The 57,671-nt window shown below is 36.8% G+C and carries 35 protein-coding genes and 1 pseudogene (2 of these 36 cut by a window edge); 28 read left to right on the top strand and 8 right to left on the bottom strand.

What is annotated here, in order from left to right:
• The 7 genes from L2586_RS02225 to L2586_RS02195 form a co-directional block, all read right to left on the bottom strand.
• A protein-coding gene (locus tag L2586_RS02225; RefSeq protein WP_235291134.1) for an ion transporter crosses the window boundary here: on the bottom strand, positions 1 to 710 show its 5' portion. It extends 196 nt beyond the left edge of the window; the window shows 710 of its 906 coding nt (coding positions 1–710); the start codon lies at positions 708 to 710; its stop codon lies beyond the left edge, outside the window.
• A gap of 2 nt (positions 711 to 712) precedes the next feature.
• The gene (locus tag L2586_RS02220) at positions 713 to 3,061 is read right to left on the bottom strand and encodes an FHA domain-containing protein (RefSeq protein WP_235291133.1); all 2,349 of its coding nucleotides are present in this window, start codon (positions 3,059 to 3,061) and stop codon (positions 713 to 715) included.
• A 16-nt stretch (positions 3,062 to 3,077) separates the two neighbouring features.
• A complete protein-coding gene (locus L2586_RS02215; RefSeq protein WP_235291132.1) occupies positions 3,078 to 5,357 on the bottom strand; it encodes an MPN domain-containing protein in 2,280 nt (759 codons plus the stop codon).
• A 31-nt stretch (positions 5,358 to 5,388) separates the two neighbouring features.
• On the bottom strand, positions 5,389 to 6,195 hold the full coding sequence (locus L2586_RS02210; RefSeq protein ID WP_235291131.1) for a ubiquitin-conjugating enzyme E2: 807 nt from the start codon (positions 6,193 to 6,195) through the stop codon (positions 5,389 to 5,391).
• A 53-nt stretch (positions 6,196 to 6,248) separates the two neighbouring features.
• Positions 6,249 to 6,533, bottom strand: a complete 285-nt coding sequence (locus tag L2586_RS02205) for an EsaB/YukD family protein (RefSeq protein ID WP_235291130.1) — start codon at positions 6,531 to 6,533, stop codon at positions 6,249 to 6,251.
• A gap of 48 nt (positions 6,534 to 6,581) precedes the next feature.
• Positions 6,582 to 7,808 carry a HesA/MoeB/ThiF family protein gene (locus L2586_RS02200; RefSeq protein WP_235291129.1) on the bottom strand — a complete coding sequence of 409 codons (1,227 nt, stop codon included), beginning with the start codon at positions 7,806 to 7,808 and terminating at the stop codon, positions 6,582 to 6,584.
• A gap of 76 nt (positions 7,809 to 7,884) precedes the next feature.
• Positions 7,885 to 9,639: an nSTAND1 domain-containing NTPase gene (locus L2586_RS02195; protein ID WP_235291128.1), complete on the bottom strand. Its 1,755-nt coding sequence runs from the start codon at positions 9,637 to 9,639 to the stop codon at positions 7,885 to 7,887.
• 142 nt (positions 9,640 to 9,781) lie between these two features.
• Here L2586_RS02195 and L2586_RS24760 point away from each other — a divergent pair.
• From L2586_RS24760 to L2586_RS02130, 13 genes and pseudogenes are all read left to right on the top strand, one after another.
• Positions 9,782 to 10,081, top strand: a pseudogene (locus L2586_RS24760) (PAAR domain-containing protein); the annotation flags it as partial.
• Between the two features lie 467 nt (positions 10,082 to 10,548).
• Positions 10,549 to 19,212, top strand: a complete 8,664-nt coding sequence (locus L2586_RS02185) for an eCIS core domain-containing protein (protein ID WP_235291126.1) — start codon at positions 10,549 to 10,551, stop codon at positions 19,210 to 19,212.
• A 364-nt stretch (positions 19,213 to 19,576) separates the two neighbouring features.
• Positions 19,577 to 28,459: an eCIS core domain-containing protein gene (locus L2586_RS02180; RefSeq protein WP_235291125.1), complete on the top strand. Its 8,883-nt coding sequence runs from the start codon at positions 19,577 to 19,579 to the stop codon at positions 28,457 to 28,459.
• A gap of 13 nt (positions 28,460 to 28,472) precedes the next feature.
• Complete coding sequence (locus L2586_RS02175; RefSeq protein WP_235291124.1) at positions 28,473 to 29,453, top strand: hypothetical protein; 981 nt, start codon at positions 28,473 to 28,475, stop codon at positions 29,451 to 29,453.
• Between the two features lie 106 nt (positions 29,454 to 29,559).
• Positions 29,560 to 34,812: an eCIS core domain-containing protein gene (locus L2586_RS02170; protein ID WP_235291123.1), complete on the top strand. Its 5,253-nt coding sequence runs from the start codon at positions 29,560 to 29,562 to the stop codon at positions 34,810 to 34,812.
• A 10-nt stretch (positions 34,813 to 34,822) separates the two neighbouring features.
• On the top strand, positions 34,823 to 35,650 hold the full coding sequence (locus tag L2586_RS02165) for a hypothetical protein (protein WP_235291122.1): 828 nt from the start codon (positions 34,823 to 34,825) through the stop codon (positions 35,648 to 35,650).
• The gene (locus L2586_RS02160) at positions 35,622 to 36,641 is read left to right on the top strand and encodes a WG repeat-containing protein (RefSeq protein ID WP_235291121.1); all 1,020 of its coding nucleotides are present in this window, start codon (positions 35,622 to 35,624) and stop codon (positions 36,639 to 36,641) included. Before L2586_RS02165 ends, L2586_RS02160 begins: the two co-directional genes overlap by 29 nt.
• A gap of 118 nt (positions 36,642 to 36,759) precedes the next feature.
• The gene (locus tag L2586_RS02155; protein ID WP_235291120.1) at positions 36,760 to 37,815 is read left to right on the top strand and encodes a TIGR03032 family protein; all 1,056 of its coding nucleotides are present in this window, start codon (positions 36,760 to 36,762) and stop codon (positions 37,813 to 37,815) included.
• A 5-nt stretch (positions 37,816 to 37,820) separates the two neighbouring features.
• Positions 37,821 to 38,717 carry a GNAT family N-acetyltransferase gene (locus tag L2586_RS02150; RefSeq protein ID WP_235291119.1) on the top strand — a complete coding sequence of 299 codons (897 nt, stop codon included), beginning with the start codon at positions 37,821 to 37,823 and terminating at the stop codon, positions 38,715 to 38,717.
• Complete coding sequence (locus L2586_RS02145; protein ID WP_235291118.1) at positions 38,714 to 40,684, top strand: T9SS type A sorting domain-containing protein; 1,971 nt, start codon at positions 38,714 to 38,716, stop codon at positions 40,682 to 40,684. The genes L2586_RS02150 and L2586_RS02145 overlap by 4 nt, the downstream gene beginning before the upstream one ends.
• Before the next feature lie 153 nt (positions 40,685 to 40,837).
• Complete coding sequence (locus L2586_RS02140) at positions 40,838 to 41,200, top strand: hypothetical protein (RefSeq protein ID WP_235291117.1); 363 nt, start codon at positions 40,838 to 40,840, stop codon at positions 41,198 to 41,200.
• A gap of 21 nt (positions 41,201 to 41,221) precedes the next feature.
• A complete protein-coding gene (locus L2586_RS02135) occupies positions 41,222 to 43,360 on the top strand; it encodes an eCIS core domain-containing protein (RefSeq protein ID WP_235291116.1) in 2,139 nt (712 codons plus the stop codon).
• A gap of 62 nt (positions 43,361 to 43,422) precedes the next feature.
• Positions 43,423 to 43,869, top strand: coding sequence for a hypothetical protein (locus L2586_RS02130; protein WP_235291115.1), 447 nt, complete (start codon positions 43,423 to 43,425; stop codon positions 43,867 to 43,869).
• 3 nt (positions 43,870 to 43,872) lie between these two features.
• Here the strand turns inward: L2586_RS02130 and L2586_RS02125 are convergent, their stop codons facing one another.
• A complete protein-coding gene (locus L2586_RS02125; protein ID WP_235291114.1) occupies positions 43,873 to 44,268 on the bottom strand; it encodes a 5-fold beta-flower protein in 396 nt (131 codons plus the stop codon).
• Between the two features lie 252 nt (positions 44,269 to 44,520).
• Here L2586_RS02125 and L2586_RS02120 point away from each other — a divergent pair, with 252 nt between their 5' ends.
• From L2586_RS02120 to L2586_RS02050, 15 genes are all read left to right on the top strand, one after another.
• A complete protein-coding gene (locus L2586_RS02120; RefSeq protein ID WP_235291113.1) occupies positions 44,521 to 45,963 on the top strand; it encodes a M23 family metallopeptidase in 1,443 nt (480 codons plus the stop codon).
• A 256-nt stretch (positions 45,964 to 46,219) separates the two neighbouring features.
• The gene (locus L2586_RS02115; RefSeq protein WP_235291112.1) at positions 46,220 to 47,794 is read left to right on the top strand and encodes a hypothetical protein; all 1,575 of its coding nucleotides are present in this window, start codon (positions 46,220 to 46,222) and stop codon (positions 47,792 to 47,794) included.
• A 34-nt stretch (positions 47,795 to 47,828) separates the two neighbouring features.
• Complete coding sequence (locus L2586_RS02110) at positions 47,829 to 49,376, top strand: glycoside hydrolase family 18 protein (protein ID WP_235291111.1); 1,548 nt, start codon at positions 47,829 to 47,831, stop codon at positions 49,374 to 49,376.
• 6 nt (positions 49,377 to 49,382) lie between these two features.
• Complete coding sequence (locus L2586_RS02105; protein WP_235291110.1) at positions 49,383 to 49,664, top strand: hypothetical protein; 282 nt, start codon at positions 49,383 to 49,385, stop codon at positions 49,662 to 49,664.
• 2 nt (positions 49,665 to 49,666) lie between these two features.
• Positions 49,667 to 50,188, top strand: a complete 522-nt coding sequence (locus L2586_RS02100; protein ID WP_235291109.1) for a DUF4255 domain-containing protein — start codon at positions 49,667 to 49,669, stop codon at positions 50,186 to 50,188.
• Between the two features lie 130 nt (positions 50,189 to 50,318).
• Positions 50,319 to 51,254, top strand: a complete 936-nt coding sequence (locus L2586_RS02095; protein ID WP_235291108.1) for a hypothetical protein — start codon at positions 50,319 to 50,321, stop codon at positions 51,252 to 51,254.
• 37 nt (positions 51,255 to 51,291) lie between these two features.
• Positions 51,292 to 52,965: a phage tail sheath family protein gene (locus L2586_RS02090; protein ID WP_235291107.1), complete on the top strand. Its 1,674-nt coding sequence runs from the start codon at positions 51,292 to 51,294 to the stop codon at positions 52,963 to 52,965.
• A gap of 65 nt (positions 52,966 to 53,030) precedes the next feature.
• Complete coding sequence (locus tag L2586_RS02085) at positions 53,031 to 53,495, top strand: phage tail protein (protein ID WP_235291106.1); 465 nt, start codon at positions 53,031 to 53,033, stop codon at positions 53,493 to 53,495.
• A gap of 72 nt (positions 53,496 to 53,567) precedes the next feature.
• Positions 53,568 to 54,020 carry a phage tail protein gene (locus tag L2586_RS02080; RefSeq protein WP_235291105.1) on the top strand — a complete coding sequence of 151 codons (453 nt, stop codon included), beginning with the start codon at positions 53,568 to 53,570 and terminating at the stop codon, positions 54,018 to 54,020.
• A gap of 9 nt (positions 54,021 to 54,029) precedes the next feature.
• Positions 54,030 to 54,482, top strand: a complete 453-nt coding sequence (locus tag L2586_RS02075) for a phage tail protein (RefSeq protein ID WP_235291104.1) — start codon at positions 54,030 to 54,032, stop codon at positions 54,480 to 54,482.
• An 11-nt stretch (positions 54,483 to 54,493) separates the two neighbouring features.
• Positions 54,494 to 54,958, top strand: a complete 465-nt coding sequence (locus L2586_RS02070; protein WP_235291103.1) for a phage tail protein — start codon at positions 54,494 to 54,496, stop codon at positions 54,956 to 54,958.
• Position 54,959: 1 nt separating this feature from the next.
• Entirely contained in the window at positions 54,960 to 55,151 is a 192-nt protein-coding gene (locus L2586_RS02065) for a DUF5908 family protein (RefSeq protein ID WP_235291102.1), read from the top strand.
• On the top strand, positions 55,152 to 55,820 hold the full coding sequence (locus L2586_RS02060; RefSeq protein WP_235291101.1) for a CIS tube protein: 669 nt from the start codon (positions 55,152 to 55,154) through the stop codon (positions 55,818 to 55,820).
• A gap of 1 nt (position 55,821) precedes the next feature.
• Positions 55,822 to 57,630, top strand: a complete 1,809-nt coding sequence (gene vgrG, locus L2586_RS02055; protein WP_235291100.1) for a type VI secretion system tip protein VgrG — start codon at positions 55,822 to 55,824, stop codon at positions 57,628 to 57,630.
• Positions 57,631 to 57,636: 6 nt separating this feature from the next.
• On the top strand, positions 57,637 to 57,671 hold the beginning of the coding sequence (locus L2586_RS02050) for a GPW/gp25 family protein (RefSeq protein ID WP_235291099.1). The gene runs 391 nt beyond the window's last position; 35 of the gene's 426 nt are visible here — the first part of the coding sequence; its start codon is at positions 57,637 to 57,639; the stop codon falls past the right edge of the window.

The following is a 57,671-nucleotide window of genomic DNA, read 5'->3' as shown; positions in this document are numbered from 1 at the left end:
CCTATACCTAATAATGCAATAACACCTGCAAGGATTTTCCCCATAGCAGTAGACGGGTAGACATCTCCATAACCAACCGTCGTAAGTGTCGCTATGGCCCACCACATAGAAGCATATATATTGGGAAAACTTTCCGGCTGAGCTTCATGCTCCACTGTGAAAACTAATGCCGCTGCTAGGACTAATAGAATAGCAGTCATAAAGACTGTTATAAATAGTTTCTCTTTCTCTTCTTTCATCACATCTCCAATCAATTTCATGGAGCTATTATATCTATTCAACTTAAAGATTCTCAATAATCTCATCAACCTCAGAACCCTTATGAATCTTAAATCTAATACACCTATTAATCCAAAATGGCTTGCTGCCAACTCTACATAAAAAGGCATGATGGCTAAAAAATCAACTATAGCCATCGGAGAAAAGATATACTTAAGTATCGCTCTACCTCTGCTTAACTCAGGATAAGCTAAACTAGCTGTATATACTCTAGCCAAGTACTCTATAGTAAAAATACCGACAGCTATTACTTCGAACCAAAAAAAGACATCAAAATACTGTTCATTAATAGATTCTTCCGATTGTACAACAACAGCCACAATACTTAACACGATCAGCAACATGATGACTGAACCGATCCTATCATTTATTTTTAATCCTGCCTGGTTGTCTTCATCTATAAGTCTGAAGACTTGTTGTTTGAATCCCATTGCTAACTTCTTTTTTCTTTATACTGCATTCTAGAAATACTATACCGTCCTAGTTGGATAATATCATCGCCTTGCAATGCAGTTTTCTGATTTTCGGGGACTATAACTCCATTAACCATTGTTTCAAACAAAGGTATAATATGAACACTTCCACCTTGGTATATTAATTTAGCATGCCGATCATCAACATACTCGTCTTCCCATTTGACAAAAACATAGCACTTAGAAGATCTACCAATATAAATTTCCATTCCCTTTTTTAACCACTTACTAATTGGCTTCTTCATTCCAGTATACTCCTGAGGAGAAAGATATATTAATTCGAAATCTTCTAGATTCGAAAGTACAGTTACTATCAGTGCACCTAGTACTCCACCTAGCGCTATAAAACTTAATAGTTTTGCTAACACGTCGTCCGGAGTAATGTAGCTTATTCCATAATAAATTAAGTAAGAAGCTAAGGATGAAATCACACCACCTATTATACCTTTTTTCGCTTCTACAGTTGAATTTAGGGACAATATTGCTCCGAAAGCTACTCCAAAAATAGCCCAGATTATTATCCCTGCTAAAAATGGTTGTGGCAATACTAAATATTGAAAAATATATCCTGAAAAGAATACTAAAAAGGAAACAAAGACACCTACCGTTCCTCTTATAAATATTCTCCAAAATGAAAATTTTCTAGAGTGTCCTCTTTCTTCCACTACAGCTATGGCTATTATTAAACACACACCTATGAATAAACCGATCAATGTTTGGTCTACCATTTCTGGAATATTCTTTAAGAATGATTCTCCTCCTCTTAATTCGAGAAGCCGAGCAGTCATTTCTTCAGAATTGAAATAGGACGAAGTCCAATTGTATAGCCAATTCACATTAACTATTTGGACTATAGCATATAGCACCCACGCAGCAAATCCTCCTGTTGCTCCAAACCAAAGCCAGTTCAGCACCCTAAATACACCTTGCTGAGAAAAGAAATTGCTTTGAATATCTTCCCCACCAGAACCATTACATGGATCTGCAAATTCCATACAGTTAGGATAATTCGGACAATGTCCAAGTGCATTCCAAGTCTCTAAAGACGTCATTTGCTTACATTTAACAACAACATCATCTCCTTCTTCGAAAGCATCCTGCGTAATAGGATCTCTTCTTATTTTATTTTTTTCAGGAACATAAGGAATTACATATTTAGTCTTAAATTCCCTTTTCTTTAACCATGGAACCATGTACATTAACAATGCTAATAGTGCGCCTACTATCCCTGCTCCGATCAACATATATATCAACCAAAACGTAGTGGTATAAGTACTTTGACTAATTCCCAAGTTAATGGGTTCTATAAATGATCCACCAGCATAATCGTAAAATGCTAACATGGCTGTAGGTAAACCTTTAGCTTGCCAATCAAGTTGTAATTCTCTACTCTCTCCTTTGAAAACTTCTTTTTCCCTAGATGGAATCAACTTAACCCTGTAAGTCACAGAATACTGCGCTATTACTGTTAAAAAGATATTTAATAAATCATCAGGACTTTCTGAATAGATGTATCTATCTTTTGAGTTCTGAGTTAATTCCGGAAGTCTTTTTAGAAATGTGGTATCCGCGCGACTACCTAATCCGATAGGGTAAAATGCCAGATTACTTTTTGCATCCTCCTCACTAACAACATTGAATACATCAGCGGGTGTAGGAGGAGTTGTTCCAGTATTCTTGTAATGCTGGTTCATCATTAAATCATTCTCCCCATCAGAAAGTAAGAGGATAATTTTATTCCCCTCGAAATTCTGCATTTCCTGGGTCTTTACTATAGTCGCTCGATATAAATCAGTTCCTTTTCCTTGTCTCGGTAGTGGAACATAATACTTTTCAAGCTCCGCTTCAATATTACTTTTATTAACTTCTACATTTTCAAAGATATCATCATGAAACGCAGTTAAATAAAACTTTGATCCTGGAGGTAGTGAAATACTCTGAATCGTATTAAAAATAGCTTTCTTAGCCTTTACCAATCTTTGCTCTTCTCTCATACTTCCACTCCAGTCAAGGACAAACAAAATGGAATATACTTCTTGATTTTGACCTCCTATTTCTTCGAAACGAAAAAATTTCATCGGATATCGCTTTCCATCGATTAGTTCGGAAAACTTAGCTGTAGTACTATTGAATACGGCATTGTTAATTTTAGGTGCTAGAACCGTGGCATCTACCGTATTTGTTTCTTGATTAATATTAACTGATAGTATTTGTGCACGCTCTACACTTTGTTCCTCTTCTTGTGCATAAGAACTTAAACTTATTAAGATCAGCAAAAAAAGTGTTGGAAAGATGTTTCTTATTTTCATATGCTTTCTGAAATGCCTAAATATTTTCGATTTTTTTCCAACTAAACCAGTTAGCTCCTTTCTTTCTATGTTCTACATTATTTATAGTCCCATCCTCTTTTCTCGTAAAAAACGCAGTGTCTAATGTTTCTGTCAAACTATCAATCTCCATCGCAATCTGATATTTTAATGGAAAATGACGCTGTACAGATAAATCAGAATTAGAAAGAAATAATCCATGACCTGGGTGTGTGTGAAACCAACCTATTACATCTTTATCAGGGTGTGTATCTTGTGCATCTCCTAACTCTTGCACAAGAGTAGCAGTACCTATTTCAATTTTAAATACATCATGATATTCCGGTACAAATGGAACGAACTCATCCATTGTCACTCGAATATGTCCAGATTCATTTAACTGATGATATCCCATTAGAAAACCACCTACTTCAGGAATTGCTCCTTCCATCTCCGTAACGACCTTATCTAGATTTTCTTCTTTTAGAAATTTACCTAAAGCTTTGATACATTCATTACTTAGGTATAACTCTTTTATTGCAGAATCAGGCCACAGTTCATTTAGATCCAAAAACGCATACTTCCCATTCTTAAGCACCTCTCTAAATTCCTCACCAGAAAGTCTACCGCCTTTAGCTTCCCGTTTTGTTATCTTCATTTTTCCTGAAGATACAAATGTGTTGCTTCCACCATTAGCGGGAACAAATTTTTTCACAGGTTTTGTAATCGTTATTTTTTTAGGCATTTTCTGTGCAGCTTTAACTACTTTCGGTTCTTTCGCAACTGGCTCAGGTGTAGCGATTTGTTGGAATTTTTGAGTTTGCTGAAATACTTTCGCCTTTTCCCGATATGCCTTTTGGGTACTCTTTTTCCTTTTATTATAAAGATACATAACTACCCCTCCTATAATTAATCCACCAAGCAGTAAGCCGATAATTAAATTACTAGAAAATCTTTTCGGAGTCACTGTAACATCGATAGGAAACGTAGAGACTGCTTGTGTCGTAAAGTCACGAATAGTTAGTTTCGTATATGTACCATCCATTCCTGAAGCACTTAACATTTGATTATCTACAGATATTTCTCCAACTGCATTCGGATTAAGCCCTTCGAATCTTGCCTCTAACAATGACGTTTCTTCATCATCTTTATAAAACTCAATAGTATAAGGAGAAACACCACCTTGAACTGTCAGAATAAAATCTTTTCCGTTACGGTCTAATTTTGCTTCAAATCTATTATCAAGGTCAAAATCAAACTTGTCTCCAGTTTTAACTTCTAATACATTAATCTCATATTTCTTGCTTCCTTTAACCTTTAGGTCAAATAAGTTTCCCCCGTTTTTAAAGATTTCTATTTCATCAGGGTGAGAAACCTTAATTTCAACTTCACCTAAGTGAGATAAATCCAAGTGAAAGATATTATCATCAGCTTTGGTTAAGGTATTATTCATTCTACGACTTTCATTACCGGATGTTATTAACACATCAGCATCAAGTCCTAACTTAGCCTTAGCAGCTTCAGCATATTTAGAATCAGGAAATTGCTCTAAAAAATCGTTTAATAAATCGGGATCTTTACTATCTCCTATTGCTTCCCATAACGCTTCCTCTTTCTCTTCATCTATAACTTCCCTCTTCTGGATTCGCATTAAGGTTCTTTCCGCAACAGCAATAAGTCTTTCCTCTATTGCTATTTCATTGTTTTCATATTTATTAATAAAACTCTGAACTGCATCTTCATCTTTTTTATCGATTTCCTTCCATTCTTTTTTTAGGTCTGCTATAGCACCTATCGGAGCGTTATTACTACTAGCCCCCGACACACCTTCCATTTCGAAGATCTGCACATATTGGCCTTCTAATTTTCCTGCTGTAAATGGAATTATTAATGAAAACTGACCATTTTTTAAGACTCGAAATTTGATATCTGCTTCAGAATCCGGTTTAGGTTCTAAAACATAACTGGTGGGCGATGATGCAATTTGCATTCCTCTGGTATCACTTAGCTCTATATCTGAGCGATCTATTTCCACAGCATTTGAAATCTCCTTGTCTTCGAACCATCTTAAATCTTTAATGCGGAGAACTAATTCTGCTTGGTCACCTTTTGCAATTATTTGAGGAGCATTTCCTTTTAATTTAACTAAGCGACCATCTTCTAATAAATAGAGCTGAGTCTTAAATCTTCCTGCCGATTCATCTGCAGCATCCATGATTCTTACTTGATCCTGGCTATATACCAAAATCTGCGAGAATAGCATACATGCTAATAAAGTAATAGACTTTTTGATGTTCATCAATTGATAATTTGGACTTTGGGAATAAGCACTACTTGTTCTTTTTCTGGATCACAATTTTCTTTTTTCCTGCAGCTTTTTTCGCTACAATATTTATTTTCATTTTGCCTGGAATAGCATCTGGCTTTTTGTTCTCTTTTTCACTTATGACTGGTTCCTCGATTATTTTAGTTTCCACTTTTCTTGGAGCAACATCGACAGATTTTATTCTCGGCGGTTCTTCCTTAATAGGTTCATTGTCTGCTGGTTTTCTATCTTTCGAATAGTCTATATTAACCAGTGGCGTATCATCGATTGCTATATCTTTATACTTGTTTACTATTCCATTAGGTTCAGCATATTCTAAGACCCATCTTGCAGCCTTGATATCCTCTGGAAATGGAGGTGTATTCTCTGAATGGTATTGCTTAAATTGTAATATTTCACCAATTCTAATGACTAATAAGTATAGATCATACCCTAACCCAAATCCTTTCGTATTTCCGCATATTCTGCCTTTATACTTACCTTCTGATTTTATGTTCGGATGCCATAAATCAGTCTGCATATAAAGTTCTGGCGGTTCTATAGGGTACTTTGGAGGGAAGGTGACCTTCGCAATGTGATGTTTTCCAAAAACTGGCGACAAATCCGGATTTGTACCTACTATACTTTTGATATAGAAATGAAAATGGTACTCACAAGGAATTTTTAAGGCACCTCTAGTATTAACAACCTCCCATTTGACGACGTCACTTTCTATTTCAAAAAGTGAAAGGTGATCTTTCGCTAATCTTTTATAAAAGGGATTCTTCTTAAAAAAATCCGATTTAAAATCATATGTTGGTTTGCTGGACATGATCCTTAATTTAAAGTAAAAAATGATTCAACGCAATAGCCGAATATAAATAACTACTTACCTCCTGGTACTAAACGAGGTGCTAGATATAGTGTATCCCCTTCTTGAATTTGTAGGTCAAATAAGGTTTTGCTATCGCCTATAGATACATTCTTCCTTTTAAATATTAGATCATAAACATAAGGGTTTCCTTCTGGATCCACTCTTGGAGCTACTTCAGCTGCTAGAAGCTCCTCTTTAATCTCTTTTCCAGTAGAATAGATGGGCAATTCTACTTCTAATTCATCTCCGCTAGGCATTACCCTAACGACTATTCCCATTACTTCCGAGTTAGACATAATTTGATTGGTTTTGTATGCTTAAATAAGGTTTTTTGATAAATATATTTATTTAAAATTTAAAAACGATTCATCTCCTGTTAATTCTACAAAATAAGTATCCTCGCTTGTTTCCACTGTTAGAATATGAAGAGGCGGAATTCCTACCTCTTTTAATGTCATTTCTAAGTTTGGAAAATCCTTATCGATCATATCCACATATTTCGTAATTCCTATCGGCTCGCCTGGCTCCTTCTGATAAGGCGTCTGCATGTGATCTGAAAAATGTGGTTCTGGAATCACAATGTCATGTGAAATTTCAGAATTCATCGATGCAATTTCCAGAATGATCTTATAATTTAATTGAATACTTATTTCTTTATCGTCAAAGTGTTTCTCCAGCCAAGTAAGACAATCACCGATTTTCATATCACTCCGAAGCTCTTTCGCATGCGTTAACTCCTCTTCTTTTATCTCATAATGACTATCACATTCTTCTCTTACTGGTTCTGATTGAAATTGAATAATCCAGTTATTCATTCCGTCATATTTGAACTGTTCTCCTGCCATCGACTGTTTCTCATTCCCATGAATAACCTTGATAGCTTCCTGAACTTGCATGGCAGCAATAATAGAAGAGGAAATAGGTGTAGTAGGCACTCTACCTTGCGTAGAATTTCTTTGTGCAATATCTGCACATCCCATCTTGAATCTAATATTCTCCCAGTCTACATTCGTTAATGCACATTCGTAGCAACTCTTCCCATTTTTATACACATTCAGCTGTCCTGATAAATTCTCAATTGCTCCATCTATCCATACTTTCCCAACTTTATAGGCGTATCGATTAATAAACAACCTAGCAATTCTATTATCCAGGCAACCGATAATCACATCCATTCTTCGCATAACTCCAAGCCCTACATCGATCATTATATCACCGTTAATAGTTTGGACTTTAACATTTGGATTAATATCTTTAATTCGATCTCCAGCAATTTCACATTTGAATCTATTCTTGTTGATATCTTCCGTCCGAAACAGAACAGATCTACAAAGATTAGCATATTCTATCGTATCAAAATCTACAATAAAGATAGACCCGACATTCATTAAAGCTAAGTTTTTCAATACCTCATTCCCAAGCGCACCTGCACCTACCACCATCACTTTGGCATCCTTTACTCTATCTGCATCCCACCATGACATAAGTCTAAAAGTATCATCCCAGTGTTCTTTTTGCCCACCAGTATTTTCTAACTTTAATTTTTGGGACTTTTTAGGTTTGTCTCCCATCTTTATTTTTTGGTTTTTTAAAATGAATCACAAATGTGCATTTGAAGAACCCTAAACTAGTAATTTATTTAGAATTCTATTTTTTCTTTATAACAATTTTCTTTTTTACAGTCTCATTTTCTTCACCTCCTTTACCTTTAAAAATAATTTTTTTAGATGTAACAGGACTTGGTTCTATATTTTTTTCTTCAAGAACTTCTACCACTTCATCTAATTCCGGAGCCGAATCTTCTACTGGAACTTCTTCATTTTTTTTAATGGTCAATTTCATAGCAGGCTTGCCGACCTTGATTGGCGCTTTACGACCTGAAGGTTTCAATTTTTTCTTAGGTGCCGAAACCGGGCCATACATGGTTTCAAGTTTTCCTATAAAATCTACTGCTAATTCATATTGCTTATGATATAAAAGTGCCCATTCTTCAGAAGGCAAATATTCATCATACCATATTTTCACTTTTTCGTATTGCTCCTTGCTATAAACAGAATCAATATCTATTCCATCTATATAATGTAGAATCGAAGCATCAGCAATAGATTTATAGTTTTCTACAGCATCCTCTTCATTTTCTATAAATGTTATACTCTTATCCCATTCACCTACAGCCTCTGTATTCGTAACGACAACTTGCTTTCTTTCTATGCTCAATATCGAAGGAACATCATTCGTTATTTTTATAAGTTCATTGCTAGAAATATTAACAATTTTAGCCATTAGATCTAAATCTTTAGAAATAGATTCTACATTATTATACTCTCCTCGCTTTAGTAATACTTGGAGAATTCTAGCGACGACACCTTGTTGATTTCCATCTAAAGATTCATAATCGTCAGCGATCGATCCTGTCATTAAGTTTCCTGAAGTCTGAGGGTTAAATGTTGAATCCCCTTCTCCTTTAATTTTAATCCCAGATGAACTTCCTTTCCTATTTTTCTGCAATCCGACTTTCTGTCTTTGTCCAGTGGCTTTAAGAAAATGATTAACATCTATGATTTTGTTCTTATGATTTTTTTTCCATTCAAACCATGTTTTAGACATATAAATCTGAAGCTTCCTAAGTTGATCCGCATCTGATATTAACTCTTCGATAAGTTGCAGGCTTAACTGCTCATCAACTTCCGATTTCTCAATTTTTGCTGGAATTTCTATAGCGTCTTTGAGGCCCATCTGATCTAGCAATCGAAGTTGATAATTCCCCTTCATAATGCTCTTATATAAATCCTCGTATTCCTTTAAACTTTTAAGAGAGAGGTCTTCTAGATTCATAGAGATAATACAATAGAAACCTAAATTCGGAGTTTTAATAGCCTTCGAAATCAGGTTTACAAATTGATCGCATCTTTTGCTATTTACTTTTCGTGTAAATAAATCTGCAAAATCATCAACTACCATCAGTAAATTATAAGCTTGATCTCCTATAATATCTTCTGCAACTCTAACTAATCCGTAATCGTTCTTTTCAAGTTTTCGGAGGACTTCCTCTTCCATACTTGGTTTAATTTTTTCACTTAGAAATGATTTTGGATTTACGATGGCTCTTGCCATACTCAGAACAGGATCATGCTCTGGTGTGAAATATACACTTTTCCATCGCGGACCATTGATACCATTAAATAGGTTCTTGTCGAAATTAGCCATTACTCCAGCCCTTAGAAAACTGGTTTTTCCAGCCTTACTAGCAGAAAGCAATGCGACTAATCTGTTTTGTCTTAATCTAAGTTTAATATTAGAAATATCCTGATCTCGTCCATAAAACAGGGAAGATTCGTCTACATCATAAGCTCTATGAATTCCGTCATGAAAACCCGGATAAGGGTTTTTTATTTTCAACATATTTTTCGGGTCTATAAACAATCAAGGCAATTGGGTTAAAATTGCTATGACCCGATAAATTTATACTAATTATTAATCAAATACAAATGAAGTGTTGCATCTTCGGTAAAATATGCCATATATTTAAAGAAAATTTAAAGAAATGTTCGCAGCTCGATTAACTGATATGCATGTATGTCCCATGGTAACGCCTGGAGTTCCACCAATTCCGCATGTGGGAGGCCCTATTATTATGCCTATCATGGGTAAACCTTGTCTCATAGGTGGCTTACCAGCAGCAGGTTCTGGATCTATGTGTACTTGCGTAGGCCCGCCAGATTCTATTTCACCTGCTTGTGCAACGAATAAAGTGATGGTTAATGGAACTCCCCTAGCCAAAGTTGGTGATATGACAATACATGGTGGCAGTATAGTTATGGGCTGTTTTACAGTTATGATCGGAGCAGGGGCTATGAACCCATCCGCTATTGCTGGCATGATCTCAGATGCTCAGGCTGCAGCTTCCGAAGTTATTTCAGAAGCGGCCGCAGTAATGGATGAGATTGCTGAAGCCAATGACGAGATTAATGCCTTATTAGAGCAGGACAACCTTTCAGAGTCTGAACAAAACAGACTTAACGAATTACAAGATGGCTATAATCAAGCCATAGACGATACTGGAATGAATAATGACGATTTTACAGATTGGACAGATTAAGATACTGACCAATCCATAAAAGCTCATTTTGTTTTTTAGTTAAAATAAAGCAGTCGCTTGACATCATTAAATAAATCCTTTAACTTGATTATCAATCAATAATACAATTTTAATGATATAATTTTGATTTGCCCCTTTTTCAGCTTTGACGTTTATTTTAACCCCAAAATAATCGCTGACCTGCAAATCCAATTTGGAGTTAACCATACCAAATGGAAAAAAACCAAGATAAGTCACCCGATAGTTCGGTAACTAGATCAGTTGCCCATGAACTTGAACAATCAGAAGTTATATATGCGACTGCATATGCTAAACCTCCGATTCTATTCGAAAGCTCGGATCCTACACACACTATCGACTCCAGAAAAACCGAAGAAGTTATCGAGGAAAAACCTCAAAATGAAATTACACCTGAACCAGTACAAGAGAAAGTAGCACCGCTAAGTAATACAGACCTAACACCTGCTCCTAAAAAAAAGAAAGAAGATGATGAAGAAGAAATTAAGGATTCAATTTCTACAGAAATAATTTTTGCAGATGCACCATTAGAACCACCTTCCGATGAAGAATCAGGCGAAAATGGAGCTGCAGGAGGAGGTACAAGTGGAGTCGGAGATGATGAAAATCCTGTTCAAAAAAAATCATCTGAAGCATCCTCCATTGAAAATGGAGCAACAGAGAATACGATTCCCAATCAGGTTATGGCGAAAATGGAGACTACCTTGAATGCGAACTTTTCCAATGTCAAAATAAATACAAATTCTTCAAAAGCTACTGAAGTTGGCGCACTGGCATACACACAGGGAGATTCTATTGATTTTGCACCAGGACAATTCAATCCAAATTCCAATGATGGCCAAGAATTAATAGGTCATGAACTTACACATGTTGTACAACAGAGGGAGGGCCGCGTAAAACCTAATAAGTCAGTAAATGGAATGTCAATAAATGATGATGCCGGACTAGAACAAGAAGCTGATAAATTAGGTACAAAAGCTGCTCATTCAACAGCTCCAATACAAAGAAAAACATCCCCAAATAATACTAATTATGATTCTTCTCTAATCCAGCGAAGTGTTGACACTGAGAGCCCAATTCAGACCTTACATGAGGCTCAATCCTATTTCAGCACCCATTTTTCTGTGGGCTCAGTTAGACAAGGAACAATCGAAGATCAAGCTGCTAAAATTTATAGATACAGAGGAAGTAATAGAGATCTAACTCAGGATCGAATATTAGAGATGCTTAGAGAGGCTAATTGGGAACCTTGGATATTACCAGATAATGACCCGAAATGGCAAGCAATTGCAAATTCCTTGCAAAATTTTTCATCTAATTTTAATAGTTTACCTCCTATATCAGAAATTGTTTTTTTTAAAGTTGATTATAATTTAAGTGAAGGAACAGTTGTACCAGTTAGAACTGGAGCCTCATATTCTGCAGGTCATTTATTAATTCATGAAGACTTTTCTACAGCTTCTTCAAATCTCAGACAAGCTACTTCTAGATCTGTGGAAGGTGGCGATTCAAGCCTTCAAGAAGTTCAGAATGATGAACAGCGAAATGATTATGTGGAATCGATTATCACACATGAATTAGGCCATGGTCTAGTAGAACAAAGTTTTGCCAGTGATCATGAATTTGGAAATAATTTTAATAGAGCGGTTGGATGGATTAATGGCCAGCTTTATGATATACAAAATGCAGAGGTTGCTGCCGCAATTCAGAATAGCACTGCCCCACCTGAAAATGCAAAAATTACCAGACAAAATTGGAACAGTTCTAGTATAAGAGAGCAACCAATTTCACTCTATTCAATTTCAAACCCAGCTGAAGATATGGCTGAAAGTATTAGAGCATTTACGCACAATACTGTAGCCCTAAGACAACGATCCCCAGCGAGGTACACTTTTATCCAAAATAATCTATCAAGTCAAAATCCCACAGGAACGCAATCAGATGAAACTGCACAAGGAAAATTCAACACAAACAGGGTAATAGTTCAGAAAAAAGATCCTGAAGAAAATGATGATGCAGATGATTTTCCAATAAATGAAGTCGAGATTCCATTGCCAATGGACAATGACCAAAAAATAAAAATTTCTCTTAATCCGATGGCTGGAGCTGAATTTTCCTACACTGCAGCCAAATTTCCACCAGGAAAAGGACCTAACATGATGAACAAGCCAAGCGAGGGAGGCTGGTCAAAGAAAATGCCACCTATTACAATCCCTTATGGACCTGGTGGTATGATCGCAACTGCTGAAGTTGGTGCTGAGCTGTCTGCTGGTGTAAAGGGCTCATTTAGTGTGGGGAAATTTGTAATTCCACCTTTTAGAGAGGAAGGAAGACAAGCGAGTTTATCTGGATCTGCTGATCTCACGGCCAAAGCTGAAGGAGAAGTAGGTCTTGGAATTTATGCAGGTGCTTCAATTGCACATATTGCTGCTTTAGGATACCTCAACATTACAGGATCCATTGGTACTTCGTTTGGACTTTCTGGATCTGCTAGTTGGAATCCGGATGGAGACATGATTGAAGGTGTGATAAGCCTAGATGTAAGTATGAAGGTTGGAGTAGAAGCAAGTGGTGGAATAAAATTGACCTATTACACACCCATATCCGATGGTACTTTTGCTAAATTTGAGCTAACAAAAGCCCCCCTAGGCACTATAGAAATTCCAATAAAAGCAGGGGTAGATTTAATTTCAGGCCAACAAGTTGGGTCTGCCGAGATTAAAACAGAAGGTATTAATTTAAGTCTTCCACCATTTACTAAAACTGGGACAATTACTCGAGAAGAATGGGAAAAAACAATGGGTGGATCTAGAAGTGGCGGCTCAGGCTCTCCAGGTTATAGCTATGATGAAATGCATGGGCAGGGTGGAGATCAAAATAATGGCAATGCTGGAAGTGGTGGCAATACAGGTCAATATAAATTAATAGAACAAAATCTAAACTTAGTAGAAGTTTCAAATTCTCAAAGTATAATTCCAGAAAATACCAATGAGAAATCAGCTAACAATACTATTAATGCACCGCAACAATTTAAATTAAATAATCAAACAATTCAGTTATCTGATCAGGAAGAAGAAAATGAAGTAAAAGAGGTTCCTTCTACATCCATTATAAAACAAGCTACTTCAAAATTTGCATTTGATAACAACAATTATAATGTTTCAGGAAAACTCAGAGATGTCATTAAACAGATAACTCAGGAAGTTAAAACTTCAAGACAAAAAGAATCTGGAAGCATTACTACTGTTTTTAGCATTTCTACTAGCCCACATTTAAAAGATACAGCAAGGGTAGATTTAATTGTAATAATAACAAAACGCATGCCCATTTGGACTGATCTCCCAAATGTAAAAGCATTGGCCAACGATAAAAATGAACCTGATCAAGCTTATTATAAAAAAATTGTAAAATCTTGGACAGATTTCTATTCTGAATTAGACGTTCATGAAGAAGGCCACAAAGCTATTGACCTTGTACAATATAAAGACTCCCACAAAGGATTGATAGGAAAGACCGTAGCTGATATTGATAGTGTTCTAAATCATATTGAAACAACAGCAGAAGAAGAACATACTAAATATCACACTAATCATGGCAGTCATATAACAATAACAGATGTTCAACGCCCCTATGAGGTAACTGTCGACAAAAGTGATGATGATCCTGACTCAGTTCAATACAAATTTAGCAAACCTGACAATAGTCCTGACAATGCCTTTCACATTGACGGTTCCAATGTTATGCAGAAAATGGAGGATTCATTTGGGACCAGCTTTTCTAACGTCAATATTCATGAAAACTCCTCAAAAGCCACAGAAGCAGGAGCACTAGCCTACGCTCAAGGCAATGATGTTCATTTTGCTCCAGGCCAATTTAAGCCTAATACCCAGAGTGGCCAAGAACTAATCGGGCATGAGTTAACACATGTTGTGCAACAACGAGAAGGAAGAGTAAAACCTACTGTTCAGCATAAAGGAATGGATGTCAATGATGATCCAGGTTTGGAAAAAGAAGCAGATGAAATGGGCGCTAAAGTTGCACAAAATAATGCAACCCAATTAAAATCTAATGATTCAATAAAAAGTAATATTCATAGATCTTCCAGTAACGGAGTTATCCAAAATAAAGTCAATCCTATTCAAATGATTGGGGGTTATGACTCAATGACTCCACCAACTATCACCCCTGCAGATCATGCAAGGGTAAATGCTCGAATGGCTACCAGAAATAGTGAGAATATGGCTGACGCTATCAGAACAGGAGATATTAGCAGTATAAGAGCAATAACTAATTTTTCTTCTGCTACTACAGCTCAACGAATGGTTTTTGTTGATAAAATTCTAGAGCAATGGTGGATATCACCTTGGGACGAAGTTGCTCTAGAAAGAATTTGGAATTCTTTTGGAGAAAATATTGCCGAAGTTGGTGCAAATGAAGCAAACAATACCCGATGGGATAATTGTATTGAAAGAGGAATGGACCCTAGTAATATACGAGCATTAGGTGACTTAAGAGACAATTTCAGTTCAGACGTTCAAGAAACTGCAAAAGATTATATAAGAGCAAATATACTCTACGCTCAAGATGAAATGGTTCGGCTTGGACTGCGTAATTCCAACACAGAAGAAAGTCCAACTGCAGAAATAGAACAAAGGTTGAGATGGGAAGAAACTCAATATTTAGCTTCAGAGACTCAAAGATTAATAGAAGCCCAACGACTATTAAGACAAGTTCACGTAGGGTATCGTCGTTGGATGACAGTTGATAGGGGTGGTTCAGTTTCAGGCAGTGGCGTTTCACATGCTTTATTTAATCCAACATTAAGACCAACATACTCAACTCATCCAGATACTGATGAAGATCCCGCCAAAACTTGGGAAGAAACAAAGGTAGAATGGGATAAATCTGTTGCAGCAATTAATGCTATAACTTCACAAAGCCCAGCGGTCTATGCGGCTTTTTCTTCGGGAGGTGATAATCTAAGTAATTTATCAGAAGATAACCCTGAAACAGCTCGTGAAACTGCATCAAGACTTTTAACTGATTTGGAAAGAAATGGACAATTAACGCTACCTAAGATAGATTCTCTTGATTTAGATTGGAGAGATCTTGTTCCTATCCATAATCAATTGTATTCCGGTATAAAAACAGGTCCAAGTGAAGTCGATTGGAGTAATGATTTTAATAAATCAGTAGCAAGAGATGTAATTGGCGATCATGAAACCAGGGAATTCTGGATTGCGTTAGGTCTTGGAACTGCATCCGCTGCGGCATTTATAGTTTCTGAATTGGCAACAGGTGGTTTTGCGACTGGATTTTGGTTAGGGGTAGGAATTGGAATAAGTGGTGCCCAAGCAATTAGTTCATGGGAAAACTGGGAAGATTTAGACACTGCTAACGATTCCGCAGCAAGTCATGAATCACAGCTAGTCGAAGATGGACAGGTCAATGCTGCTTTGCTTCAGGCAATTGTCGATAGTGTTTTTGCATTTGTTGATGTAGCCACTCCTGGTGTGCGAGGTGCTATGGCATTAAGATCCGCAGCACGATTAGAGACTGCATTAATGACTCGAAGTGCAGCTCATATTTTAGAAAATATGGGTGAGCTAACAGCTCGAGAAAGTGCTGAAGCTATACAAAGAGGAATTGCTGAATTAGGAGTCGAAGAAACCATGAGAAAAACAGGAAGATCAGTTGAAGAACTAAGTGATATAATCCGTTCTGGAAGCTTAGGTGATGAGGTTGCTGAAAGCTTACTACAACGACTAAGACAAGCTGAAGAACTCGGGCTTGGAGAAGCTGGAGATTCAACAATCAGAACTATTGGCTCTCCTATGGAAACAAGCTGGGCGACTGAAAGGTCCATTGAACAAGCTTTGGCGGATATGAGTACTGCTATTTCTGAAGGAACAATAAGTAGAGATTTTGCGTCACAATTAACATCAGAAGCTATTGAGAGACTTGGACCAACAGAAGTTTTACGGAGGTGCGGTTGGGATAATCTGGTAAAAACATTACCTGATGGAGGCCCCGCAGGAGCTCGACTTATGGAATTCCGAGAAAGCATATTTGCAGATTTACAGAGATTCGTAAGAGAAGAGTTAGAAGGCGACGTTGTGGCTACAGGTACTAGAGGTAATTTTTCTAATGACCTGGATATGTCCTTTACTGGAGCTAATGCTGCTTCTGCAAGACAACAAGCAATGGAATATATTGCTAGAAGATTAGGTATAGAAAATAGTCCAAGCGTCCTAGATAGGGTATTGTTAATGGGCATGTTTACTGATCCTAGAAGGATTCATGCATATGATACGCTTCCAGCTGCTATGCGTGAAGAAGTTGCAAGAATTCAGGCAACTAATCAAGAGCAACTAATTTGGAATAGAAGAGTGTGGGAGGCAGTTGAACATAATAATGATGAAATGGCCCAATCAATCAGAGAAACTATGGAAGATTTAGGTATTCCTGAATTTAATTACAGACCATTATCTAGTGGTGAAATTAGAAGGTTGTCTCAAAGAATTGATTCCTTGTGGGGACAATTGGATACAGCGATTGAGAGCGGTGATCAAGTTGCTCAGCGTAGTTTGGCTGAAGAAATTGGCAATTCTCAAGCGTTAATAAATGCAGCCGAAGAAGGTGGATATTTTTCGGGCGGGGGTGTCCGGAGATTTGTGACAGAAAGGCCTGGTGAAACTCCATTTCCGAGATTACCCGGGGGGGCTGAACATGGTATGCTTAGCGCAGAAAGGCTTACTGCACTTATTGACCAATTGCCAAAATTAGATCATTCTTTATTAAAATTATCCGGATCTACTGAAGACGTTATAGCTGGAGTTAGAGGAATTGGAAAATATGGAGCTCGAGTTGCTGAAGTTGCTGGCGAAGCAGGAGTTGAAAATGGTGCTGTTTGGAGAATTCTAGAAGAAAATTGTCTTGAATTAAAACGAGCAGCAGACAGTGGTGGTATAGCAAGAAGTATGACCGCAGGTGATGCTGAAGTAGTGATAAGAGATGCGACAAGAGCATTCCAAGCCATAATAGAGAGCTCGGATGGAATTATTTTACAATTAAGAAATGGCACTACAGTCCAAGGTGTTGGAACTTTAGCTAGCGAAATTCAAAGGACTACAAGAAACCATGTTTTCCTCCTCAGGAGCATTGATTGGACGACTCAAAACTTGAATATTTGCGCACGAGCCATTAGAACAGGAGTTGCATTAGTCGAAATTGCTACTGATTCTGCTACTGATGCTTTACCAATTGACTCTTCAGATTATGAAGATGGCGATGATTTTGTAGTACAAGAGAAGTCTCGTGATCAGCAGAATACTAATAATCCAGTTCAACACAAATTAGCATCTCAAAAATCTAATAATCCTTCAAACGATATTATTCAACAAAAACCGGCAATCCCATCTGATGTAAATGTTCATACTAACTCATCGCAAGCTAGCGAAATGGGAGCCCTCGCATTTGCCCAAGGATCAGACATTCATTTTGCACCAGGTCAGTTTAAACCCGACATGCAAAGCGGCCAAGAATTAATAGGGCATGAATTAGCACATGTACAGCAACAAAAAGAGGGAAGGGTGCAGCCAACAATTCACACCAAAGGAAATCCTGTTAATGATGACCCAGCACTCGAATTAGAAGCCGACGATTTCGGAAAGAAATTTGCTTCGCAAAATACTGTTCAACCTAAATTAAATACTGATAATCTTTACTTAAATCATTCAGGTTTTTCTAACGCTCCTATCCAAAAACATGAAGACGAATCCGAGGAAGTTGACCAAGAAAGAAACCCACTAGAACAGCTACTTGGAATGGCTAAGGAGACTTCTGATCTCAATGATTTTGCTCATGTAAATGGAATTGCTGTCGAAGAAGTTACAGCTGCTGTACGGAATGCTTCAATGGGTTCAATTTTAGACAATTTAAAGACTGCTACCGCATACTTAGTGGCTAAGGTTGCTGGACACCCCGCTGCAAATTATATTGCTAGTGGCCAAGTTAAAGTAAAAGCGCTTACTGAGGCTGAAATGATCGAAAAAACAGGCGTTTCCGCTTCTGGATTTTATGCTAGTATGAATAGCACTGATGGAAAAATCATTGCAGATACTTTATACCTTAGAAATAATATTATTATTTCTGAATTGAGTTCCAGAGGCTTAATCATTCATGAATTAACTCATGCAACAGACGATGCAAATGCTGAAACTTTAGACGGTCAAGATTCTACTACTATTTCTCAATTTGATTTCGAAGCGAATGGGTATAGAAGTCAAGCTAAATATATTATGGACCAGATTCATGCAGCTGAAGAAGGTCTTGCACAAACATATTGTGATGAAATTGAAAAGGTAATCATAGGAAGTGACGGAATGGTTTTCGTCTATTCATTCTACCTTGAAGCCCAGAAAAATAAAGCAAAATATACACCTATTATTCTAAAAATATTAGCAGAACCTTTCTCAGATGTTTCGGATGAAACCGTTCTTTCTAATTTGGAAATGGATACATTCAAAATTGAAATGGAACTTTATAATGCGCTTGCTGCACACCCTATGTATCCAGATATTGATACAACAAACGTAAGGGTGGATGGATTAAAAGAACATGTAGTGCAACCTAAAATGGATCCTGAATCTAAAGAAAATCCTGCTAAAGAAGTAACCCAGAGAAAGACATTCAAACCAGATGCAGCTAATATTCACCAACATAAAATAGCTTTCCAATTGAAATTAGAAAATAATCAAAACTCCTATAAAGGAACTAACAATGCTATAGCCTTTCAGATAAATGAAAACAATGAGAAAAGTAAGAGACAAGAAGATTATGCTCCTTTTAAAGTATAACTAACATTTCTATTGAGAGGTTTTTATTATTTACCATTAAGAGGCCATATATATACCCATCAATCTTTCGTGTAACTAAAAAACAAGAATCCTTTTAGTGAAAATTATTAATTTTTAACATTTAAAATATTCAGGTAAATTCAAAAAACCATCACTGGTTATTTGATTTTCACAGACATACACTAATTATTTTAATTGTCATCATTGACTTAAGCATAACTTTCCCCTATATTGAATTCTTAAACGGAAAACAGAAGATATGCCAAAGAGAATTTAATATTCTGGCTTAGAAATTTCAATAGTTTAAAACTATATTCCAACCCCAAAGGACTAGTTTAAAAAAACTATTTTCGACCAGAACCACTTGGATAAAAACAACGAACATAACGATAAACAAGCTGTTTCAAAAGCCGTAGCTCATGAAATGGAATCAGCTGATACGATTTTCGCAACTGAATACATTGCGCCTCCTCCCCTATTTTTAGCCGCAGACCCAAAACACATAAAGGAAGAAGTAGAAAACGAAGAGAAGGACCAAAAATTTAGCCCTGCAGAATTAACCGATCAAGTAGATCAAAAAAATAGCCCAGATCCTATCGGTGCCGATCTAAAAAATGATTCCGCTACAGTTAAAGCAAATGCTACTGTCAAAGAGGATGAAAAAGAGGAAGAAATAATGGATGGTCCTGCTGTAGATTTAATCTTTGCAGATGACTCCCCAGAACCTCCTAATGATGAAGGTGAAGAAGAAAATGGTGCCGCTTCTGGAGGCGATGGCGGTGGTAGTGATGATGATAACCCAATACAAAAGAAAGAAGGAAATTCCACCTCTTCGGCATCATCTTCTACATCTGGTAATGGTGTTCCTGCTGAAGTCATGTCTAAGATGGAAGCAAGTATAGGAGCTGACTTTTCTAACGTAGAAATTAATGCTAACTCTTCTAAAGCTAAAGATTCTGGTGCACTTGCATTTGCCCAAGGAAATAAGGTTCACTTTGCACCTGGCCAATTCAATCCTACTACCTCAAGTGGTCAAAAACTATTAGGCCATGAATTAGCACATGTTAAACAACAACGCGAAGGAAAGGTAAAGCCAACTACTTCAGTTAATGGAATGTCCGTTAACGATGATCCCAAATTGGAAAAAGCTGCTGACATAGCGGGAGAAAAAGCTGCCAATTTTAAACCAGAACAACAAATATCAAAACCAAAAATTGATGATTCCTCTTTAGGACAAGTAACCCAAAAGAAAATTGGGCCTTATAAAGAAGGTTATCAATTCCCAAATAATGAGTCACAACCTGTTCAAGGCTTTTTTCCACTTCTTGCACTAGGTGCTGTTGCCTTAGGCGGCGCCCTAGGAATAGGAGCTGGAGCAGCCATTTACTCTACCACGGATGATCATAGGGAAAGAAATGTACAAAATAGATTTCCAGCTGGAATTCTAAGAGATAGCGTAACAGGTGTTACTGGATCGTATGAATATGTAGAAGGAGGGAGTAATTTGTACTTAGATGATGAAAATAGGGAGTGGAGACTACTTTCTGATGCAAAAAATGTTTTTCATCAACCTGAAGGTGCGCCAAGTGGATTTTCACCAAATAAGAAATTTCTATCCTTCGATACAAGAGGCGGTTCTTTTGAAGCGATTCTCCAACCAAACCCAGATGGGACTTATACCAACAACTGGTTAAATAGCGGAGATAGACAAGGAACCTATAATTATTATGATCCTGATACTGCTCCTGTAGGTCACGTGCTATATGACGTTTTGCCTCATATGGTACCTGGAGGTGGAAATTATGGAAATACGCCTACCGCTCAACAAAAATCAGAAACGGATAATGATTCAGCAACTTCCCAACTAAAACTTGAGGAAGATTCTACTTCCGATAATCCAAAATCTTTTAGTGGTTCCGCTAAGATAATGCAGCAAAAAACTGCACAATTCTTTGATGTTATCCAAAGACACGGACCGACACCTGCTGCAGATGCAACTCCTGCTCCGCCTAATAATTCAACTCCAGTACCTGTACCTGCGCCAACGCCTGCGCCTGTTCCTAATGAAAGTAATTCAGACCAGGCTAACTTAGAAGAAAATGTATGCTTACCAGATGGAAGCACAGAAAATATAGGAAGCGATATCCCGACACCCAGTGCAGCTCCTACGCCTGAACCCGTAGAGACTCCAGCTCCAGAACAGGTGGTAAACCAAGCGACTGAAAATGATCCAAATTCTGGTGTCGACTGGGATAAATTCTGGTCAGATAATGGATTAAATATAGCTAGGACGGTAGCTGAACCCTTCAGACTAATTCCTGTATATGGATTGTTACCAGGATTCGCAGCAGACACAATGGAAACGATCGGAGACTTGCAAGCTGCTCAACCCACGAATGATGAGTTTATTGAAATAATGATTGCGCTGCGGATGCCAGTCGTTCTTTTCAATAATGTTGTTGGTCATTTATTGTATATAGATGAACTAGCCCAAGATGCTGCTATCGGCTCTGTTTTGGGAGTTGAATTAGTTGCACTAACTGCACCTACTGCAGAATTGTTATCATCGATCCGTATTGGCTTGCTTACTGCACAAACTATAATAGATGGTTGCGTACTAGCTAAATCTATCATGGGGATGAATTCTTTAGCGAGCACTCCAGATGAGAAAAAAGCTTACGAAGACGTTTTCGCCGGTTACGATGCAAATCTAATGATGGATGGCTTAGATTTCATTCTGACTGGATTAGATATGGGAACCGGTGGACTTGCTAATGGTTCCGTTATAGGCCAATTCATGCGAGTTGGTAAAAACATCGTTAAAAGAAAACATTTGTTTTCCGAATTAGCTCAAAACGTTATTATTGCTTGGGCTGGTGTATGGGGCGGAAATGCTGTTGGTGCTGTAACTTCATCAGGTGATCCTGCTCAACCTAAAATGGATAGCGATGGAACAATTCAGAAAAAAGATGGCGAAACTTCTCTTCCGAGAGAAGTCGCTGCACAAATTATACTTGCTGAACTTAATAAAATAGAAGGCGCTTATAACTTAGGAACTGGAATTTTAGATGGAACAGCAGACCAACTTGAATTTGTGCTGGATAATGTGAATGAATTAAGTGAAAAACTTACTGATCAAGAAGCACTGCCATTGTTAAAAAGTGGTATGATCAAAGGACTTGATTATTTATTAGGTCAATTGCAAGGCATTCAGCAGACACAACCCTTTATTACCAGTGCAGAAGAAAAAACAGTTTCTCTACATGAGTTTTTGGACAGCGCAGAAAAAACACTTCAAAGCCTTGAATTGCCAGAAGTATCGGTAGGAGATATTCCGATGGTTCCAGGTTTTATGGAAGATCTCGCAGAAGGTGGTGTCAATTTAATTATTGAAAATCTCAATACTGCTATTAATGAAGTCAAGGAAATGGGTTTCGGTGCAATCCAAGCAATGCGAGAAAACGCAACTGAACTTGGAACATTTTTACACACGCTAACTCAGGTTCTAGACGAACAAATGGATTTTATATCCACGAAGATCGAAGAGTTTAGAGAATTCGTTAATAGTATCGACTCTCTTGAAGATATAGGCGATGTGATGTTAGCTGAAATTTCTCAGTTACTCGGACTCGATCCACCATTAACAGTAGAATCTGTTAAAGCAGGTTGGGAAGATTTGAACCAAACAATTCGAGGTGGTTTTGAAATGGCTCGTAACATGGTAGATGAGGATGTTCGAGGCAATACACATCAAGGAAAATTCGAAGACAGTGCGCAATTAAAGGAGAGTCAATCACCATCTCCCGCTGAAGAAACAATCACCCCATTTCAACTAAAACAAGAAACACAAGAACCAGTCGTTCAAAAATTCGATTGGACTTTCGGCATTGGCGGTGCAATAGATGATTACAAACAAGATCATTACGATCGGAATCAGTTTAATCAAGCGCCACAGCAAGAACCTGTAGACGATCCTAATTGGAGACGACTTCCTGATAACCAGTCTATTTATCATCAAAATGGAGCTGATGGCGCTGGTAATAGAAAATATGTCAGTACTAATGGTGGAAATTTCGAAGCGGTATACGATTCGAATGGGCAGTTAGTAACCGATGATGCAAATATGGGAACCTATAATTATAGTGGCCCAGATGATACAGCAGGACATCTAATAGACGATGTTGTGCCTTATTGGTTATTCGGAAATAACGAAAATGATGACACGCCATTAGTTAACCGAATTGCCGGTCCACGAATCATGGAACGTACTGGTGATAAAATTGGAGAAGGTGTAGATGCTGCTGGAGATTTCTTAGGTGGTGTATGGAATGCTACTGGAGGACAATTATTCGGAGGAAGCGGAGACACAACACAACAGAAATCAGAGGAAGATATCCAAATGAAGTCCGATCATCCTGCTCAATTGATGATTGGAGATGAAGAAGAGGAAGAAGAAATTCAATTAAAAAGGAATAATGTCCAGCTTAAAGAAGATGCTAACATTGACAATGAAAACAATAAGCAACATCAAGCCGTCCAAAAAAAGGACAACGCAGCAGAAAAACCTAGTCCAATTAATGACGCCCCTTCACAATTAAAAGCCACAGATATAATTCCTTCTGGGGTCAATGTTCATACTGAATCTAGCAAGGCAACGGAAATGGGTGCTCTAGCCTTTGCGCAAGGATCTGATATTCACTTTGCACCAGGTCAGTTCAAACCCAATACCAGAGCAGGCCAAGAACTAATAGGACACGAACTCGGTCACATCGTTCAACAAAAGGAAGGAAGAGTACAGCCAACTACCCAATTAAAAGGAGTCAATGTTAATAATGATAAAGGCCTTGAAAAAGAAGCAGATGATTTCGGTGTTAAATTCGCGGATTCATTACAAAATAAAAGTACTCCTGTAGCACAAGGAAAATTCGATAGCGGATTTTCAATCAATAAACCCTCTCTTCAGAAGAAAGAAAATCCAAATTTAGCAGCTCCTTTGCAAATGAAGGAAGCGGCTGGAGCCGGAGGAGGCGGAGGATCATCTGAAGGTAGCGGTCCTATTTCAGTAAATGGCTCACAGACAGGTGTAAAAGACTTAATGGCTTCATCTCCACTGCCATTATTCACTAAAATTAAAACTACTCCTGCAAGTATCAATTCAGCAATGAACTCTGAATCGACTGAACTTAAAGGCAGTTTCCCTAATATACAACAACCTACAGGTATAGAAAATCAACCAGTGACTGAAGGCGCTGGACAAGAAACTACTCCAACATCAGGTCCACATGATACTCCTTCTTTAGGATATGCTGGACAAGGGGGCGCAGGAGAAACAACGGTTTCACCTGTTGGACCTGTTAACCAAGGTCCGAATGCAGATCTTCCCACTTCGCAAGTAACGGCAATGCCTCCTTCACCTGTTCCTACAGTTAATGGTGCGCCGCCATCTACCACGAATATTACTATAGGAGATGATACGGTAGATTACTCTGCAGGAACACGTCCTGATGTCGATACATCAGGTGAAGCTGATCCGTCACAAATGACTACTCAGGAAACAAGTGATACCTCAAAAGTTCAGGGAGAACTAACAACCGCAAATCAAGATATAGGTAAGGACCATGGAGAAAATGATATCTATCCACATTATGATGAACTAGAGCAGTTAACTCCCGAAATAGAAATTCCACAAGGACAGCAGCTTGCCATCCCTGAAATGGAGGAGCTAACTGAAAGACGTGCAGAAGTTGATGCAGCATTTAACATGCATGCGCAGCCGAAGTTAAATGAGGATATGGCTGAACATGTGGCCGCGAATGAAGCTGAAGTAGCCAAAATGAATCAAGGTTCGCAGGAAGAATGGACCACCTATGAAACAAGCAAGACAGAAGAAGAAGCTAGAGTGAAAGCTGAACAGGAGACTGCGCAAAATAACGCACAAACTGAAGTTGATACTCAAAAACAAAATTGGCAAACTGAAAACGATGCTGTTAAGGAAAAATTTGCAAGTGATGCTTCTTTAGCAAAAGCAGAATATCAAGGTAAAATAGATAGTGAAATTACAACTGCAGATACTAGCGTAGAAGCCACCCTCACACAAGCAGAAATAGATGCACAAACACAAGCGGATTTAGCGCAGACAGATGCCGATCAAAAGGAAAAAGAAGCAGAAGAGAAGAAAAGTGGCGGATTCTTTGGTTGGCTTGCCGATAAAGTGTCTAAAGCTTTAGATTGGTTAAAGGATAGGTTCAATGAAATCATTGATGCTTTAAAAACTGCCGTCGATGCCATAATTGATATTGCCAAGAGAGCAGCGAATACAATAATAGAAGCAGCGCGTAGAGCAATAACTGGTCTTATAAGAGCATTTGGAGCCATTCTTAAAACGTTTGTTGATATCGCATTTGCAGCTTTTCCAGAAATTCGAGACCGGATTAAAAATGTAATTGATACAGCAGTTGATACTGCGGTAGAAATAGTGAATACACTTGCTGATGGGTTAAAGGATTTTGTCAATGCATTGTTAGATGCCTTAGGTGCTGCACTTAAATTCTTATTAGATGCATATCAAGCATATATCAATTTCTTAATTGACGCGATTAAATTTATTACAGTTGGTTTATTCAAAATATTCCAATTCATCACCAACTTAGTTGTAGGTGCATGGAAAGCTCCGCCACAATTCTTTGGGTGCCTTGCAGAAGATGCACTCGGCGGAAACCCAGGTGAGCCACTTAAAGATATAGAAGTGCCTAATGGGCAAGAAGATTTATGGGCTAAAGCGATGGGACTAGAGACTGCCGACGGAGACGGATTAGCCGGTGACGAAGAAGGACTAAGCGCTGAAGTGATGGACTTATTAACAAAAGGAGAGTTATCTGAATCTGACGTAACCTTAGAACCTAATCCAGCTGTGGAGCTTAGTCCTACCCTACTTGCTCAATTAGCAAGTCTCCAGGATGGACAGATTCAAGAGTTAGGAGGTGCAGGTGGAGATAGTGTCTCTACACAGGAATTTCAAGCATCTGCTGCTGATGCGGCTGGATATGACCTTTCGGGAATAGACCCGAGTTTATTAGATCCAGAAGCAGTTGCAGGACCTGAAGGAGAAGAAGGTGGAATTCCAAATCCTGATTTCAAGACCATGTCTGATGAAGCTAAATTACAGTACTATTTAGATCAGATGCTTCCTGAAACGGAACAAGCAGCAGCACAACAACCATCGCCTGAAGCAGCAGGAAAAGAAGCGAGTAATTCTGAGACAACAGATGCAGCATTGATTGCTAAAACAGGGCGATTAGGTGTAGGCCAACGACTAGCTTTTATGGGCAAGCAGATGCTTACTGGAATGAAAGTATTCTGGAACACTTACAAAGCTTGGATTATCGGTGGCTTAGTGACTGCATTAATTGCAGCAGGAGCGATCGCCTTTTTCACAGGTGGTGCAGGATTAGCATTGGCAGTTGATATAATTTTAAAAGCAATGATCGTCATCTTTGGGGCGATTGCAATTGCTAAAGCTTCAGGTCATGTATGGGAGTATGTGAAACACGCATGGGCTGGAAATACAGATGCCGCAGGTAAATCGTTAGCCATGGCCTGCGCAGTTCTTGTGAATGAGTTTTTAGTCGACAAGATTCTCATGGGAATGGGAAAAGTGTTCAGAAGAACAATGAAAGCCATTAAAGCGAGCAGAGTCGGAAGAGCAGCTGCAAGAGTTGTAAATGTTGTCAGAAAAGGTACACAAGGCGGGTCGAAAGTAGTTCGGAGAGGAATTTCAGCTATTAAGAATAGCAGACTTGTTGTTAAGCTAAAGAGTGTGATTGGAAGAGGAGTAGATAGCTTTATGGATCTACGAAGACGAATCCTTGAAAAATTTGGTTTCGATCGAATGTGGTTTGAGAAAGTTAATAAGTATGTAGAATTATGGGCTAGTTTCAATCCAAAAATTCTTCTGATGCGGATGAATACAGATACTGATCAGATAGAAGTGGAAGATATCGATGCTGTTGCTCCAAACACAAGTAACCTTGCTCCAAAAACTGGAGACACTTTACCTAATGGTACAACAATGGGTGCAGAAAGAATAGGAAGATCATCTACAGCAATAGATGCTGACGGAGCATCAAGTGTTATTGTGTCTGATGATTTCATGAGAAGGATAAATGATCCTAGTTTAAGTCCTGCTGACCGTCAAGCGATATTGCAAGAACTTAAGGCAAGAGTGGATGCTGGCGATTATCATGCAATAAGAGAATTTGTCGAGGCTCAAGGAGCCCTCAAGTTCAATAGAGAAGAATTTTTAGAAATGTTCCCTGGGCAGGAGAAAGTTGCAGACGCAATTGAAGCAAGACATCAGCTTCGCAGCAATATGGGAGACCTGCCAGATTTAGATATTCCTTACGAAGCTCATCATTTAATTCCGGTTGAGGTACTGAAGAGCACAGATGCAGATGGAATATTGATGAGAATGGCTATCGAAGGTGGTTTTGATTTTAATTCAGCATTAAATGGTAGGTGGGCAGCAAAATACTCTGAATCACTTGGCTTAGGCGGAATTCATGCCTCTCATCCTCAATATACAAGTCAAATTCAATTAGCTATTCAAAAACGTGCAGCGCAATTGGATATTGATGAAATAACAGCAGACATAGCAAGAGAAGAAATTGAGAAAATCCTTAAGGAGATTCAATATGCCTTTGATAATAATCTTCAACTTGAAAACCCAATTAAATTAAATGATTTAGATCTAGACTTAACATCCACACCAGTAAGAGGTGTTAGTCGAAATGCATTTCTCAATTCTGCAGAACAATTAGCAAAAGATCCAGTATTTGGTAATGAAATGTATGATTTGTGGGTGAAACAAGATTGGGCAGAAATAGAAAGGGTATTTACTGAACGCGCGATTAAATATCCTCCTAATCAGGGATTTGTAGATATAACAGAAGTTGCTTTAAAAGTAGATACTGTAATAGATAGGTATGGAGGATTCATAGATGATGCAGGGGATTTCCAAGATTATGGACGATTCGTTGCACCTGACTCTGCACCATTTGACTCAAGAGCCTTACCTGATGATTCCTTAAGCAAACCTTACCGTCGATACCGTGTCGTGAAAGAGATTCCATCAGTTGGTGCTGGACAAGCAATACCGTGGTTTGGAAAACCAGGCTTAGGAACACAGTATTTATTCCAGAAGAGTATTAATGAACTCTTGGAAGAGGGTTTTATTGAATTATTAGATTAAAGATATTAACGCGGTGAAGCAAGAAATTATATATAAAGGAGAAGATCCACGAAGACTATCAAGTTTTGAAATTGAAGTTGACAAAAAACATAAAAAATTCAACTTCAAAGATTTTAAAAAACTTACTGAAGCTGATTTTAATCGTTTAAATCTTGAAAGTAAATTTTCGAAAATTCCTTTTACAAAAAGTGCAGAAAACACTTATCAGGGTGTTGCCAAACTTCCTATTTACTTTCATCAAGATGGTGACCACATCATCCTAATATCACATGGTGAAGAACAACAAGGTCTTTACTCAATTATGCTATATGGTGTGGTAAAAAAAAATTCTAACGTCAACATCTATCATAACATCAATTACTTAGATGATGTTAAAATTATGGGTGTGAGTTTTCCTCAAATGAAAGATTTTCACAACCCTCCCACTAAAGCAATCTATAGTGATAGAAATTATGCTAGGAACCATGTGTCTTTTGTGCCTGATGAAGTAAGAATGGACTTATTTGAAGTAAAAAAAGACGCTAAACAAACTGACTTTATTTCAGCTGGATACCTTAGATCTAACGGTTTTTTTATCCGGAAATCAGTATTTAATTTGTTAAAGGAATTTAATATCCCTGATGCTAAATTTATTCCTTGTACAGCATATCAAAATAATAAAGCAGAAGAAATTTATTTTCTAAATATTTTAGAATCTACACGTGTTGAATTGCAAAATTCAACCTTTCATATCAGTGGAGGTATCCATTCTTCAATAGATGAGAAAATAATTTTTAATAACTTAAAAGAACTTCGACAAAAGAAAAAAGAACTAGTAAAAACTCCTGAAAGGCCTTCCTTAATACCTTTTGATATGAAGATAAACGCGGGAACAGATTTTTTAAAAATTCCAGGTACCATAGACTTTTTTATTTCTGAAAATCTCTTAACCAAATTAGAAAAAGAAAATATTTCAGGGTATGAAATATCTAAAATATCATATAACGTAAGCTAATTACCTACAATCTTATAAATATTAATCAAATTGAGATTGACAAGCACAATTAATTATTTTATCTTACCCATATATCTAACAACACTTAATTGTTTAAATAAATCTATTGGAAAAGAATTCGGAAAACAAAAACGAACAGGATTTTATAAAAGCTTCCGCAGAATACGAGGACCAATCTTTCTCCAATGATTACAGCGAAAGTAAAACTCCTCCAGCATTTAATATTAATGCTCAAGTCACTCAGCAAAAACCAGTTCAAGAAGGTGAAGCAGAAGAAAAAGAAGTAGCAGAATCTGCTAATCTACAACTCCTATTTGCTAATGACGGAGATAATCCAATAGATGAAGATTCTGGAAGCACTGGTCTAGGAGATTCTAACAACGGTATAGGTGGTGGCGCAGGGGCTCCCATTCAGAGAAAAGAAGAAAATAATAGTGCAGCTGATTCGACTACGACCTCCCCTACTGAAGCTTTTATTCCCTCCTCAGTTAATGTCCATACTGAATCATCACAAGCAACTGAAATGGGTGCTAAAGCATTCGCTCAAGGAAGTGATATTCATTTCGCTCCAGGTCAATTTAATCCAAATACTAGATCAGGACAAGAACTGATAGGACACGAATTAGGTCATGTTGTCCAACAAAAAGAAGGAAGAGTTAAACCTAATTTTCAGGCGAAAGGAATGCCTGTTAACAATGATAATAAATTAGAAAATGAAGCCGATACATTCGGCGTTGCATATGCGGACTCCCTACAAAATGGGAATCCTAATCCTATTCAAAACAAACTTGATTCCGCCTTTACCGCTCCATCAGTTCAGAAGAAAGATGATCCAGCGCAAATGTTTGGATGGCCAAGCTGGGATGACGTTACAGATGTTGCAAGTGGTGCTGCTGATTTAGCAGGAGACGCATGGGATGCAACTGGTGGCCAAGTTGTAGATGCCGTCGGTGATGGTATTGATTGGGCATCTGAAACCGTAGGCGATGCTTGGGATTCAGGTAAAGAATTTGCACTAGAGCAAGCCATAAGAGCACTCAATGGCGCTCAAGCAGTTCTTGAATTTATAGGAACATTAAGTGAATCCATTGCTAAGAAAGCCATTCAGATTATGGCTCGAATAGATTATGGAATGTTAATTGATATTTTGGTCAATTCACCAGGATATTTCTTAGTTGATTTCGTTATCGGCCAACTCGCTAGAGTGATCAGCAACGTTCAGGAAATTGTAGAAATATTAGCTCGTGTTAGCAAAACGATCGCAGAAAAAGTACTAAGTGCAATTGCATCTATTGATATTCAGATGATTATCAATTTCATATTGGAACTTCCAAGTCATGCCTTTGCAGCATTCTGTTTTCTGCTATTGAATGCACAAAGAATGGCATCTATTCTTCTGCAAATATCCGTTTCAGCAGCTGCTGCAATTATTAGGAAGATAGTAGACCATGCAGCTTTTGTAAGTAAAATAGTACGTGCAATATTAATGTGTACTGTTGAATTTATGAAAAGCCTCCTTATTGCTCTAGGCAAGAGAATTGTAAGACTTATCATAGAAGGATACAAATTGTTCTTACAAGTTATAAAAAGAGTGATCGACTATATTTGGCCAGTTGGATATGGAATTAATCTGGAAGGCGGAATCGGAGCGACATTTGGTATTCCGGTTCATGTAGGCCTTGATTATGTCAGTTATATCCAACATAAATCTACAGATTTAATGTATTTCTTTAGACAAGGAATTGTCAAAGGAGGACTCGATACAGGTGTCGGTGCAGGAGCATTCGTTGGATCTGGACAAAAAAGAGGAGGCTCAGGAGGACAAGGTGGACAAGAATGGGGAGCAGGAGCTGAAGTTGGTGCCAATCTGGAGGCTGGATTACAAATGAAAGTTATCCAAGAATTTGATTTTCCAATTTATGAAGATGTTGCGTTTATAAGTTTTATGCTTGCAGCAACAGGTAGTGATGTTTCGGGTGTTTCTGGGTTAGCGACTAAACTTGTGGACAAAGTTCCAGGTGTTAATATTGATCCGATGAGATATAACACTAAAACGAAAATGGAATTTGGTGTATATGGTGGTGCTAGTGCCGAGGCTAATGCAGGTCTAAGAATGGGTGGAACCGACTCAAGTGGCAATGCTAATTCGGGAAATAATACAAATAGTTGGGAAAGCGGTGAAAGAGGAAATACGAATGAAAGACCAGACGGGCCATGGTATAGTCCTGTCAATTTGCTTAAGAAATTAAATATAGGCGCAAATGCTGCAATTAAACTTTCAGCAGGCATAGGTGTAGAACTCAGACAATCAGATCACAAAAAAGACGAACAAGGAAATATAGAACCTCAGAAAGCAGAACTGGATCTCTACGGAGAAGGAAGTATTGCAGCCAATATCAATGCAAGTTTGCCAGTTCCACTACCACTTAATGGTCTTGGGATAGATTCTACGATCGGTTTAAAGGCAACCTGGGCATTTACGAAAAATGGTCCTGGACAATTTGATTTTGCGAAAGAATATAAAGGAGCTGCTCCTTACTTTAATAATGGAGACATGGACGTTTTTGATGCAACAGCTTCAGAAACAGAATTAATGTCTGAAGGCTCACCGCTTGATTTTGATGCATTTATTGCTGGAATTACATCTTTAAAACACAAACAAAGAATCGGATTAGCATCTACCTTTGGTAAAAAATTCATGGGATCTTCGAGAAGGCAAGGTGCTGTGAAATCTCTTCTTGGAAAAGATTACAAACACACTGGAGCTAATTTTGCAGGATTCCTAACTTACGGATTTGAGATTTCGAAGGCGAATCTGCAATCCATTATGCGGACCCTTTTCGAATTCTATAATAATCACTTGACAGATGGTAATTGGCAGAATATGCTGATTGACTTTATCAGGTTCTTTAAAACAGGGGAGATTCCAGAATACATGATTACTCTGATTTCTGATATTGTAGCAAAAATTCGAGTTACTGAATTAAAAGTAAGGCTTCAAGCAGGAATCAATATTGCTGCAGGAGCTCAAGCTTCTGAAGGGTTAAAAGTCAGATTAGATGGAAGATTTGCCGCAGGCGTTTTCCGAGAATCAGATTTAATGTCTGAATTAGGGGATGGAGTACTAACAACAGAAGAAATAAGAGATCTATTGTTAAATGGTGCTTCATATGTAGGTCTTTCAGTCGCAGAAGACAGCGCTGGATCTTCGCCAGCAGATCAAGAACAAGAGCAGCCAGCAGCATTACCTGCTGCATCATCAGAAAGTTCAGATCTTTCTACTTCCGATTTAACACAAGAAAATAATCAAGCAGAAAAAGAAGAATCAATATCTGCGCCTACTTCTAGTGAACAAACGAAAGAAATCGTTTCCGCTCCAGAAGATACCATGACGACAAGTACCGTCCAAGGTGAAGGCAAAGACCTTACATTTAACCAAGATGCACTCCGCGAAGAATTCGTGGACTCTACTTTCCAAGGAGAAGATTCTCTTTCACTAAGATTAGCGATGATTTCTTTATATGGCAATCCTACATCAGGATTTGTCTATACAATGGCACTCACAGCTATTGCTTCCGAAAGAGGATTAACTTATCAACAAGCAGAAGCACAGTATCTTAAAGCGATCGGACTAAGAGCAAGAGGTGAAGTGACTTACCAAGAGAACATGAAAAAGCATGATCCTAACGGCGACCATTCAGATTCCAGAGCTGCGCCTAATTTAAATCTGGCCCAACATCCGTTATTTACTGCATCAAATGGTCAGTTAAAATTCGGTAAAATATTAGGAGACGTCTTTGGAATAGATGCCGTATTTGGAAGTTTAATTAGTCCTACTGGAGGACTTGTCGGACCTGCAAATAGTAATCCATTCCTCACTAGCTTAGATCCTAGCAACCCAGTATCCATTCATGGAACAGTTCACGATGCTGCAGGATACTTATATAATGCTCATAATATAGGACCAGGATATGATTACCTAGATCGTGAGGAAGGAGAAGCAGAACACAACCCGTTTTCTGGGCAAACAAATATAGAATGGTGGAATGATGTCTATGATGAACAAGGCCGAGAAGTTCCTTGGTCAGCTAGATTCTTAGGTCGAGGTTCACATGCTTTGAATCCATTAGCGGAAGGAAAAGCTCAAAGTGAAAAAGGATATGATCATATGCCTGAAGCTGAAGCCGCTTTAATGGATTTAGCTCCTACACATATGTTGTATGAATTAGCTGCACATGACATTGCATATAAACCGAATAGAGCGTCTGTTCCTCAAGCTGCATTAGATGCATTGGCACAGAATGGATATATGACAGATAGTGAAGCGGGAATGAGTTTTCACCAAGGACCTATGGGTTTCAGAGCGGTATTAATTTTCCCAAAACCAGGTTCTGGTAAAATGCCACTTCTAGCAATTAGAGGAACTCAACCTGGCACTGGAAGAGCAGATTTAGAAACGATTGCAACCGACTTAGATCAAGCTGCTGTAGGTGCAGAACAGTTTAGACTAAATGCATTATTGATACAAGCACTACTGACACGTGCTGGAGGCAAAGCAGATGTAACCGGTCACAGTTTAGGAGGAGCCATGGCCCAACATACGGCTGTTAACTTTTCTAGTATGGTCTCAAGCGTGGTGACCTTCCAGTCTCCTGGAATTGATCAAGAATCTGTAGATAAATTTAATAATATACCAGAAGAATTAAGACCTGTAGCTACGCACCATATTGTAACGGGTGACGTGGTTGATAAAGCAGGAGAAGCTAATCTACCAGGTAATGTTTATGAACATGATTTTGGGTCTTTCCTTAATCTGTATCAAATGTTAGAAGACATAAATGGTCACTTAGCTACCGTTAAAGAGGATGCCGATGAATTACTTGATATAGATTTCAGACATCCAAGCAGAAACTTAAGTGATTATGAAGAATTAAAAGGATCGTTTGGTAATCTGAAAGAATTCTTAAGTACAGTTGGGTCAACGGTCGGAGCGGCTCACGGAGCTAGAGTTTTCTCTGCTAATAACTACGCAGAAATAAGAGCACAACACGGAGTAAGCGATGGTGCTTTCGCTGGAGGAAGTGCTGAAGCTGGCAGCCAAGCAGGAGTTGATGCGAAATTGGGTCAATTCACCGGACATCCACATCAAGATGAACGAAGATTAGCTGAGGCCATAAGGTCTACACTAGGACCTGAATTACAAAGAGTTTTTAATTTAGTTTTTAGGGCAATGGATGCTTATGAAGCTGTCAAAGGGACCGCGCAAGGAATTGCTGATGATGTAAGTGAAGGATATAATAATGTAAAAAGAGGAGTACAAGAGTCAGCAAGACGGATTTTAGATAGCCTCCCTTTCTAAAAATAGAAGAATGAAAATTTGGTTGGTTGCGTTTACCTATATTTCGTTATTTTTGAACATTGGATGTTTTAGCACTTCGTCTAAGGAAAATGTTGATACTAATAGCAAAAACAATATGGAAGAACAAATAGAAGAATCTTTAGCTTTAAAATATGCCGAACCATTTAAGGTCATTGACCAATACTTTGACAAATCGCTGAACGTATATACTTTTACGGCATCACCTAAGGCCAATGACGACATTGTATTCGAAGGAAATTATGATGAAAGGGAAAGCAACGAACAGAAAAAAATTCTCAATGATGGTTATCCTAATATTAAATACTCCTACCAAGCCGGAGTTTATTTCGAATCTCTCTTTCCAAATAAGGAGTTAAAACACGAAGCTCAGGCATCTGTCTATTCTAAGTATGATCATACTTATGGGACCTTAGTACCAGAATGGGATGAATATCTAGAAGACAGAAAAGATGGAAGTACTATTAGAATGAATTGCTATTTTTTCGAGGTCCCGGATCAGCCGTACCATCAGACTGTGGTAACCTTATTCGGAATCATGGAAACGCTTCACGAAAAATACGAAAACAACTATTCAGTTTATGCAGGATTCTGGCCTAAAGGCTTCTTAGAAGACAAAAACTTAGAAGATCTCACTTTTGGATTCGAGGCGACGAAGCAAGAAGATGCTGATGATTTGCTCTCTGTCATGCAATACTTAGCTAAAGTAGTTTTCATTAAAATTGTCAATGGAACACTAGAAGGATTAGATGAAGAAAAATTATTCGAATTAATTAAAGACTTTAACAAGAATGGACCTACCCCAATGGTTGAATTCTAATCCACTCCTTGCGGCTGTTAGAACAGAAAATATATGCGAATTTATTGATACTTCTGGAAAAAGTGCACCATTAGGGCAGTTCCAGTACACCGATAATTTTTCTAATGGACTCGCCTGTATAAATGAAGGTGGAAATAGAATTCAAGAACCACCTGGTGTGATCGGTGGAAATTTTCGATTTCTAGCAACTGATGGAAGTACCTTACCATTGCGATTCGATGAACCATCTTACTTCAGTTGTGAACGAGCTATTATAAAGTACGGTACATTAGCTAAAATAGTTGATACTACAGGAGAAACTATAGCAGAAGGATTCGAAGGAATATTTCCTTTTCATACTGGACTTGCGGCGGCATCGAAATTAAATGCCATCGGTTATGTCAATGTAGAAGGTGAATGGGAATTTCAAATGAAATCAGGTGACATCATCAATAACTTCCAAGATGGTATCGCAAAAATCATTAGAAACAGTCAAAATGGTTTTGTTAATCCAACAGGACAATGGTTAATCGAACCTACTGACCTCGAAATCTTGCCATTCTCTGAACGGCTTGCTGGTTATTTTGAAAATGGCAAATACGGATTCCTCAATGATGAAGGAGACAAGATAATTGCTGCAGATTTCGATAATGTTACTCATTTCAAGGAAGGACTAGCTGGCGTTACCATTAATGACAAATGGGGGTTTATTAATGCTAATGGAGATCTGGTAATTGAACCATCATTCGATAATGTAAGAACTTTTTCTGAAGGGCTCGCTGCGGTCATGAAAAATGGTAAGGTTGGTTATATAAATACGAAGGGTAAGCTAACCATAAAACCACAATTCAGCGCGGCATATGATTTCAAGAATGGATATGCGGTCGCTCAAGAAAAAGGAAAACTTGGCTATATCGACGAAAAAGGAAAGTGGAAGATTTCTCCTGTTTTCGATCGTGCTAATCATTTTGTCAGTCCTCTAGAAGATAACCCATTTCTCCGAATTAATTGACATTTAGGTTGTGGCCTTACCATACCAATTACTAACCGTAAAATACCAAATACTAACAGCTCATGTAAGAAACATGTTAATTTTGTATATTTAATTTATTAATAATTAGAAAAATTTAATGTCGGAAAGCCTAACTCCTTTTAGCTGTGTATTCAAGCCGAGCATTCCTGAGTTATTACAGGAATTACAATGCACAATCGCCATTTCTACTTATCAAGCTGGTAAAATTATTTTTATTTCCGCATCTGATCAAAATAAACTAGTTCAGTTGCCTAGAAATTTTGACAAGGCAATGGGAATAAGTATTCATGAAGATAAGCTTGCACTAGCAGTTAGAGACAAAGTCCATTTATTTGCTAATTCATCCCAGCTTGCTGCCAAATATCCTATCCAAGAAAACAAGTATGATGCTCTGTACATGCCTCGTAAAACATACTATACAGGGAAAGTTGATATACACGATATACATATAGGGAAGAAGGATATTTTCTGTGTAAATACTTCCTTTTCATGTGTCGCAAAGATGAGCGATACTTATAGCTGGGAACCCATCTGGAAACCAGAACAGATCACAGCATTAGCCTCTGAGGATCGATGCCATCTGAATGGTTTAATCGTAGATGAAAACGACGAACTTGATATGGTAACAGCGCTAGGAAACGGAGACAGTTTTCAATCATGGCGAAAAAATATCCCAAATGGTGGCATGCTATACGATGTGAAAAATGGAAAAACTTTGCTTTCTAACTTAAGAATGCCACATTCTCCAAGAAAATATGCCAATCGCTATTTCCTATTAGAATCAGCAGAAGGTTTAGTGCAAGAATTTGATCAGAAAACAAATAAACTTATTACGATTAAAAAATTGCCAGCTTTTGTCAGAGGTTTAGCCATTTATAAAGATTTTCTTTTTGTTGGAAAATCTAAAATACGAACTACAAGTTCAATTTTTGGGAAATTAGAAATAGCTAAGCATGATATTAAGCCAGGAATTACGATCATTCATCTGCCTAGTCAAGCTGTAGTGGGTGAAATAAATTACCTAAACAGTTTAGAGGAAATTTATGACGTTCAGATCATACCAAATCTCACAAGACCTAACATAATCAATCCAGAGTCAGATATCGCTTTTAAGGGAATTTCGATACCAAACAGCACATTTTGGAGTAAGTAACAAGAATGAAAATTGTAATACATAAAAAAGCTAAGGTTAATACTTCTGAATTACTAGAGAAGTTTAGCCCATTTATAATTCCTTCCGTTCAAAAAAAAGGTGCTAAATCTCTTCCTGCTAAATTAGACATTGCCTTTGCGACTATCGACAACAAAATGATAGGTCTTGCAATTTTAATGGCTAATGAACATCGAACAATAGGAAAATTGACAAGCTTGGTCGTTTCACCCGATTACAGAGGAAAAGGGGTTGCTCAAAACTTATTAGCCGCACTAACAGATCTTTCTAAGGAAAACGGAATAAAAGAAATAAAAACCAATTATCGATCACACTGGAAATATTCGCCTCAAATTTCGCACCTTTTACAAAAAGCAAATTGGTCAACACCTACCGTAGAATTTGTAATCGTAGATGGACTCGCGGCAAATGTTCTTCAATTATTTAAAACAGATGAATCTCCATACCCAGATGGCTTCACGACCGTTCCTTGGTCAGACCTTAGTGAAGACGATTTGTTCCAACTTAAAGAGAAAGTAAGCATAGAAAATATCCCAAGCGATCAGAATCCATTTATCGCTGAAAAGTCGATAAATGAAAAAACGAGTCTAATCTTGAAATTCGAAGGAGAAATCATTGGCTGGGTGATTTCGCATATCTTATCAAGTGAAACAAATGAATTCACCGCTTATTACATCAATGAAAAACATCGATCATTTAGACTTGCTCATAAATTAATGCGAGAAACGATTTTTAGGCAACATGAGTTGACAAATCTCAAGAAGTTCATCATCGTAGCTAAAAAATCAAACAATTTGATGAGTAGTTTTCTACTTCGCCATGCTGAAAAAACAGAAGTCAAATTAATACAAACTCTTTATTCACAAATAATATTGAAACTATGATGCAAAAAAAAGTAAAATTCAAAGAGCGACTGAGGACACGAAGGCTCAGAACAAACTTAACAGCTGGCTTAGCCGGGATGCTCGCTCTATCGGCATCTGGTCAGGTATTCGAATTAAGATCAGCAAATCCTCTTACTGGTGTGCGTGGAAATTTTACTTCCAGTCCAACTTTTGTAGATATCGACCTAGATGGTGATGATGATTTAGTGGTCGGTGCAGAATCAAGTGGTGGCGCTCCTACAGCTAGAGACAACGCTTTACTATTATATGAAAATGTCGATGGTCAATGGGTTAAAAAAGAAGCGCCGTTTGAAAATGATCTCGGAATTCAAAATATACTAGACACTACTTTAGTGGAAGTGTCTCCTAGTTTTTCCGATTTTGACGCAGATGGTGATTTTGATGCTTTTTTGGGATTTGATAGTGGCGGAGTAAAATATTACAAAAATAATGAAGGTAATTTTGAAATTCAAAGTGGCGACGATGATCCCTTTAGTGAAATAGTTTGGGGAGAAGGAGCGCAAAAGGTCGCTGCTGGAGACTTAAATGGTGATGGCAATACTGAAATAATCATCACAAATGGAGGAGCCCATATAATGTACACGCTCGTAGATGGCAAATTTGTAGCTGGCGATTTAATAGGTTCTGACGATAATGGTTATGGTACGCTCAACGATATTGATGGAGATGGGGATTTAGACTTTATTGTGGGAAATAAATATGGAGAATTAACCCTGTATGAAAATACTGCAGGTGAATTTGCAGAAATAACTACCAACGCTGCTATAGCCAATTTTGAATTCTCTGAATACATCAGACCAAGTTTTGGAGATATAGATGGAGATGGAGATTTAGACATTGTTCTGGGAGATTCAGGTGGTAATATTTCCTTTCATCAGAATGAAGATAGCCTTTATAGACACATCTCTTATAATATCCAAGATATTTCAACTCAAGGTGAATCTGGATCGAATCTTGAATTTGTTGATATAGATGGTGACGGTGATCAAGATTTATTTATAGGTACAAGTAGTGGGAATGTACAGTTTCATGAAAACATAAATGGTAGATTCAGTCTCAATAATGCGATGAATCCATTCCAGAATATTGATTTTTCCATTTCATCTTCTTCTCCAAGTTTTGGAGATATAGACGGAGATGGAGATTTAGATTGCATCATCGGTGATTACTCTGACCCACCTTTCTACTATGAAAATATAGATGGACAATTTACTGCTATTGATAGTATTGATAGCCCATTTGCAAACATAGAAAGAGGATCTGCATTAATACCATGTCTTGAAGATTTTGACGGAGACGGAGATCTAGATTTGTTTGTAGGAAATAAATATGGAGAAGTCTTTTACTACGAAAATATAGATAATGTTTACCAGAAAAGTACATTAGAGAATTTATCAGATATGGATTTCGGCAGTTATTCAAGTCCTAGCTTTGGTGATATTGATGATGATGGTGATAGAGATTTAATCGTTGGAAATAGAGATGGCGAAGTTGCTATTATGTATAATGTGAATGGTAAACTAGAAGAAGGAGTTGAAGGAACAAATCCTTTTGATTTTGGTGATCTTAACTTTTTGGATATTAATCCCGAACTAGGCGATATTGATCAAGATGGTGATGTCGACTTATTAGTGGGCAACTCTAATGGTGAAGTATACTTTTTCCAGAATCAGACACTTTCATCTACGGTTACGAAACTAGTTTTAGAAGATGGTGTTCAGATATTTCCTAATCCCGCCCAGTCCTATCTTAATATAGAAATACCATGGAATGTAAATTTTATTGATGTTCAGGTATTTACTCAGAATGGACAGCGTGTTCTATCAACTAGAGAACAAAATAATAATTTCACAATTGATACGAAAAATTTACCCTCAGGTTATTATTCTATCATATTAACTGGTGATCAATTTCTAACGACAAAGAAATTTATTAAAATAGACTAAAATATGAAAAGCATTCAGTTAACACTGGATGCTTTTTTATTAAAACCTATGATCAAAACTGCAAATAAAGGGACTCCTTTATTTCATCATTGACTATTAATTTATTTCCCTGTATATTACGTTGATTATTAACCTCCATATGTATTTCAAATAATGGGAGATCAAAAAGACCATGTCACCATTCAAAAAAAAGATGTTGAATCTGCTTCGCAAGAAGTTGAAACACAAAACTATGAAATGGCAACAGAGTCCATTGCTCCTCCATCACTCCAGTTAAAAGCTGAGGAAACTAAGGAAGATAAAGATGTTGAAAAAAGTAGCGAAGGTGAAAGTGCTTTTCAGTTTTCTTTAGATGGTCCTCCAGATAATCCATCGAACGAATCATCTCGAACGTTTGGATCAGACACCGTACAAGGCAAAGGAATCGCCGAACCTTTTAAGATTCCCATAATTCAGAAAAAAGAAGTTCAACCCCAAGTTGACAGAGATACCCAAAAGCAGTCTTTTAAGCTTTAATAAAAAACCAAACCATTTATCATGAAAGATGATAAACTAAATGCCCTAGACTTAGTCCAGCAGCATATGAATGCAGCTGACCATATAGAATCAGATCTAGCTGTTTCCGCTCCCCAATTTAGCCCTACTGCTCAATTAAAACCAGCAGAGGAAGAGGAAGAACAACTCCAATTAAAAAAAGCACCATTTCAAATGAAAGGTGAGGAAGAAGAGGAATCTCTTCAGATGAAAGGAGGCGAAGAGGAGGAAGAGGAACTGCAAATGAAAAAAGGCTCGCAAAAAAATGAATCTGAAAAAGCTCCTTCTTCTACTAAAACTTCACTTCCTGAAGAAGTACAATCCAAAATGGAAGGTGCATTCGGAGCCGATTTTTCCAATGTTAACATACATAGTAATTCTTCTAAAGCGCAAGGAATGGGCGCACAAGCATATGCCCAAGGAAATGATGTTCACTTTGCTCCGGGAAAATATAATCCAGAATCACAATCAGGCCAGGAGTTACTGGGACATGAACTGACACATGTGGTTCAGCAACGACAAGGCAGAGTTCAGCCAACGACTCAGATGAAAGGCCAAAACGTAAATGCAGATCAAAGCCTGGAGAATGAAGCTGATCATATGGGTAAAAAAGCTGCATCAGGAGTCTCCACAAATATGGGAAGAGGTAATTTAACAAATACAAATGATACTCTTCAAGGAAGTTTCCTTGATGATCCTATAGGGGCAATTGGCGAAGTTGTTAATGGCGTGAAAGATGCAATCGGTGATGCCACAAATACTAGAGAAAATGAAGCAGAATTAGATGCTAAAGAAGATGCAGCTGCATTAGCCAAAGAAAAACAACGATTTAAATCTAAAACTTATGGGCCACAAGATCTTGCTCATGCAACTAGTGTTGGCTCAGGGACTGGTATTGGTGGATTTGAAGCCACATATTATGCATGGCTTAGTTTAATGCAAATAAAAGTTAAAGGCAAAATTAATTTTTTAAATGGTGTAAATGATAATTCTGGAACAATAAGTGCAACTCATACCAATTTATCTGGGCTTGCCACCTATTTAAATGGACTTCCAGCTGCGCTAAGAGCAAAAATTCTACCATACTATCAGTGGAATGATGCAGACAAGGCTACTTATCTTGCTATGTATCATCAAAGATTAAATGAAACTATTCAAATTTGGCAAGGTGCAGGTCATCATTTCGAAGTGGGAGATCCAGCATGGTCAGATGTAAAGGCATATCCATTTTTCAATCTTCAAGTTACAGAAGAAGGTACCATAGATCCTGCTAAAGATCATTTACAGGTTAGGATATTTAGAGCCCCAACAGATGATCAAGTAGCAGAAATAAATGCATTACTAAGTGCTGCAGGGCAAGCTGACATTAACGCTAGACAAGGAGATTTGAGAGCATATGCAGGTACGAATATGGGAAGTGAAGGTGGTGGAACTGATGAAAATGCTTTCAATAATGAAATGGCACTTTCGAGTAACGATGTTCATGCTACTGCTAATGATGGTGAAAGAGGAGGCAACCATTTTTTAAAGAAATCGGTAATGTTTGATAATGGAAAATCAACATTAAGTGCTTCACAAAAAACATCAATCCGAAGCTTTGTTAGACGAGTCAGAAATGGAGATACACTCTCTGAAAATAATGCTATAAAACTTATAGGCTATGCATCGGCTAGTGGCTCTACAGAATTTAACACAAGTCTGACTGCTAAAAGAATAAAATCAATTAACGATTATTTATTATCACAAGGTATTCCTGCCGCAAGGATTACAACAGAAAATAAATCCGATCTTGAAGCTGAAACACTTGGTAATGATGCTGCAACTCAAGATAATGAACGTAGAGTTGAAATTCAAATAGGTAGTGGAGAAAGACAGAATACAATTGCTCATGAATTTGGTCATGTTTTTGGACTATCTGATGAATATTCTGAAGGCACAACTAGACCGCCAGGACTAAATGCCTGGCATGACAAAACTGTCAAGGAAGCTGGGCTTCCAGCCGGCGCTCAAATCGAAAATAGTGATAATATTATATCTACAGGAAATACAGTTCGTCCACAACATTATGCAACTTTCGCATGGGCATTAAATCAACTTACACAATCTGAACTTGGAAGCAAAAAATGGCACGTAAAAACATAACAAGCTTTATTATTTTATTATTTTTAATAGCTTGTGGAGTTCAAGCTAGCAATCAAGGAAATATGAAAAAACATCCAATACTAGATTTAGAAACAGGATTATCAGATAAACATAAAACTACTGAACCCATTTTCGAAAGGGTCGATTTTGGAAAAAGAGGTGAAATCAGAGCTAGTAAAACATTCGAAGATGGAACTCATTATAGCATCATAGATCCTGGTCTAGAAAATTTTGACGATGAAGAAGTAACTTGGTCTATATTGGCAAAAATTAATAAAAATGGAATAGCACAAATTAAAAATATTATAAACAACATTGATGGAAAACAAATTAAAAAACCAAATACAAGTTCTATAGGATATACTCCGACTATAAATTGGTATTTTTATGAACCCAAGAACCTTACACTAAAAACTTTAGGTGGAATGTATGAAGATCTACCTTCTTTTGTTAAAGAAATAGATGATGCTATAAATTCAAATTTAATCGTAGCAGGAGAAGAAGAATAACTCTTACAAGCCAAAATCATAAAAGAAAAAAACGGCTGCCGCCCATTCTCGCTTAATTCCCTTAGCCTTTCCGATGCGAGAACCATTTTTATAAATGTCTCCATCTGACTCTACTTCCCCTATCCTACTCCCTTTATAATAGACATCTCCATCGGACTCGATTTTTCCTATCCTACTCCCCTTATAATAGACATCTCCATCGGACTCGATTTTTCCTATCCTAGATCCTTTAAGATACACATCACCGTCTGATTCTATTTCTCCCACCCGCGAACCTTTGATATAAACATCACCGTCTGATTCTATTTTGCCAACATTGCTCCCATTAAGATAGATCGACTGACCATATGACATGAATCCAATTCCAAGTAAAAAACAACAAACAATTAATTTTCTCATCTTACTAAAATGAGCTTTTCTATTTTAATTGTCAATTTTGTTAACACTCTTTAACCCTTTAATTCTGGAAAGACAAATACTGTCAATTTTACTAGATGATTAAATTGACCTAAAAAAATTATAATATCCTAGTTTTTCAATCATTAGCACTTATACCAAAAGATACCGTCACGCATAAAACTTTAAAAAAGGCTAAAATTTTAGATGTTCAATAGTATAAAAGTTAAATTAGAGTTTTAATAGTTTAGAAATATGAGTGACCGTCCAAAAATCACAATTAAGAAAAAATCTGACAAAGCCCCCGAACCTGTAAAAGAAGTCATAGAGGAAAAAATCGAACAGCCACCTCAGATCGAAGAACGCCAGGAGGTGAAAAGTGAACCAGCTCGTCAAAACGACCCCATCACTAATTATGATGAATTTGCTAAGCCTATTCCATGGGGGAAAATTATAGGTGGCATTCTTGGTATGTTAGTCTTAGCTGCTGCTGCCTACTTCTTTATTCTACCCCTGTTCGAGAATAATGATCCTGAACCATCAGAAATAAGTGTAACCGAGGAGAATAAAGAAGTTGTTAAGAAAGGTACATTAATCAAAGATTTGTTACCGGAAGGATCTGATAAAATAGAGGATATCCTATCTAGTAATACAACCCTTAAGGAATTAATGAACAGGATAGGTATTCCTAACTCTGATGTAAAAGTACTAGAACAAGAGGGTAATAAATATACCATCAGAAGATTAAAAGCTGGTGATAAATATACCATCGCACACGAAAAAGACAATCCAACCGAAGTGCTCATGCTTATCATAGAGCCGAAATCGGAGCCTTACACTTTCTATAAAATAGATGCGAGCGAAAACTTGACTATAGAGAAAGCAGACAAACAGGTCGAAATTAGAGAAAACTATATCGCCGCCATAGTAGAAGGAAATTTAGGTCAGACATTTATCGATAATAACCTTAATCTAAAATTGATTAATCCAATAGAAGATGTGCTTGCTTGGACTGTCGATTTATTTGATGTCTCAGATGGAGATCGATTTAAAATACTGTTTGATGAAGAATTTGTAAATGGAAGATCTTATAAAATTGACAAAATAAAGGCCTTATACTTCGAAAAAGATGGTGAAGACTATTATGCCTTTAATTATGAGAAAGGTGATCGACAATTTTATTCCGAACTAGGACAATCCATGAAGCGGAGTTTCCTAGCTACTCCTATTAAATATGGAGGTGTTATAACTTCTGGATTCGGATTGAGAACTCACCCAGTTACAGGCCACACGAAAGAACACCTAGGAACTGATTTTGCTGCACCTGAAGGTACTCCGATTCAAGCTGTAGCTGATGGAGTCGTAACGATTGCAACTTTCAAGTCTAATAATGGAAACTACGTCAAGCTAAAACATGACAAAACCTATGAGACACAATACCTGCACATGAAGGGTTTTGCTCCTAATATCAGACCAGGAGCTAGAGTAAAGCAAGGCCAGATTATTGGCTATGTTGGAACTACTGGACTCTCGACGGGGCCGCACGTTTGTTATCGGTTTTGGAAAAATAAAAAGCAAGAAGATCCGAAAAGAGAAAATGCAGGTTCTGGTGGTCGAATTTCGTCCAGGGAGATTCAAGACTATTATACTTTTATTAATCCAATCAAGGAGAAAATAAAAGCGATTAATTATTTTTAATGCTTTCAGAAATCAAGGCCTTTCTAATTATATTTCCTCTTTTAAAGTGGGAGGGGTTGACAGTGACTTAATTTATTTATAAATTCGTTTTAATTTATTTTTAATAGGACTATTTTTCCTAATAAATGAGTTAGCAAACATCCTTTGATCTAAAAAAAAATCAAAATTTAAGGTGGAAATTGAGTATCCATATACTATATTTCCTTACTTTAGAACCAAAGTAATTTGTTACTTTATTTATAACCAAAAAACAATTTTGAAAACAAAATCAATCTTTACGGATCTAATTCGTAGGTATTTCCCCTATTCAATGCTGGTTATCGGCCTTGTATGTGTATGCTCAACACTCAGTTCTGCAGGAAATTTGATTAACATTTCATCTATTAAAGTTTCTAAAGATTATCCCGCTTCATTTGTTCTTACACTAGAACGAAATGATATTGTAACTATCGACTTTAATAAGAAATCTGGTAACGCAGATATTAATCAGCTAGAAGTTCGAATCATTGACCTTAATCAACAAGAAGAGGAAACTATGGAAGTTTTCAACCGGTCAGGTAGGGATTTCTTAGCTAAATACGACGGAAATTATCGAGTAGATTTCATATATAACGGAAAAGGAAGTGGAATATTTAGGGAAAGAAGCATGGAGATAGGTGTATCGATAGATTTAGATGGGTATGAAGGATTAAAAGAAGGAGAAAGTAAGGAAGTGCTTCATGCTACGAATGCAGTAATCGAAGAAGGAGAAAGTAATGCTTTAAAAGTGGTATATTATCTAAATAAAGGAGATAAGATTACTGTTAGTTCTACGGATAAGAAATCCGCATTTTTAAAATTGAACATTACTCAGCAGCCTAAAATTTTATCGGTTAAAGGTTCTACCGTTATAGATATCATGTCTGATGGTACTTATACGCTAAATTTTTACTTGGATGAAGATGAAGAAGGCACTTCGCTATTAAATCTTCGAGAATTATTATCGAAGGATGATGTGCTTTTCCGGGATTTGAGTATTTATAGAGAACGAGCAGTAGATTTTTCAAAATTAGCTAGTAGTAATAAAAATTCTTCCGATGGATCTAACACAAAAAGCGATGATCTTTTTAATTCTTCTTCTAGCAATTTAGAAGAAGAGGAAGGCAATGGACTTGGTTTCGATCTTGAAAAACTTCTATCTGAAACCAATAAAGGTAGCGAAGAATTCAACAAATCCTTGCTACAGACCATGAAGGATATGCAGGAATCTCTTAATAAGAAAAATATAAAAACAATTGTCACTTCTATTCCTAGTGATCTACAAATGAGGTTAGAACCAGAAATGAATTTTTCTTCTAATAATGAAAATAGGAAATGTCAGGCTATTCCATTGCAGCCTACAAGTTTTAATATTTGGTTTTATTGGGTAGGTGTAGGTGAGAATGCTGAACAAGCTTACGAAGAGCACAATTCTGAAATAACAAACATTTATAAAAAATCATTTGCAGATGTAGCGGCAGAACATATCTACGGTAAATTTGGAAATCCAGAACTTGGTAGAAAAAATCCAAGTTATCCAGATGAAACCAGATATGGACAGTTCCTTAATGAAGATGCAGAATATGCCATTGTAGATTTTGAGAACATGAGGAAATTCATGGCGGGTGATCGATATAACAAATTGAATAAGCCAGCAAGAAATGCCACATACATAACGGCAGATAACGGAATCAGCGGGAAAGCAGCCAACGATGAAGAAATGTATTTCTGTGCATGTAATAATAATAAGGCGACGCCGGTATCCGTATTTTTTAAATTTATAGCCATCGATTACGAAGAAATTGAATATTAAGAAAACCCATATCATCAGTTTTATATTGCTACTTATGTTAGCAGCAATCCCTATGGAATCTATCCAGTCTCAGACGGTTATGGACAGAGTCTCGAAAAGGTTCTTAAAAAAGAATAGGGTTAAGAAATATGGTAAGCGCCTTGTTAATATGGGGAAAGATCCAGATCTGATCGATATGGCGGTTCGAAATGAATTCGAAGTGATCGGATTCGAACCTTCTTGGATGATAGAAAGTGGCGCTTTTGATGATCATTACTTCAATTTACTTACAACATTAGTTGTAGGTGAATATGATATTAATCCTACTACAGGAGATACACGAAGTAGAAGCAGTTATCGGTCTCAGTTTGATAAGCTACGAAGAGATAAAACGGCTAAACAAGAATTTAATATAATTCAGAAAGCAGATTTCCATAATCCGACGATTAATGTTCTCATGCACATGACCTATTATGGTGATTATGGTCGGCAAGCGAAACAGCGTGAATATGCTGGTCTTTTGCTTAAAGAAGGAGAAGTAAGAAAAACATTAAAAGATAGTATTCAGAGTTATTTTCTAGAATTAGAAAACGATTATGGTATTCCTGAGAGGAGATCTGGTATTGTATTAGATCTACAGTTAGAAAATAGTTTTTATAATGAAGACTTTGTAGATTTCATTTCTTTCTTAAGAACAGAACTGGGTGATGATCATTTAATTTATTTGAAAATTCCAGCGAAAGTAAGAAAGGATGCATTGATCCCATTTGATATCATCAATCAGATAGAACCATTTGTAGATCGTTTCATCGTACAAGGTTATGGGTTTGAAAAATATTCAAGGACTTATTCTCCTTTGGTCATTTTTGATCCTGAATCCTCTTATTCTATAGATGGTACGATAGCGAATTATATGGTACCTGGATTCGAAAAGATTATTCCTGAGAAATTTATTGTAGAGCTTCCATGGTATGGAGTCATTTTTAAACAAGATCAAGATGGAAATTTTCTCTTGAAAGAAGGGAGTCCATATATAACATTAGATGACTTTAACAAGGATATCAAAGGTAGATCAGGTACAATAAGTTATAAGAATAATAATACAATGGCTTATTATGTTGACAATGATACAAGAACAGCTTATCTTATCGAAGATTCACTATCCTTAGTATCTAAGTACATATATTTAGTGGACAGTTTAGGAATGAATGGTTTTGCGGTTAATGCATTAGGCTATTATGCGAATCCAGATAGTAGAAGAGGAGAAAACTGGGCCGCGATAGCTGATAATTTTGGAGAGAAGAGAGAGAAGATTGGTTGGGTTATTGCATATTACTTAGCAGCATTCTTACCGATTGGATTTGTTTATTCTGTAATAAGGTACTGGGAAGTTCGAAATGCTTTGGCAAAATTTACTAAGTATTGGAACAGGTTTAGAATATTTTTTATTCTTTCCCTAGTCATTTTCATGATTTGTTTAGGATTCATGCCGCGATATATTTTAGTTATAGTAGGACTTATAATTATGGCAGGATTCTTTGTATATATAATGGTTAAAAAAGCCATGATGAGGTCGAAAAAATATGTTAACATCGTAAAATAGTGTAGTATGAAGAAGATGTTTAGAAACATAGTGCCGCACATCATACCAGAATTTAAACTTCTATTATTTAAGATATTACCTGCAGGAATGGTTTTGTCCATTTTCTTCATTACCTCCGAAGCACAATATCTTATCAGAGATGAGTTAAAACTCATTTTATACGGAGTTTTATTAGGAGTAGCTGGGATATATTTAATGAGAATTATTGCTTATTTCATTTTGAGAATAATGACACAGATTCCATATATAATTCCAGATATTTTTCACGACGAATCTAAAAATCAGTAAAGATGATCCATGAAGTTATACCAATAATCGCAGATGAATTAAACGATTATCTGGATGCGAAATTTGACACTAGCGAAGATCCTGTGATCTTATCAAATATATTGTCGCAGGATGGCTCTATTGCTGTCAGGGAAGAGAACAAAATGATTGTCTCCCTCATCAATGTGGAACGTGACGGTTCAAATCCATACGGAAGTGGAGGACCTGGTATGGGCGATATGCCAATACATGTAAATTTATATGTATTATTTTCTGCCTACTTTACTAATTATTTTGAATCACTTAAGTTTTTATCAGGAACAATTGGGTTTTTTCAAGCAAATCCAAGTTTTGTTATTGAATCGGACACTGTCTTAGCAGAGTTGCATAATGTAGATTTTAGAGAAATGAGTAATATTTGGGCCGGATTAGGTGCAAAATATATGCCTTCTGTATTATTTAGATTCAGAACGATCAGCATGGATGATGATAGAATTAACGACGAAATACCACCAGTATCTGGCTCAATTATAGATGACTATTAATATGTATCAAAGGGTTAATCTCGGCTTCAAATGGGATAAATTATTAACGATAAAGTGCCTGAACAATTTTTACCATGATGGTACAGGTCGAGATTTTGAATTTATTCCTACGAATAAAACTCAAATCTTAATGAAGAATTATAATTTGTTCTTCAAGCCAGAAACGAATGGATTTTCTCTTTTTTGCAATACGGAAAAGTTTCAAAAAATTCAAAAAATAAAGGAGCGCTTAGACCAGAAATTGATTTTTCTGATCAGAAATAAGAACAATTATTTGCTGAATTATACAGATTTGTCATTTGCTGACAACAATAAAATGTACTATTTCACAAATTTGTCAACCTCGAAAAATGGCTCTAAAGTGCTGATACACGACAAAGAGTATGTAAATGAGGACCATGCACTGAGAATTTATAATAAATATCAGTCCATAAAACTTGACAAATTCATTAAAAGTACCAAACTTGTAGACGTAAGACAAAACGATTTGAAAAAAGATCTTTGGACTCAAGAAGTTGAGGACACAACATTGATCAAACTAAAAAATCTTTCTGAAGGAAAATATTCCTTAATAGATGGAAAGTCCTCAATGTCCTTTTATGTAATTGACTATATAAAAGAACCGATGTGGGGCATTATGGATTTATTCCTGGGTGATCTGCCAAAAGAAAACAAATTCTTCTCTAACGGGAAAATTGATCACAAGGAGTATGTAATTAATCTGAATGCCCGAAAAACTTTCTGGAAATATATTATTCTCTCGGAGAATAAGAATGTAGATTTAAAACTAGAAGAAGTTAAAGTGAGCTATAATGGCACTGCCATAGGTTTCACTAAACCGAAAAAAGTTACTTTATCTACCGGTGATCAAGCATTTGCAATTGAATCGAAAGATCCAATAGAACTTAAAGAAGTTGTAAATGTATCCGACAAACTTGAAATGAAAATTAAGAACAATTCGAAGTGGTTAAGCAAATCCGTAAAGATTCCAAAACCTAAAATTAAATCCGTGAAACCGGACAGGGAATCCAATAAAATTTACTCCACCACTTATATTTATTTATAACAAAATTTTATTATTTACTTAATCAAATAATCGTACTATGGCAAGATTAGCAACCCCGGGTGTTTACGTTCGGGAGAATAATGCTTTCAGTAGCTCAGTAGTTGAAGCTCCGTCGGCAATACCGGCATTTATTGGATATACTGCAAAAGCTGAAAGAGGTCACGAATCTCTTTTAAATACTCCTACAAGAATTGATTCATTTAAAGAATTTATCAATTACTTCGGTAAAGGACCTAAAGTATCTTTTTCTATAAAAGCAAAAGATGAAAAGGACTATTCATTAAAAATTGATGCGGAAAGTAATTTCCACTTATATAATAGCTTAAGATTATTCTACTCTAATGGTGGAGGATCATGTTACATCTGCTCTGTAGGTAACTACCAAAGCGGATCAAAATTAAAGAATCTTCAAGAAGGTCTTGAGGTATTAGTAGCAGAACAAGAGCCAAGCTTGGTTGTTTGTCCTGATGCTGTAAATCTTGAGCCTAAAGAATGTTTCGAACTTTACAGAGATATCTTGAATCACTGTGGAAGAGAAACTAGAGATAGATTCGCAATTTTCGATATTCCTAACGGAAGCGAAGCAAGAACTTATAATGACAAAGATAATATTAACCAATTCAGAGAAGGAGTAGGTCACCAGAATTTAGCTTATGGTGCTGCATACTATCCTTGGTTAAACACAACTGTTGTTTCTGGTAGCGAAATTAGTTTCAAAAACATCAGCAACGTAAATGAATTAGTTAAGATCTTAACTAAAGAAGCAGAATACAGATACTTAGGTGGACCACAATCTACTAGTTCTTCTAGCTCTTCTTCTAGTTCTTCTAGCAAAACTGCTGCTAAAGGAGCTACAGCTTCTAAATCTTCTTCAACTTCTTCTACTCCAAGTTCTACTAAGAAAGTAGATAGCAGAGCAATGATGAAATTTAATGAAGTAAAAGCTGAAATAGAAAGACTTAAAAGTGTTTCTGGTAATGGTCAAGTTTTAGATCAAAACTTAAAAGCTATCAGTTCTACATATAATGCAATTCTTAGAGAAATCAGAGAAATAGCAAACGTAATGCCTACATGTGGTGCAATTGCTGGAATCTATGCTAATGTTGATAACAACATCGGTGTACACAAAGCTCCTGCAAACATAGGACTTAACTCTGTTCTTTCTCCAGCATTAAATATTACTGGTGCAATCCAAGAAGACTTAAACTTACCTATCAATGGTAAAGCGGTTAATGCAATTAGAAGCTTTATCGGAAAAGGAGTTTTAGTTTGGGGTGCAAGAACATTAGATGGTAACAGCCAAGATTGGAAATATATCAACGTAAGAAGAACAATCTTAATGATTGAGCAATCAGTTAAATCTGCTGTTGAAAACTATATTTTCGAGCCGAATACTCCACAAACATGGATGAGAGTAAGAATCGCAATCGAAAATTTCTTAACTTCTATGTGGAAAAGAGGAGCTCTTATGGGTATCTCTCCAGCAGAAGCTTATGAAGTAGCAATTGGATTAGGAGACACAATGACGCCAGAAGATATTCTAGATGGTGTAATGAGAATCTCTGTATTCTTATCAGTTGCAAGACCTGCTGAATTCATAGAAATCACTTTCGAACAAAGAATGCAAGAGCCTGTAGATGAAGGCGCTGAAGAAGGTGAAGGTGAAGAAGAAGGTGAAGAAGGTGGTGAAGAAGGTGCAGCTGAAGAGTAATCTTCGATGCTCGAAAGAGCTTTTTAAAATTTATTATTTAAAAAAAAATTAAAAACAAATAAATTATGGCAGCAGAAGATTATGAAGGCATGTGGCCAGTTGCTAAGTTTCACTACGAAGTGGAAATAGACGGCACACCAATCAGCTTTCAAGAAGTTTCTGGGTTAGAGACTGAAACAACAGTTATCGAATACCGTCACGGTGATAGCGAAATTTTCAGCCCAAATAAAAGCGCAGGCTTAATTAAGACTAGTAATCTTGTTCTTAAGAAAGGTATTTTCCATGATGATGAAGATTCATTAGAATTCTGGAAAGCTATCACAGAAGAAAAAGCTTACTATACTCAAGATGATAGAATGGATATCGTTGTATCTTTGCTTGATGAGCAAGGAGAAGCAGTAATGTCATGTAACTTGACTAATTGTTTCCCTATCAAGTATAGCTTTACTGATTTAAAATCAGATGCTAATGAAGTAGCAATAGAATCTATTGAATTCGCATACGAAGAAATCGAAATCGAATTCGAATAAACTTAATGATGTTGCCTTTGATCTTTTAGATCGAAGGCAACTTTTTATTTTCAATATTAAAACTTTTATAAAATGGCAGCTGATAAATTCCCGGTTCCAAAGTTTCATTTTAACGTAGATTTAGGAAGTGGAAACATTTCTTTTCAAGAAGTTACTGGTTTAGATCAAGAATTTGAACATCTTGAATATAGATCAGGTGATGATGCCGAATATGTAACTCAAAAAAGAATTGGTCTTAAAAAGACTGGTACATTGAGTTTCAAAAAAGGAATCTTTTCTGGTGAAACAGATGTTCTGGATATATACGAACCAGGAAACAATAAAGAAAAATATTATAGCAATCAAGATCCTTTAGATTTAGTAATTAGCTTAATGGATGAAGCAGGAACTGCAGTTCTAGAATGGGCTGTTAGAGGAGCTGTTCCAGTTAAAATAACTAATGGTGATCTAAAATCTGATGAGAATGCTATTGCAATCGAACAAATTGATTTTGTTCACTCAGGAATTACATTGACACATAATTAATCGTATTATATGGCATCATATAAATTTCCCGTACCTAAATTTAACTTTGAAGTTATTTTTCCTTCTGGTACCATTTCATTTCAAGAAGTTACAGGTCTTTCTGTAGAGAACGAATTTTTGGAATATAGAAATGGATCAGATCGATTTCTTACGCCTGAACGACGTGCAGGAATGAGAAAAGCAGGTTCTGTTACCTTTAAAAAAGGAATTATTTCAGGCGATACAGGAGTATTTGATGTTTATGATGATTTTGTTCAGCGAAAAAACTACTACCCCACTATTGGTGAGCATATGAACATCACTGTTAATCTTAGAGATGAATCCAATGCAGTGGTTAGAACTTGGATGATATGGTGGGGAGTACCTACAAAAATTTCAACAGATGGTTTAAATTCCACTGATAACTCTATTGCTTACGAAGAAATAGAAATATCACATTCCGGAATTGATCTGTACAATTAAAAAGTAATTTAATGGCTTATAAAGGTTTTCCAGTAGCTTCCTATTTCTTCGATGTTAAAATAGGAAATCTAAGTATAGGTTTTCAATCTGTTTCAGGCTTAAAAGCAAGTGCAGAATACCAGAATATTGACGATAATTCAGCTAGATCTGATAGTAGTCAGATTCTTAAGAAAATGAAATATGACCCTGTTACCTTTAAAAAAGGACTCGTTAAAGGAAACAGTATGTCTAAAGAAGTATTCCAATTATTCAATATGGAATTTCATGGTTCCTTCGAAGGTCTAGAGAAAAAAATACAATACCAAACAATTAATGTAACCTTGTTATCTGAAGACGAAAAACCTCTTTTCGAATGGGTTTTAGAAAAATGTTATCCAGATTCTTGGGAAGTATCAGGATTAGATGCTATGAAAAATGAAGTCGCCATAGAAACGATGACTTTTAATTTTCAATCCATGAAACTAATGCAATACTAATATGCCAGTTGAAATTAGAGAATTAAATATTAAAGGATTCGTAAATACTTCTTCATTTGGCAATGATAAAAAATATAAACAAGTTAATTCACCTTTGCTCAACTCCCAATTTGTCCGCCAATTAAAAAAGGAGATTATTAAAGAGTGTGAGCAAAAGATATTTGATAAACTTGAACGAAATAAATTAAGATAAATGCCAATCGCACTAAAATTACTGGGATTTAAGAATGATCCATCAACACCAAAAACGTCTGGAGCAGATGTTGAATACGAGGTGCTTGTTAATCCTGAATCTATAAAGCATAGTAAAGGAATGTTATTTAACAGCGATGATAGGGCTAATGGTTCTATTGACGTTAAGCAATGGAAAGGATTTTCTGAAGAGATTCTAGATATTACTTTAAGTCTGGATGGAACTCAATATGCAACAGAAAAAGAAGAAACGGTCGAAACCCAAGTTAAAGAAATCATGAAAGTGATTTATGATTACGATGGAGGTGTACACAAACCTCATTATGTTGTTTTAAACTGGGGAAGTTATGCCTTCTTAGGGCATGTAAAAAATCTTGAAACCGATTATAAATTTTTCGATTCTAAGGGCGCTCCACTTTTCGCAACGATCCATATCGAATTTACAATTCACGTAGATAATGAAACAGCTGCGAAAAAACAAAATAGAAACTCACCTGATATGTCTCACCTACAAGTGATGAAAGATGGTGATAAAATTCCTTTAATTTGCAATGATATTTATGACGATCCGACATACTATGTTCATATTGCAGAATTAAATGGCTTAACAAATTTCAGGGATGTATCTATAGGAAAAAAATTACTTTTTCCTCCCTTATTAAACGACTAATATGGCTAAACATTCATTATACGATCAGAAGACAGATTTAGTAGCGTTAGATGTCAAAATAGATGGTCAATCTGTTTCAGATAAAGTTCAAATAGATGCCATTTCTGTTTATAAATCACTCTATAAAATTAGCACTGCCAAAATAGAAATTAATGATGGCAATATTTCTGATGCAAAATTTGAAACCATTGAAAATGAATCCTACGAACATGGAAAAGAGGTCGAAATTAAAATGGGATATCACAATGACAAAGAAACCGTCTTTAAAGGAATAATAGTTAAGCATTCAATCAAAATATCAAGTAGCAAATCTTCTAAAATTATACTTGAATGTGCTGATAAAGCTATTAAAATGACCGGACAAAGAAATTTCGAGTATCATAAATCCATGAAGGACTCAGATATCATCAGTAAGTTGATAAGTGATTATGGCATAAGTAAAGAAGTTGATTCAACCAATAAACAACATGAAATGGTTGTACAACATAATACTTCGAACTGGGATTTTGTGATTGCCCGAGCACAGGCTAATAAAATGGTCGTTGCGACTGATGACGGAAAAATTAAAGTTAAAAAACCTTCTACAGGAGGGGCAGTCGTAGATCTTATATTTGGCGAGAATATCATCGATATGGATCTATCTATAGATGGTAGAACCCAAGTCCAAGATCTTGAAACTATGTCATGGGATCCTAAAAAACAAGAAACCGTCACTTCTACAGGAGCTGACGCAGATGATGTAGATAAGCTTGGAAACCTCAAAGGAAAATCCATCGCAGGAGATTTGGGATACGGCAAAACGGAGTTACACTCTACGGGAAACATGGATACTGAAGAGCTAAAACAATGGGCAGATGGTAGTGTACTTTTATCCAGACTCTCAAGAGTTCGAGGCATTATAAAAACACAGGGAATAAAGGTTAATCCAATTGATACTGTGGAATTAAAATCTTTAGGTAAATACTATGATGGCGAAGCATTTGTTAGCGGTGTATTTCATGAACAAAAAGATGGGAATTGGATAACAGAAATAGAATTAGGTATTAGCCCTGATCTTTTTGTTAAGCAAAAAAATGATATCAACCTTCCAGTAGCGGATGGATTATTTCCAGGAGTACACGGTCTCTTTATTGGAAAAGTAAAAAAGATAGACGGAGATCCAGAGGGTGAATTTCGTGTCCAAGTTACACTTCCTATGGTTGATGGAGCTAATGGTGAAGGTGTATGGGCAAGAATGAGTAATTTAATGGCAAGTGACAAATTCGGTTCTTGGTTCTGCCCTGAAGTAGATGATGAAGTAGTATGCGGCGCATTAGGAGGAGATCTAAGGTTTCCTGTCATTCTAGGTCATTTATACAGCAGTAAAAGACCATATGCAGAATCTGAATTCGCCCATAATAGTCAAAATAATGAAAAAGGATGGTATACACGTGAGGAGCTGCTCTTTCACTTTAATGATAAAGATAAAATAATTAGAATAGAAACTCCAGGTGGTCAGAAGTTCAAGCTTGATGACAAAGATAAGTCTATAACTCTAGAAGATCAACATAGTAATAAGATGGTAATGGATTCATCTGGTTTTAAATTTTCAGGTAACAAAGACTTTATTGTTGATGTGCAAGGCAAGATGGATCTTAAAGCAGGTAGAAATATTTTAGTGAAATCTACTATGGGGGGTAACTTTGATGCAGAAGGAATGATGGTTAAAGTTAAAGGTACAGGTTCTGCTACTGTGGAAGGAAGCGGGAGTGTTACAGTTACTTCAACTGGAATGGCCGCTTTGAAAGGAAGTATCGTAATGATTAATTAAAAAACTATGAATTCTAAAAATACATTTTTAGGTAGAGGATG

The organism is Portibacter lacus (assembly GCF_021533215.1).
Lineage (GTDB): Bacteria > Bacteroidota > Bacteroidia > Chitinophagales > Saprospiraceae > Portibacter > Portibacter lacus.
Note: the sequence above shows the minus strand (reverse complement) of the source record. Positions and strands in the feature narration are given on the sequence as shown.

Coding starts and splice junctions, on each gene's coding strand:
- L2586_RS02220 (WP_235291133.1), bottom strand. CDS start 3,061: ATGAAAATAAGAAACATCTTTCCAACACTTTTTTTGCTGATCTTAATA.
- L2586_RS02215 (WP_235291132.1), bottom strand. CDS start 5,357: ATGAACATCAAAAAGTCTATTACTTTATTAGCATGTATGCTATTCTCG.
- L2586_RS02210 (WP_235291131.1), bottom strand. CDS start 6,195: ATGTCCAGCAAACCAACATATGATTTTAAATCGGATTTTTTTAAGAAG.
- L2586_RS02205 (WP_235291130.1), bottom strand. CDS start 6,533: ATGTCTAACTCGGAAGTAATGGGAATAGTCGTTAGGGTAATGCCTAGC.
- L2586_RS02200 (WP_235291129.1), bottom strand. CDS start 7,808: ATGGGAGACAAACCTAAAAAGTCCCAAAAATTAAAGTTAGAAAATACT.
- L2586_RS02195 (WP_235291128.1), bottom strand. CDS start 9,639: ATGTTGAAAATAAAAAACCCTTATCCGGGTTTTCATGACGGAATTCAT.
- L2586_RS02185 (WP_235291126.1), top strand. CDS start 10,549: ATGGAAAAAAACCAAGATAAGTCACCCGATAGTTCGGTAACTAGATCA.
- L2586_RS02165 (WP_235291122.1), top strand. CDS start 34,823: ATGAAAATTTGGTTGGTTGCGTTTACCTATATTTCGTTATTTTTGAAC.
- L2586_RS02160 (WP_235291121.1), top strand. CDS start 35,622: ATGGACCTACCCCAATGGTTGAATTCTAATCCACTCCTTGCGGCTGTT.
- L2586_RS02155 (WP_235291120.1), top strand. CDS start 36,760: ATGTCGGAAAGCCTAACTCCTTTTAGCTGTGTATTCAAGCCGAGCATT.
- L2586_RS02150 (WP_235291119.1), top strand. CDS start 37,821: ATGAAAATTGTAATACATAAAAAAGCTAAGGTTAATACTTCTGAATTA.
- L2586_RS02145 (WP_235291118.1), top strand. CDS start 38,714: ATGATGCAAAAAAAAGTAAAATTCAAAGAGCGACTGAGGACACGAAGG.
- L2586_RS02140 (WP_235291117.1), top strand. CDS start 40,838: ATGGGAGATCAAAAAGACCATGTCACCATTCAAAAAAAAGATGTTGAA.
- L2586_RS02135 (WP_235291116.1), top strand. CDS start 41,222: ATGAAAGATGATAAACTAAATGCCCTAGACTTAGTCCAGCAGCATATG.
- L2586_RS02130 (WP_235291115.1), top strand. CDS start 43,423: ATGAAAAAACATCCAATACTAGATTTAGAAACAGGATTATCAGATAAA.
- L2586_RS02125 (WP_235291114.1), bottom strand. CDS start 44,268: ATGAGAAAATTAATTGTTTGTTGTTTTTTACTTGGAATTGGATTCATG.
- L2586_RS02120 (WP_235291113.1), top strand. CDS start 44,521: ATGAGTGACCGTCCAAAAATCACAATTAAGAAAAAATCTGACAAAGCC.
- L2586_RS02110 (WP_235291111.1), top strand. CDS start 47,829: ATGTTAGCAGCAATCCCTATGGAATCTATCCAGTCTCAGACGGTTATG.
- L2586_RS02105 (WP_235291110.1), top strand. CDS start 49,383: ATGAAGAAGATGTTTAGAAACATAGTGCCGCACATCATACCAGAATTT.
- L2586_RS02100 (WP_235291109.1), top strand. CDS start 49,667: ATGATCCATGAAGTTATACCAATAATCGCAGATGAATTAAACGATTAT.
- L2586_RS02095 (WP_235291108.1), top strand. CDS start 50,319: ATGAAGAATTATAATTTGTTCTTCAAGCCAGAAACGAATGGATTTTCT.
- L2586_RS02090 (WP_235291107.1), top strand. CDS start 51,292: ATGGCAAGATTAGCAACCCCGGGTGTTTACGTTCGGGAGAATAATGCT.
- L2586_RS02085 (WP_235291106.1), top strand. CDS start 53,031: ATGGCAGCAGAAGATTATGAAGGCATGTGGCCAGTTGCTAAGTTTCAC.
- L2586_RS02080 (WP_235291105.1), top strand. CDS start 53,568: ATGGCAGCTGATAAATTCCCGGTTCCAAAGTTTCATTTTAACGTAGAT.
- L2586_RS02075 (WP_235291104.1), top strand. CDS start 54,030: ATGGCATCATATAAATTTCCCGTACCTAAATTTAACTTTGAAGTTATT.
- L2586_RS02070 (WP_235291103.1), top strand. CDS start 54,494: ATGGCTTATAAAGGTTTTCCAGTAGCTTCCTATTTCTTCGATGTTAAA.
- L2586_RS02065 (WP_235291102.1), top strand. CDS start 54,960: ATGCCAGTTGAAATTAGAGAATTAAATATTAAAGGATTCGTAAATACT.
- L2586_RS02060 (WP_235291101.1), top strand. CDS start 55,152: ATGCCAATCGCACTAAAATTACTGGGATTTAAGAATGATCCATCAACA.
- vgrG (WP_235291100.1), top strand. CDS start 55,822: ATGGCTAAACATTCATTATACGATCAGAAGACAGATTTAGTAGCGTTA.